The sequence below is a fragment of the Agrobacterium tumefaciens genome, assembly GCF_013318015.2.
In the GTDB taxonomy this organism is placed as follows: Bacteria; Pseudomonadota; Alphaproteobacteria; order Rhizobiales; family Rhizobiaceae; genus Agrobacterium; species Agrobacterium tumefaciens.
Map to the genome: position 1 here is coordinate 574480 of NZ_CP115842.1, position 57671 is coordinate 632150.

General features: G+C 59.1%; 54 protein-coding genes (2 of these 54 only partly in view). 21 read left to right on the plus strand and 33 right to left on the minus strand.

From position 1 onward, the window contains the following. The 4 genes from G6L97_RS16110 to G6L97_RS16125 form a co-directional block, all read right to left on the minus strand. Positions 1-278 carry the 5' portion of a L,D-transpeptidase gene (locus G6L97_RS16110; RefSeq protein ID WP_025595664.1) on the minus strand. The gene continues 508 nt to the left of window position 1, outside the view, so 278 of the gene's 786 nt are visible here — the first part of the coding sequence; its start codon is at positions 276-278; the stop codon falls past the left edge of the window. Between the two features lie 19 nt (positions 279-297). Beyond that, positions 298-1353: a L,D-transpeptidase family protein gene (locus G6L97_RS16115; protein ID WP_013761584.1), complete on the minus strand. Its 1056-nt coding sequence runs from the start codon at positions 1351-1353 to the stop codon at positions 298-300. Positions 1354-1509: 156 nt separating this feature from the next. Next, positions 1510-2295 carry an SDR family oxidoreductase gene (locus tag G6L97_RS16120; protein WP_174003423.1) on the minus strand — a complete coding sequence of 262 codons (786 nt, stop codon included), beginning with the start codon at positions 2293-2295 and terminating at the stop codon, positions 1510-1512. Then, the gene (locus G6L97_RS16125) at positions 2292-2675 is read right to left on the minus strand and encodes a hypothetical protein (RefSeq protein WP_019564682.1); all 384 of its coding nucleotides are present in this window, start codon (positions 2673-2675) and stop codon (positions 2292-2294) included. The genes G6L97_RS16120 and G6L97_RS16125 overlap by 4 nt, the downstream gene beginning before the upstream one ends. Before the next feature lie 97 nt (positions 2676-2772). Between G6L97_RS16125 and G6L97_RS16130 the strand changes: the two genes are divergently transcribed. Next, complete coding sequence (locus tag G6L97_RS16130) at positions 2773-3348, plus strand: DNA-3-methyladenine glycosylase (RefSeq protein ID WP_111789852.1); 576 nt, start codon at positions 2773-2775, stop codon at positions 3346-3348. 3 nt (positions 3349-3351) lie between these two features. On the opposite strand, the gene G6L97_RS16135 is transcribed toward G6L97_RS16130, so the two are convergent. The 3 genes from G6L97_RS16135 to G6L97_RS16145 form a co-directional block, all read right to left on the minus strand. Then, positions 3352-3510, minus strand: a complete 159-nt coding sequence (locus G6L97_RS16135) for a hypothetical protein (protein ID WP_035251458.1) — start codon at positions 3508-3510, stop codon at positions 3352-3354. 233 nt (positions 3511-3743) lie between these two features. Beyond that, positions 3744-3941 carry a hypothetical protein gene (locus G6L97_RS16140; protein ID WP_003510923.1) on the minus strand — a complete coding sequence of 66 codons (198 nt, stop codon included), beginning with the start codon at positions 3939-3941 and terminating at the stop codon, positions 3744-3746. Positions 3942-4114: 173 nt separating this feature from the next. After that, positions 4115-5128, minus strand: coding sequence for a substrate-binding domain-containing protein (locus G6L97_RS16145; RefSeq protein ID WP_174003426.1), 1014 nt, complete (start codon positions 5126-5128; stop codon positions 4115-4117). A gap of 268 nt (positions 5129-5396) precedes the next feature. Between G6L97_RS16145 and G6L97_RS16150 the strand changes: the two genes are divergently transcribed. The 6 genes from G6L97_RS16150 to G6L97_RS16175 all read left to right on the plus strand — a co-directional run bounded on the left by G6L97_RS16150 (position 5397) and on the right by G6L97_RS16175 (position 11468). After that, positions 5397-6662: an ABC transporter substrate-binding protein gene (locus G6L97_RS16150; protein ID WP_111789780.1), complete on the plus strand. Its 1266-nt coding sequence runs from the start codon at positions 5397-5399 to the stop codon at positions 6660-6662. A 64-nt stretch (positions 6663-6726) separates the two neighbouring features. After that, entirely contained in the window at positions 6727-7701 is a 975-nt protein-coding gene (locus tag G6L97_RS16155) for a carbohydrate ABC transporter permease (RefSeq protein ID WP_003510926.1), read from the plus strand. Further along, positions 7698-8531, plus strand: a complete 834-nt coding sequence (locus tag G6L97_RS16160; RefSeq protein ID WP_003510927.1) for a carbohydrate ABC transporter permease — start codon at positions 7698-7700, stop codon at positions 8529-8531. Before G6L97_RS16155 ends, G6L97_RS16160 begins: the two co-directional genes overlap by 4 nt. A gap of 10 nt (positions 8532-8541) precedes the next feature. Continuing rightward, positions 8542-9570, plus strand: coding sequence for an ABC transporter ATP-binding protein (locus tag G6L97_RS16165; protein ID WP_013761592.1), 1029 nt, complete (start codon positions 8542-8544; stop codon positions 9568-9570). A gap of 56 nt (positions 9571-9626) precedes the next feature. Beyond that, on the plus strand, positions 9627-10412 hold the full coding sequence (locus G6L97_RS16170) for a ThuA domain-containing protein (protein WP_003510932.1): 786 nt from the start codon (positions 9627-9629) through the stop codon (positions 10410-10412). A gap of 6 nt (positions 10413-10418) precedes the next feature. Then, entirely contained in the window at positions 10419-11468 is a 1050-nt protein-coding gene (locus G6L97_RS16175; RefSeq protein ID WP_003510934.1) for a Gfo/Idh/MocA family protein, read from the plus strand. A gap of 102 nt (positions 11469-11570) precedes the next feature. On the opposite strand, the gene queE is transcribed toward G6L97_RS16175, so the two are convergent. Genes queE through queC form a run of 3 tightly spaced genes read right to left on the minus strand, consistent with a single transcriptional unit; the run spans position 11571 to position 13389 of the window. Continuing rightward, entirely contained in the window at positions 11571-12326 is a 756-nt protein-coding gene (queE, locus tag G6L97_RS16180) for a 7-carboxy-7-deazaguanine synthase QueE (RefSeq protein ID WP_112175810.1), read from the minus strand. After that, entirely contained in the window at positions 12323-12679 is a 357-nt protein-coding gene (gene queD, locus G6L97_RS16185) for a 6-carboxytetrahydropterin synthase QueD (protein ID WP_003510937.1), read from the minus strand. Before queD ends, queE begins: the two co-directional genes overlap by 4 nt. Then, complete coding sequence (gene queC, locus G6L97_RS16190) at positions 12679-13389, minus strand: 7-cyano-7-deazaguanine synthase QueC (protein WP_035199463.1); 711 nt, start codon at positions 13387-13389, stop codon at positions 12679-12681. Before queC ends, queD begins: the two co-directional genes overlap by 1 nt. A gap of 225 nt (positions 13390-13614) precedes the next feature. Here queC and G6L97_RS16195 point away from each other — a divergent pair, with 225 nt between their 5' ends. Continuing rightward, the gene (locus tag G6L97_RS16195; RefSeq protein WP_174003429.1) at positions 13615-13752 is read left to right on the plus strand and encodes a hypothetical protein; all 138 of its coding nucleotides are present in this window, start codon (positions 13615-13617) and stop codon (positions 13750-13752) included. A gap of 250 nt (positions 13753-14002) precedes the next feature. Here the strand turns inward: G6L97_RS16195 and G6L97_RS16200 are convergent, their stop codons facing one another. From G6L97_RS16200 to G6L97_RS16225, 6 genes are all read right to left on the minus strand, one after another. Beyond that, positions 14003-15136 carry a Gfo/Idh/MocA family protein gene (locus tag G6L97_RS16200; protein WP_174003432.1) on the minus strand — a complete coding sequence of 378 codons (1134 nt, stop codon included), beginning with the start codon at positions 15134-15136 and terminating at the stop codon, positions 14003-14005. Between the two features lie 21 nt (positions 15137-15157). Further along, positions 15158-15922 carry a sugar phosphate isomerase/epimerase family protein gene (locus G6L97_RS16205; protein ID WP_174003435.1) on the minus strand — a complete coding sequence of 255 codons (765 nt, stop codon included), beginning with the start codon at positions 15920-15922 and terminating at the stop codon, positions 15158-15160. Between the two features lie 60 nt (positions 15923-15982). Further along, positions 15983-17071 (minus strand): ABC transporter ATP-binding protein, encoded by a 1089-nt coding sequence (locus tag G6L97_RS16210; RefSeq protein ID WP_003510949.1) that lies wholly within the window; start codon positions 17069-17071, stop codon positions 15983-15985. A 5-nt stretch (positions 17072-17076) separates the two neighbouring features. Continuing rightward, a complete protein-coding gene (locus G6L97_RS16215) occupies positions 17077-18018 on the minus strand; it encodes a carbohydrate ABC transporter permease (RefSeq protein WP_003510950.1) in 942 nt (313 codons plus the stop codon). Continuing rightward, entirely contained in the window at positions 18011-18913 is a 903-nt protein-coding gene (locus tag G6L97_RS16220; protein ID WP_003510951.1) for a carbohydrate ABC transporter permease, read from the minus strand. Before G6L97_RS16220 ends, G6L97_RS16215 begins: the two co-directional genes overlap by 8 nt. A gap of 141 nt (positions 18914-19054) precedes the next feature. Further along, entirely contained in the window at positions 19055-20287 is a 1233-nt protein-coding gene (locus G6L97_RS16225) for an ABC transporter substrate-binding protein (protein ID WP_026330684.1), read from the minus strand. Between the two features lie 322 nt (positions 20288-20609). On the opposite strand from G6L97_RS16225, the gene G6L97_RS16230 reads away from it, so the two are divergent. Then, positions 20610-21308 carry a CPBP family intramembrane glutamic endopeptidase gene (locus G6L97_RS16230; RefSeq protein WP_236759643.1) on the plus strand — a complete coding sequence of 233 codons (699 nt, stop codon included), beginning with the start codon at positions 20610-20612 and terminating at the stop codon, positions 21306-21308. Positions 21309-21394: 86 nt separating this feature from the next. Here the strand turns inward: G6L97_RS16230 and G6L97_RS16235 are convergent, their stop codons facing one another. Continuing rightward, a complete protein-coding gene (locus G6L97_RS16235; protein ID WP_025595636.1) occupies positions 21395-22825 on the minus strand; it encodes a mannose-1-phosphate guanylyltransferase/mannose-6-phosphate isomerase in 1431 nt (476 codons plus the stop codon). A 267-nt stretch (positions 22826-23092) separates the two neighbouring features. Further along, complete coding sequence (locus G6L97_RS16240; RefSeq protein ID WP_112178381.1) at positions 23093-25522, minus strand: glucose/quinate/shikimate family membrane-bound PQQ-dependent dehydrogenase; 2430 nt, start codon at positions 25520-25522, stop codon at positions 23093-23095. A 327-nt stretch (positions 25523-25849) separates the two neighbouring features. On the opposite strand from G6L97_RS16240, the gene G6L97_RS16245 reads away from it, so the two are divergent. The 8 genes from G6L97_RS16245 to G6L97_RS16280 all read left to right on the plus strand — a co-directional run bounded on the left by G6L97_RS16245 (position 25850) and on the right by G6L97_RS16280 (position 35608). Further along, positions 25850-26824, plus strand: coding sequence for a LysR family transcriptional regulator (locus G6L97_RS16245; RefSeq protein ID WP_025595631.1), 975 nt, complete (start codon positions 25850-25852; stop codon positions 26822-26824). A gap of 160 nt (positions 26825-26984) precedes the next feature. Beyond that, positions 26985-29273, plus strand: coding sequence for an NADP-dependent malic enzyme (locus G6L97_RS16250; RefSeq protein WP_003510961.1), 2289 nt, complete (start codon positions 26985-26987; stop codon positions 29271-29273). A 268-nt stretch (positions 29274-29541) separates the two neighbouring features. Next, positions 29542-30381 carry a transporter substrate-binding domain-containing protein gene (locus G6L97_RS16255; RefSeq protein WP_003510963.1) on the plus strand — a complete coding sequence of 280 codons (840 nt, stop codon included), beginning with the start codon at positions 29542-29544 and terminating at the stop codon, positions 30379-30381. Between the two features lie 202 nt (positions 30382-30583). Further along, positions 30584-31327 carry an amino acid ABC transporter permease gene (locus G6L97_RS16260; RefSeq protein ID WP_174003438.1) on the plus strand — a complete coding sequence of 248 codons (744 nt, stop codon included), beginning with the start codon at positions 30584-30586 and terminating at the stop codon, positions 31325-31327. Continuing rightward, positions 31324-32106, plus strand: a complete 783-nt coding sequence (locus G6L97_RS16265) for an amino acid ABC transporter permease (protein ID WP_013761604.1) — start codon at positions 31324-31326, stop codon at positions 32104-32106. Before G6L97_RS16260 ends, G6L97_RS16265 begins: the two co-directional genes overlap by 4 nt. 12 nt (positions 32107-32118) lie before the next feature. Continuing rightward, a complete protein-coding gene (locus tag G6L97_RS16270) occupies positions 32119-32919 on the plus strand; it encodes an amino acid ABC transporter ATP-binding protein (RefSeq protein ID WP_013761605.1) in 801 nt (266 codons plus the stop codon). Positions 32920-32923: 4 nt separating this feature from the next. Beyond that, the gene (locus G6L97_RS16275; RefSeq protein ID WP_174003442.1) at positions 32924-34270 is read left to right on the plus strand and encodes an MmgE/PrpD family protein; all 1347 of its coding nucleotides are present in this window, start codon (positions 32924-32926) and stop codon (positions 34268-34270) included. Between the two features lie 18 nt (positions 34271-34288). Next, entirely contained in the window at positions 34289-35608 is a 1320-nt protein-coding gene (locus G6L97_RS16280) for an LLM class flavin-dependent oxidoreductase (protein WP_035199474.1), read from the plus strand. Positions 35609-35678: 70 nt separating this feature from the next. Here G6L97_RS16280 and G6L97_RS16285 read toward each other — a convergent pair whose 3' ends face one another. Further along, complete coding sequence (locus tag G6L97_RS16285) at positions 35679-37415, minus strand: methyl-accepting chemotaxis protein (RefSeq protein WP_019564699.1); 1737 nt, start codon at positions 37413-37415, stop codon at positions 35679-35681. Positions 37416-37747: 332 nt separating this feature from the next. Between G6L97_RS16285 and G6L97_RS16290 the strand changes: the two genes are divergently transcribed. Further along, positions 37748-39001: an NAD(P)/FAD-dependent oxidoreductase gene (locus tag G6L97_RS16290; protein WP_035199476.1), complete on the plus strand. Its 1254-nt coding sequence runs from the start codon at positions 37748-37750 to the stop codon at positions 38999-39001. A 61-nt stretch (positions 39002-39062) separates the two neighbouring features. On the opposite strand, the gene G6L97_RS16295 is transcribed toward G6L97_RS16290, so the two are convergent. Both G6L97_RS16295 and G6L97_RS16300 read right to left on the minus strand, forming a co-directional pair. Continuing rightward, complete coding sequence (locus G6L97_RS16295; protein WP_035199477.1) at positions 39063-39596, minus strand: hypothetical protein; 534 nt, start codon at positions 39594-39596, stop codon at positions 39063-39065. Between the two features lie 82 nt (positions 39597-39678). Next, positions 39679-39903, minus strand: a complete 225-nt coding sequence (locus tag G6L97_RS16300; protein WP_003510978.1) for an aa3-type cytochrome c oxidase subunit IV — start codon at positions 39901-39903, stop codon at positions 39679-39681. A gap of 415 nt (positions 39904-40318) precedes the next feature. Between G6L97_RS16300 and G6L97_RS16305 the strand changes: the two genes are divergently transcribed. Further along, on the plus strand, positions 40319-40858 hold the full coding sequence (locus G6L97_RS16305) for a TRAP transporter small permease subunit (RefSeq protein WP_003510982.1): 540 nt from the start codon (positions 40319-40321) through the stop codon (positions 40856-40858). 32 nt (positions 40859-40890) lie between these two features. Continuing rightward, entirely contained in the window at positions 40891-42372 is a 1482-nt protein-coding gene (locus G6L97_RS16310) for a TRAP transporter large permease (RefSeq protein ID WP_003510985.1), read from the plus strand. 313 nt (positions 42373-42685) lie between these two features. Here the strand turns inward: G6L97_RS16310 and G6L97_RS16315 are convergent, their stop codons facing one another. After that, a complete protein-coding gene (locus G6L97_RS16315; protein ID WP_003510986.1) occupies positions 42686-43783 on the minus strand; it encodes a TRAP transporter substrate-binding protein in 1098 nt (365 codons plus the stop codon). Between the two features lie 305 nt (positions 43784-44088). On the opposite strand from G6L97_RS16315, the gene G6L97_RS16320 reads away from it, so the two are divergent. Continuing rightward, the gene (locus tag G6L97_RS16320) at positions 44089-44844 is read left to right on the plus strand and encodes a gamma-glutamyl-gamma-aminobutyrate hydrolase family protein (RefSeq protein WP_035199479.1); all 756 of its coding nucleotides are present in this window, start codon (positions 44089-44091) and stop codon (positions 44842-44844) included. An 89-nt stretch (positions 44845-44933) separates the two neighbouring features. Here the strand turns inward: G6L97_RS16320 and G6L97_RS16325 are convergent, their stop codons facing one another. The 11 genes from G6L97_RS16325 to G6L97_RS16375 all read right to left on the minus strand — a co-directional run. Beyond that, the gene (locus G6L97_RS16325; protein ID WP_003510990.1) at positions 44934-45965 is read right to left on the minus strand and encodes an ABC transporter permease; all 1032 of its coding nucleotides are present in this window, start codon (positions 45963-45965) and stop codon (positions 44934-44936) included. 32 nt (positions 45966-45997) lie between these two features. Continuing rightward, positions 45998-47539 carry a sugar ABC transporter ATP-binding protein gene (locus G6L97_RS16330; RefSeq protein WP_003510992.1) on the minus strand — a complete coding sequence of 514 codons (1542 nt, stop codon included), beginning with the start codon at positions 47537-47539 and terminating at the stop codon, positions 45998-46000. A 241-nt stretch (positions 47540-47780) separates the two neighbouring features. Beyond that, positions 47781-48710 carry a sugar ABC transporter substrate-binding protein gene (locus G6L97_RS16335; RefSeq protein WP_003510994.1) on the minus strand — a complete coding sequence of 310 codons (930 nt, stop codon included), beginning with the start codon at positions 48708-48710 and terminating at the stop codon, positions 47781-47783. 362 nt (positions 48711-49072) lie between these two features. Then, the gene (locus G6L97_RS16340) at positions 49073-50515 is read right to left on the minus strand and encodes a M20 family metallopeptidase (RefSeq protein ID WP_003510996.1); all 1443 of its coding nucleotides are present in this window, start codon (positions 50513-50515) and stop codon (positions 49073-49075) included. A 127-nt stretch (positions 50516-50642) separates the two neighbouring features. Next, complete coding sequence (locus G6L97_RS16345; RefSeq protein ID WP_174003445.1) at positions 50643-52187, minus strand: ABC transporter substrate-binding protein; 1545 nt, start codon at positions 52185-52187, stop codon at positions 50643-50645. A gap of 29 nt (positions 52188-52216) precedes the next feature. Then, positions 52217-53059, minus strand: coding sequence for a serine hydrolase (locus tag G6L97_RS16350; protein WP_174003447.1), 843 nt, complete (start codon positions 53057-53059; stop codon positions 52217-52219). 13 nt (positions 53060-53072) lie between these two features. Next, positions 53073-54707, minus strand: a complete 1635-nt coding sequence (locus tag G6L97_RS16355; protein ID WP_174003450.1) for an ABC transporter ATP-binding protein — start codon at positions 54705-54707, stop codon at positions 53073-53075. Beyond that, complete coding sequence (locus G6L97_RS16360; RefSeq protein ID WP_060642302.1) at positions 54704-55522, minus strand: ABC transporter permease; 819 nt, start codon at positions 55520-55522, stop codon at positions 54704-54706. Before G6L97_RS16360 ends, G6L97_RS16355 begins: the two co-directional genes overlap by 4 nt. Beyond that, positions 55519-56463, minus strand: coding sequence for an ABC transporter permease (locus tag G6L97_RS16365; RefSeq protein WP_003511005.1), 945 nt, complete (start codon positions 56461-56463; stop codon positions 55519-55521). Before G6L97_RS16365 ends, G6L97_RS16360 begins: the two co-directional genes overlap by 4 nt. Positions 56464-56643: 180 nt before the next feature. Then, positions 56644-57549 (minus strand): LysR family transcriptional regulator, encoded by a 906-nt coding sequence (locus tag G6L97_RS16370; protein ID WP_003511007.1) that lies wholly within the window; start codon positions 57547-57549, stop codon positions 56644-56646. Positions 57550-57667: 118 nt separating this feature from the next. Further along, positions 57668-57671: the 3' portion of an isoaspartyl peptidase/L-asparaginase family protein gene (locus tag G6L97_RS16375; protein WP_013761619.1), read on the minus strand. 941 nt of this gene lie beyond the right edge of the window; the window shows 4 of its 945 coding nt (coding positions 942-945); its start codon lies off the right edge, out of view; its stop codon occupies positions 57668-57670.

The following is a 57671-nucleotide window of genomic DNA, read 5'->3' on the forward strand; positions in this document are numbered from 1 at the left end:
TTGGCGGTATCGACCACAATGATACCGGGACGCTCACCGGTGGGGTTTTCCACCATTTGCCGCAGGAACTGGCGCGGGATCCGCTTGTAGGGAATTTCCGGCAACGGAAACTGCTCGTCGGGCTTCGGACCGTACATCAAGGCATACATCGGGTCGTCGGCGGGGGCTGGTGGCCGTGTGGCCTCACGCGCGGTGGTGTTACAGCCTGCAAGGCCGGCCAGCGCCAATCCGCCCGCTCCAAGCAGGAAACCTCGCCGGGTCGTTGTCGTGTCGTTCAATTGAAAAACCTCATCTGCGTCATCTTGCGCTGGCAAAGGGATCTGCCAGCGCCGCCTCGGGGCGGCTTATAGGGTACTTCGTGCCGGAGACCTGCGATGCCATGGCCTTTGCGCCACTGGATTTCAGGATGGCACGGAAGCTTGGGTGCATGCCGCCGTCTACATACGCGCTGACCGGGGCAGAAGTTCCCTCGTTCATCGCGGCGGCAAATTTCTGTTGCTCTTCGGCCATTTTCGACGCCACCAAGGGGTCCGGCTGGTTTATCGCAGGTGGGCAGGCCGCCAGCGGATCGGCAGGCTCACCGCCGGCAAATTCGCTGTTAAAAACGTATCGCCGGCCGCAAACGGAAACCTTTGGCTGGCGGCGCGTTACCTCGAAATAGTCATAGCCTTCCTTGAGCGTCTTCCAGAAGGGCATATTGGGATCGTCCCGATTCGCCACCATGTTTCGGGCGCTCATGCGGAAGGGATAGGCCTGAACCTGAAAGCGGTCCTGCCCGCCCTGCAGCGCGCGCGCCACGACCGCATAAATCTCGCCGACCTGTTGATCGGTCATCGCGTAACAGCCCGACGAAGAACAGGCGCCATGCACCATCAACGCTTCGCCGGTGTAACCAAGCGCCGATTCCAGCCGGTTGGGATAGCCGAGATTGAAGGAGACGTAATATTGCGAATTGGGGTTCAGCATGCCTGCGGAGACATGATAAAATCCTTCCGGCGCCTGCCGGTCGCCCGTCTTCGTCTTCGGGCCAAGTTTTCCGGACCAGCGGCACATGGGATAGGTCTTGAGCAGCGCATAATTACCGGTCTTGTCGATCTTCCAGACCTCAAGCTCGCTTTCCTGCTTGAAAATGCGAACGAGAACCGGGCTTTCCGGGCGCATGCTCTTGGCAGACATCTGCGCCATCATCTTGGATGACAGCTTCGGCGGGTCCTTTTTGACGCTGTCGAGACCCATGGAGGTGCACGCGGCGAGACCGCTGCCGATCGCGACGACCGCAGCTATTCTCATTCCCGCTTTTACCCTGCGCCGCAGCCCCGCACTTGCGAAGTTCAGCAATGCATTCATACCCATGGATCGTTCTGCCCGCCCGATTTGCCCGCCTTTGTGGCAGAGGCTTAACTAGCGAAGGTGGCCATATGGCGGCAACCTCCCGCAAGGACAAAGTCTCGTGAACAGACGTTACCCATTCGTTAATCATACGCACACAAGCCTGTGATGGAACTGCCGCTACCGAAGAAGCCCCTGCCCGCCATCGATCCATACCGGCGTTCCGGTGATATGGCGCGACTGGTCCGATGCCAGAAAACCGATCAATGCAGCAACATCCTCGCTCGTCCCTGCAACCCCGCCGGTGACCGGAATGTCACCCGCCGGGAAGCGGACTGGCACTTCGGTCCTGTCGCGCCCGCGTATGTCGGTATTTTCGTCAATCGCCGTTTCAATTTCGCCCGGACACACCGCGTTGACACGGATGCGATGACGCCCGAGCTCCAGCGCCAGTTGCTGGGCCATGGCAAGCTGCCCGGCCTTCGTCACCGAATAGGCGGTAGCGCCCGGCGAGTTGAAAGTGCGTGTGCCGTTGATGGAAGAGACGATGATGATGGAGCCGCCACCTGCCGCCTTCAGATGCGGCACACTGGCATGGATAGTGAGATAGGTGCCTCGCAGGTTGATGCGGATCGTATCGTCCCACTCCGAAGGCGTCAGCTCGTCAATCGGCGCCCAGACGCCGTTGACGCCCGCATTGGCCACCACGACATCCAGACGGCCGAAAGCATCCGCAAGCTCTGCAACGGAGTGTCGCATCACTGCCTCCTCCGCGACATCGGCGACGAGGACCTTAGAAGCGCCGGATAAGGCGGAAATCTCATTTTTCACCGCCTGCAATTCAGCTTCGGTACGGCCGAGAAGGCCTACGGAAAAGCCTTCCGCAGCCAGATGAAGGGCAGCAGCCCGGCCAATGCCGGAGCCAGCGCCGGTTACGAGGGCGACTTTACCAGTGGCCAAGGTCACAGCCCTCCTTTTCTAGACGCGATCGAGGTGACCGTTGCCGAGACGGGGTCGCTCGCCGGAAAACTGTCTTCCAGCCCCTCTTCCAGTTCCTCTTCAAGAATGTCACGATCCTTCGATGTGCGGGCGCTCGCCTGACCGTGCGGGACTTCATCCTGCGCCGTGCCGAGAGCTGAAAACTGCGACGGCGCATCGGCGCCTTGACGCGTTCCGAATGCCGTCAGCTGAACCATCACCGCGCTCGCGCGTTTGATGGCCTCCGCATCGTCAATGCCATCAAGACCGTCGGCAAGGCGGACCGAGACCTGATCGCCGTCGCTGCCGACAAATTCCACGGAAATCACTCCGTTATCCCGTTTTACATAGGTCGTAGAAAGTTGCATGACATGCCCTCCGATTTGAAAAAGCATCGGCGTAATCCGATGCGACAACACACTGAAACCTGAATTCACAACGATGGCAGAGCAGAAGGGGTTCCAGATGGATCAGGCCTTGGGCCCGGAAATGCAGGAGCGCTTCTTTCAGCGCGATCCCGTTGACGTTGCCCGCGCCCTCATCGGCGTGGAATTCCGCGTTGGCAATACCGGCGGCATCATCGTGGAAACCGAAGCCTATCATCCTGATGATCCGGCATCCCATAGTTTCAATGGGCAGACCCCACGTACCAAGGCGATGTTCGGCCCGGCTGGCCATCTCTATGTCTACCGGTCCTATGGCATTCACTGGTGCGCAAACTTCGTATGCGCTCCGGGCTCCGCCGTGCTTCTGCGTGCCATCGAACCCCTCACCGGCATAGACATGATGAAACTGCGACGAGGAACTGACAAACTGAAACTGTTATGTTCCGGCCCCGGCAGGCTTTGTCAGGCCTTGGCCATTACCGGAGAAATGGACGGAGCAGCGCTGGACCGCCCGCCGTTTTTCCTCCGTCTGCCAAAGGAGGCCGCCGCCGTTACCAGCGGCAGACGCATCGGCATAAGCCGCGCGCAGGATTATCCGTGGCGGTTTGGTCTTGAAGGCTCGGCCTTCCTCAGCAAGAAATTCGAACAGGCCTGAAACCTACAAGACCTTGGGCGGTCCGTCGTTTTCATCTGGATTGGGGTTTGGCGCCTCGTCCGGCAGCCTGTCGGGCTCCGGCTCTTTGACCGGCGGTATATCCGGCTGTGGCGGCACCGGCATTGGCGGGTCTGGATAGGGTTCAACGGGAACAGTTGGCATTGCAGCTCCTGGATATAAGCGCTTTCGTCCAATGCGGAATTGAAATGCGCTTTCATCTGCTGGGACAACGCGGGCGCGCCGCCCCTCCTCAGGCGGCGCAAGACCGAATTCGCCCATCGGTCAAATGCCGGTCAGGTCCCTTCGGTTTCATTGCGCCGCCCTGCGGATTGTACAGGGCAAACGCAGGGAAACGCCGGTCAGTTCCGTTTTTTTTGGGAAGCTGTTGCGAGGGCTCAGGCGAAACCGAGCGAGCTGCGGGAAATATCGCGGTTTTCGCAATAGTCGCGGGAGTGGGCCTCATGGCCGTGTTCGCGAGCGGTGGAACGGGTCAGTTCCGGGCTGGGTACGTTGAGCAGCGCATCGGCATAGGTACCGGTTGCCTCCACATCATCGATCACAGTCTGTTGTTGCGGCTTTAAAAATTCAAACATCGGTCACCTCCTTCAACACGTCCCCTCAACGCGCTGGCCCAGGTCCTGTTCCAAAAGGCCTGTGCAGCTTCGATTATACACGAGATGACGCTGCCGTATAGGCGATGAAAGACGAACGGCAATCAATTGACGTTCACAAAATGGAATGGAATCAGTGAGCTATGGCGACGAGGTCAGGCTGGACCGACCGATTCCCGCAAGATCAGTTCGACCGGCCACAATTCCTGAACCTCGCGGACGGGACGGCCGCCGACGATCTGCAGAAGCAGGTCCGTAACCCGCATGCCGGCCATGCGCATGGGCGAGCGGGTGGTGGAAAGCGGCGGCATCATGCTTTCCGGAGTGAGGTAAGGAAACACGTCGTCATGGGCGATGACGGACACGTCCTTGCCGATCACCAGTCCCAGTTGGGTTGCCGCGCGATAGACGCCCTGCGCCGTCATCATCGCGCCGGCGACGAAGGCGGTCGGGCGCGGCGTCTGCTCCAGCAGCGAGCGGGCGAAACGGAAGGCGGCATCTTCGCTGAAATGCTCGCTCATCATGAGGCGCGGATCAGCCGTGATGCCATGGGTCGCGAGCGCATCACGAAAACCCTGTTCGCGGTCCTGCACAAAGGTACGGCCTGTCGGGCCGTTGATCATTGCGATGCGACGGTGGCCACGTTCCAGAAAATGGATTGTCGGACGATACGTCACATCATGATTGTCGATATCGAGCCAGGCGTGCTCGAACGCCGTCTTCGAGCGGCCATGCACGATGAAAGGCACGCCCAGCCGATTGAGCAGCGCGATGCGCTCGTCCTCCGGACGCGGCGAATGCACGATTATGCCATCCACCCGTCCGCTCGAGGCCAGCCGGCTGAAAATCGCAAGCTCTTCCTCAATGTTATTGTCGACGGTGACGCTGACGAGAATGTCGGTCTCTTCGCCTTCCAGCCGCGTCGCCATGCCGCCCATGAATTCCGAAAAGAAATGCCCGCCGCCCGAACGGCCCATCACGACACCGATGGCGCCAGCCCTGCCTGTTGCCAGCCTGACCGCGTTGGCATTGGGACGGTAGCCGTATTTCAGCGCAGCATCCATCACCCGCTGGCGTGTTTCTTCACGCACCTCGGGATAGCCGCCAAGCGCGCGGCTGACGGTGGTGGGCGACAGCCCGACCTTTTCTGCGAATTCCTTGAGCTTCATGTTTTCTGCCAATTTGCTCCTGCATGCGTCGCCGCCGCAGATTTTTCAAGCGGACAAAAATTGAAATCGCTTTCAATTTATTCCCATCTGAAACCTTACAGTTCGCCGTTTCGAAAGGCAAACCCTCCGTGGCAACACCCGAAGATGCCCAATTTCCACGCCATAAGAAAGAGTATTGACAGATTTGTCGGCTTTTGCGAACTTCACACCAGTCAAAAGCGCTTTCAATTTTGAGGATGATTGGAAGCGTCAACGGAGGAGTTTGACAATGAATATTTCCATGAAGACTTTGTTGCTGTGTGGCAGCGTGCTGTCTGCGGCAGTTTCCGCGCAGGCGGCCGAACTTTCCATCGCCGCCAACTCGACCGGCAAGAACATTGCATTTTTCAAGGAGCGGATCGCCGCCTTCGAAAAAGAGACCGGCCACAAGGTCAATCTCGTCACCATGCCGTCATCGTCCAGTGAGCAGTTCAGCCAGTACAGGCTATGGCTTGCCGCGGGCAACAAGGATGTCGACGTCTACCAGACGGACGTGATCTGGGCGCCGCAGCTCTCCGACCAATTCGTGGATCTGACCGAAGCAACCAAGGACGTCATTGGCGATCATTTCCCCTCCATCGTGGCGTCACAGACCGTGGACGGCAAGCTCGTCGCCATGCCGATGTTCACCGATGCACCCGCTCTGTTCTACCGCAAGGACCTTCTGGAAAAATACGGCAAGCAGCCGCCGAAAACCTGGAAGGAACTGGGCGAGACCGCCAAGGAAATTCAGGACAAGGAACGCGAAGACGGGCAGAAGGACCTCTGGGGCTTCGTCTTCCAGGGCAGCGCCTATGAAGGTCTGACCTGCAACGCGCTGGAATGGATTGCATCCGCCGGTGGCGGTCATATCGTTGAGACCAACGGCGACATCTCCATCAACAACGAGAAAGCCGCAGCCGCGATCGAAGCCGCCAAGGGCTGGGTCGGCACCATCGCGCCGCAGGGCGTGCTTGCCTACAAGGAAGAGGAAGCACGCGGCGTCTGGCAGACCGGCAATTCTGTCTTCATGCGCAACTGGCCCTATGCATATGCGCTTGGAAACGGTGCCGACAGCGCCATCAAGGGCAAATTCGGCGTCACGCCGTTGCCGGCCGGTGAAGAGGGTGCGGCACCCGCCTCAACGCTCGGCGGCTGGAACCTCGCCGTTTCGAAATATTCCGACGATCAGGAAGCTGCCATCCAGCTCGTGAAGTTCCTCGCATCGAAGGATACCCAGAAGATGCGTGCGATCCAGCTTTCCAACATGCCCACGATCGCCTCGCTTTACGACGACAAGGATGTCGCGGACGCACAGCCTTTCATGCCGACATGGAAGCCGATTTTCCAGACCGCCGTTCCACGCCCCTCTGCCTCGGCGAAGGTGAAATACAACGAGGTTTCGGCCAAATTCTGGGGTGCCGTGCACAACACGCTCTCCGGCAACGGCACGGCGGCGGAAAACCTTGAGCTCCTTGAAGTCGAATTGACCGATCTCAAAGGCAACGGCTGGTAATCCGGCCCGTGTGGGAAGCGGTCTCGCCTGAGCGTTTCCCACACCCCAACTGCGAGATATCCCCATGAACGATACCGCCCTTCAAAGACCGGCCGCGGCATCCGGCACAGGCTCCGACCTTCAGTCGGAACGCCTGAAATCCGCATGGCTGTTCCTTGCCCCCACGTTTCTGGTACTTGCGATGGTGGCCGGCTGGCCGCTGGTACGCACCGTCTGGTTCAGCCTCACCGACGCGTCGCTGACCAATCTTGACGGCGCACAATTCGTTGGCTTCAAGAACTACCTCACCTGGATCACGCTCAGCAGCGGCCGCACCATCTATCGCGGCCTGTTGGCTGATCCCGCCTGGTGGGGCGCGGTTCTGAACACGCTGAAATTCACCATCCTTTCGGTCAGCTTCGAAACCGTTCTCGGCCTTATCGTTGCGCTGGTGCTGAACGCGGAATTCAAGGGACGCGGTCTCGTGCGCGCCGCCATCCTCGTTCCATGGGCCATTCCCACCATCGTTTCGGCGCAGATGTGGGCGTGGATGCTGAACGACCAGTTCGGTATCTTGAACGACCTGTTCCTCAATCTCGGGCTGATCTCCCACAAGATCGCATGGACCGCCAATCCGGACACCGCAATGGTCGCCGTTCTTATTGTCGATATCTGGAAGACGACGCCCTTCATGGCGTTGCTCATTCTCGCCGGCCTGCAAATGGTGCCGAAAGACATGTATGAGGCGGCGAAGGTGGACGGTATCCACCCCGTCAAGGTGTTCTTCCGCGTCACCCTGCCAATGATCCGGCCAGCGCTCATGGTTGCCGTCATCTTCCGTATGCTGGATGCGATGCGCGTCTTCGACCTCATCTACATTCTGACGCCGAATAACGCCCAGACCCGCACGATGTCGGTGCTGGCGCGTGAGAACCTGTTCGATTTCGACAAGTTCGCCTATGGCGCAGCCGCTTCCACCATGCTGTTCCTCATCATCGCCTCGATAACAGTCGTTTATATGTGGCTCGGGCGCGTCAACACAGATGGAGCTTCGCGATGACCCTGCCAAGCATCCTGAAAACCACCGCCTTTTATGCGCTGGTCGCCGTCATCATGGTGATTTCGGTATTCCCGTTCTATTACGCGATACTGACCAGCCTGAAATCCGGCTCAGCGCTGTTCCAGGTGAACTACTGGCCGCGTGAATTCTCGCTGACCAATTACAACTTCGTCATCGGCAACGGCACGTTCCTGCGCAATCTCGGCAATTCGCTGTTCGTTGCATCTTCAGTCGTCGTACTGTCGCTGTTCCTTGCGGTAACGGCGTCCTATGCCCTGGCCCGTGTCCGTTTCCGGGGCCGCTCGCTGCTTCTGCTCACCATCCTCTCGGTCTCGATGTTTCCACAGATCGCCGTTCTCGCCGGCCTGTTCGAACTCATCCGCTGGGCTGGCATCTTCAACACGCCGCTCGCGCTGATCTTTTCCTACATGATCTTCACTCTGCCCTTCACTGTCTGGGTGCTGACGACATTCATGCGCGACCTGCCGATCGAAATCGAGGAAGCGGCAATCGTCGATGGCGCAACGCCATGGGTCATCATCACCCAGGTCTTCATGCCGCTGATGTGGCCGGCGCTCGTCACCACAGGGCTCCTCGCCTTCATTGCGGCGTGGAACGAGTTCCTCTTCGCGCTCACCTTCACCTCATCGAACGAACAGCGCACGGTGCCCGTCGCCATCGCACTTCTTTCGGGCGGTTCGCAGTTTGAAATCCCCTGGGGAACGATCATGGCGGCCTCCGTCATCGTCACCGCCCCGCTCGTCGTCCTCGTTCTTATCTTCCAGCGACGCATCATTTCCGGCCTCACCGCCGGCGGCGTCAAAGGCTAGGAGAAAACTTATGACCACCATTCAACTGCGCAATCTTCGCAAATCCTTCGGCGCCTTCGATGTCATCAAGGGCATCGACATGGACATCCGCTCCGGCGAGTTCATGGTTTTCGTCGGCCCTTCCGGTTGCGGCAAGTCCACGCTGCTACGCCTCATCTGCGGGCTCGAGGAAATCACTGGCGGCACGCTCTCCTTTGACGGAGAAGCCGTCAACCGCCTGCCACCCGCCAAGCGTGGCGTCGCCATGGTCTTCCAGTCCTATGCGCTTTATCCGCATATGACCGTATTCGAAAACATGGCCTTCGGCATGAAACTCTCAGGCGCCGACAAGGAGCAGCGCCGCAAGCGTGTAGAGGCGGCAGCGGAAATGCTGCAGCTCACGCCCTATCTGGAACGTCTGCCGAAGCAGCTTTCCGGCGGCCAGCGCCAGCGTGTCGCCATCGGCCGTGCCATCGTGCGTGATCCGAAGGTGTTCCTGTTCGACGAACCGCTCTCCAACCTCGATGCGGCGCTGCGCGTCGCAACCCGTCTCGAAATCGCCAAGCTGCACCGGGAGATGCATGACACGACGATGATCTACGTCACCCATGATCAGGTGGAAGCCATGACGCTCGCCGACCGCATCTGCGTTCTGCGCGATGGCCGCGTCGAACAGATCGGCACGCCGCTCGAGCTTTACGAAAGCCCAGTCAACACCTTCGTTGCCGGCTTCATCGGCTCGCCGAAGATGAACTTCCTTGCCGGCAAATATGCGGAAGTCGAAGGTGCCGCGACCATCGGCATCCGCCCCGAACACCTTGCGATCGGTGCCGGTGAGACCGGCTGGAACGGCGAAATCATCCATTCGGAAATGCTGGGATCGGACAGCTACATCTATGTCGAGATTGGTGCTGGCGAACCCATCGTCGTTCGTGAGGAAGGCGTGACCGACCGCAAGCCGGGAGAAAAAATCGTTCTCGTGCCGGATGCGGCGCAGATCCACCGCTTCGACGCGCAGGGCCAGGCCCTTGCCCGCAATCCCGTGCGCGGCGCCGCCTGAACAGTTAACTTTCGCCGGATCACCCAAGCTTCCGGCCTTCACCAAGGAGCAAGAAAATGACCATCAACACCGTTGTATGGGGCGAAAATATCCACGAACACATCAACGAGACGGTGCGTTCGATCTACCCTGATGGTATGCACAACACCATTGCCGATGCGCTGAATACCAACCCTGAGATCAGCGCCACCACCGCCACGCTTCAGGAACCGGAACACGGCCTTTCGCAGGAGCGTCTGGACAAGACCGACGTTCTGGTCTGGTGGGGCCACAAGGACCACGGTGCGGTTCAGGATGAAATCGTCGAGCGCGTTGCCAAGCGTGTCTGGGAAGGCATGGGCCTCATCGTCCTGCATTCCGGCCACTTCTCCAAGCCTTTCAAGCGACTGATGGGCACGCCCTGCGCGCTTAAATGGCGTGAGGCGGGCGAACGCGAACGCCTGTGGACGATCAATCCGCGTCACCCGATTGCAGCCGGCCTGCCCGAGCATTTCGAGCTGGAAAACGAAGAGATGTATGGCGAGCAGTTCTCCGTGCCGGAGCCGCTGGAAACCGTGTTCATCTCCTGGTTCCAGGGCGGCGAAGTCTTCCGTTCTGGCCTCACCTGGCGCCGTGGCGCAGGCAACATCTTCTATTTCCGCCCCGGTCACGAGACTTATCCGACCTATCACGACGCCAATGTACAGAAGGTCATCAGCAATTCGGTGAAATGGGCCTATAATCCGGTCGGCGCACTGAAAAGCATTCATGACGCCCCCAACGTTCCCGTCGACAAGGCGCTGGAGCCTATCGAAGAACGAGGCCCCAAGCTGCACAAGGCAGGCGAAGCAGGTTACAGGTAAACAGCCATGAGACTTCTCATTCTCGGAACCGGCGGCATGGCCAACAACCATGCCACATATTTCTCGCAAATCCCCGGCGTCGAACTGGTGGCTGCGGTGGATGTGGATGATGTGGTTGTGCGGGGCTTTGCGCTTCGCCACAACATTCCACTCTCCTTTACCTCGCTGGATGACGCGATTGCCTGGGGCGAGTTCGACGCGGCGGCAAACGTCACGCCGGATGCCATCCACCACCCGACCAGCCTCAAGCTTCTGGCGGCGGGCAAACATGTTTTCTGCGAAAAACCGCTGGCGGAAAACTACGCCAAGGCCGCCGAAATGGCCGATGCCGCAGAAAAAGCGGGCCTTGTTGCCATGGTCAACCTCACTTATCGCAATGTCGCCCCCTTGCAGGCGGCACGCGAAATGGTGCTGGCCGGCAAGATCGGCAAGGTGCGCCATCTGGAAGCCTCCTATCTCCAGAGCTGGCTCGTTTCCAAGGCCTGGGGCGACTGGATGACGGAGAGCAAGTGGCTGTGGCGGCTTTCCACCAAGCACGGCTCAAACGGTGTTCTGGGTGATGTCGGCATCCACATTCTCGACTTCGCCTCCTATGGCGCGGGCAGCGATGTGGAGCGCATCTTCACGCGCCTGAAGACCTTCGACAAATATGAAGGCAACAAGATCGGCGCCTACGATCTCGACGCCAATGACAGCTTCACCATGACCGCCGAGTTAGAAAACGGCGCCATGGGCGTCATTCACGCCAGCCGCTGGGCAACGGGCCATCTCAACGAACTGCGCCTGCGCATCCACGGCGACAAGGGTGCGCTGGAGGTGATCCACACGCCTGACTATTCCAGCCTGCGAGCCTGCATCGGCGACGATGTGGAAAAGGCGATCTGGAAGACAATCGATGTCGACCCGGTGCCGACGAATTACGAAAAATTCGCCAAGGCCGTCATGGAAGGTGGCATTGCTGATCCGGACTTCCGCCACGCCGCGAATTTGCAGAAGGTGCTTGATCTCTCGATCATCGCCGACCGCGAACGGCGGGAGCTGGCCGTCTCGGCTTGAATTGCAAGGGCGCGGCGGCGTAAGCCGCCGCTTCCAATACTGCAGCGTGTACTATTATCTCCCGTCACCCCGAATCTAGCCCGGCATGACGGAGGTACTACCTCAAACGCCTCGCCTATTCCCCCACAAGAGCACATGCAACTGCGGTAGCACCCGGGCGGAAAACCAACGGTCTTCGCTGACCTTGTCCACCAACCACAACATGCGATCCATGATTCCATCGATATCCACACGCGCGTCGTCGTCATCCGGCGGCGGCGGGGTGTGGTTGCCGGGCTGGAGGTAAATCGGCAAATGCGGGAAACGGGCTGATGCAGCCTTGGCATAAGCATAGTCCGCATCGTCAAACACCACGATCTTCAGCGCCACCTGCGGTCCATCGCCGGCGGCGGCAAGACAGTCTTCAAAGGCCCGCCAGTCGGTTTCCATGCCGCTCGATGGTGGCTTCGGGCTCAGCACCAGATGATCGAGATCGCCAAACCAGTCTTTTGCGATGCTGCCCTGCGTTTCCAGCGCGAACCTATAGCCCTCGCCCTGCCCCTTCGCGATTAGTTGCCCAAGGGGCTGGATGGCGGGATTGCCGCCCGAAAGCGACACCGTCAGCGGCACACCGCCGGAAAGCCGTCGCACCTCCTGCCAGATCACCTCGACGGACATCGGTTTCCATGTGTCGCGATACTCGCTGTCGACGGCATGCAGCGTATCGCACCAGGAGCAGCGGTAATCGCAGCCGCCAGTGCGAACGAAAACGGTAGGCAGACCAATCAGCAAACCCTCGCCCTGAATGGTCGGGCCGAAGATTTCGCTGATGCGGATCGCTGTTTCCTTCGCTGCAACTTTCTGTGCAGCCGCCGTCATGGCCGGTATTCCGCCCAGGTCTTGGCGGTTTCGCTCACTCGCACGGCGCTGGTTTCCGGCAGGCTCGTCTTGCACCAATCGTAAAAGTGCTTCGCCAGACATTCCGCGGTGACCCGGTCATGGCCGAGAACGTCGTTCAGGTGGCGATGATCGAAATGATCGTCGATGTAGCGCTTAAGCGGCGCGAGTTCGTGGTAATCACGCACGAAACCGTGCTCGTTCAGCTCTTCGCCTGATAGTTCGACCTCAACGATGTAATTATGCCCGTGCAGGCGGGCGCACTGATGGTCGGCGGGCAGGCTTTTCAGCTGGTGAGAGGCGGAGAAATGGAACTCCTTGGTGATGCGAAACATCAACGCACCTCCTGTGCCGCATAAGCATGGGTGGCCGCCACCCAGAAATCCGGGTCCTCATAGTCCGTCGGGTCGGTAACACCTGCCAGATGGAAGGCCTCGCGCCGCTCCACGCAGGTGCCGCAACGGCCACAATGGCGAGAGCCGCCCTTGTAACAGGACCAGGTTTCGCCAAATGGGGTCCCGTATTTGACCGCGTCAGTCACAATCGCCGCTTTGGAGACGGTGACATAGGGCGCAAACAAGGTGACGTCTGCGTAGCCTTCCAGCGCATGCGCCTGCATGGCATTAAAGCTGTCGATGAAGCCCGGCCGGCAATCGGGATAGATGAAATGGTCGCCGCCATGCACGGCGATCGCCACCGCATCCGCCTGCTGGGCGGCGGCAAGGCCGAAGGCTATGGTCAGCATGATGGCGTTGCGGTTCGGGACAACCGTGGAGCGCATTGTCTCTTCCGCATAATGTCCGTCCGGCACTTCGATATCGTCCGTCAGCGCGGAACCGGTGAGGTGCGCGCCGATGGTTGTGATGTCGATGACATGATGCGGCACGCCGAGACGTTTTGCGCAGTCGGCTGCGAAATCCAGCTCCTTCTTGTGGCGCTGGCCGTAATCGAAGGAGACAAGAGCGAGAAGTTCATGTTCCGCCGCGATTTTGTGCGCAAGCGAAACGGAGTCCAATCCGCCGGAGCAGATGACGATGGTTTTCATACGTTGGGATCCCTTGTTTTGACCGGGTGGGCTGCGACCGGATTACGGGGGCGGCTTTAAACCAAAGCGAAGCGATTGTGAAGGGCTTTGCGGAAATAGCGGAAATTCCGCGCAATCCACGAAATTGCCCCGCCGCAGCAACAAGACGAAACAATCGCGACATAAGCGGGAAACCGGCTTGATCTAGAACGGACTGAACGTTGCAGTTCTTGAAGGGTGTTGCCGATGGCGGCCGGTTCTATGTTCCTCTTTTCGCTAAGCGATCTCAGCTCCATCGGCTCCGGCATTTTGATGGCGTTGGCAGGCACGCTTTATGTCACCCTTACCGTTCGTGGGCTGATGGCCACCGTGCGTCATGGATAAGGCACTCGGCAACAGACGCCCAGGGCTCAGGCGCAATCTTGCAGTCTTACTTTTCATAGCCTCCGCGACGCTCGTCGCCACGATAGGGATCGCCCCGTTCGTCTTCCTGATCTGGATGGTCACGACCGTCGCACGCTGGCTTGGTTTTTTCATCGGCTTTTGAGACACGAAGCTCGCCCATGATGCGGCGGAGCGGAAGGAGCCCGGCAAAACGGCAGTGCGCCGGGCTCTTTTTTTCGATAAACCGGGCTTAGCGCAGCAGCGCCTGCGCCTCCTCGATGCCGAGTGCTGCCGGCTGCGTGCAGGTTGTGGTCATCTCGATGAAGCGGCCTTCTTCCCCGGATTTGAGGATGGAGGTCATCACGTCGATACCGTGCAGGGAGCGATCCAGCGAGCAGCGGGCATCGCGGCCTTCAAGGATAGCAATCGCCATATCGGCCAGGCCTGCCGTGCGATAATTGGCGCGCGGGCCATTCGGGCTTTCCTGGTTGGCAATGCCGAAGGGATGCGCCCAGTCTTCCAGCGGCTGGATATTTTTGTCGCGTCCGCTCGCCTCCACCACACCGCCGAAGAAGTTGGGGTCCGGCACGTATATCGATCCTTCCGTACCGTAAAGTTCCATATTGGCGTGGCGATGCGACCACACATCCCAGCTGGCCGAAAGTGTGATCGTTGCTCCGTTCACGAATTCCAGAAGCGCATGGATGTTGGTTGGCGTTTCTACCGGGATGATCTCGCCGTTCAGCGGCTGGCTGGTCACCGTTCGGGTGGGGTTGGCCATTGATGTCAGTGCGCCAACGCGCTTGACCGGGCCGATGAGGTTGATGAGGTTCGCCACATAATAGGGGCCAAGATCGAGGATCGGCCCGCCCCCCTTCAGGAAGAAGAAGCCCGGATTGGGGTGCCACATCTCCATGCCGGGGCTCATCACATGGCAGGTGCCGGAGGTGATGCGCCCGACCTTGCCCTCGTCGATATATTGCCGGGCAAGCTGATGCGCGCCGCCAAGGAAAGTATCAGGCGCGCAGCCAACGAAAAGGTTCTTCTCGCGGGCGATGCGCCGCAACTCCTCGCCTTCCTCCAGCGAAAGCACCAGCGGCTTTTCCGAATAGACGTGTTTACCCGCCTCGAGTGCCGCTTTCGACACGAGAAAATGCGCGGCGGGAATAGTGAGGTTCACCACCACGTCGATGTCCTTGTTGGCGAGGAGTTCCTCGATCGACTGCGCCGTGACGCCAAATTCTTCTGCCCTCAGTTCCGCCGCATTGCGGTTAAGGTCGGCGCAGGCCAGCACCTTGATGCCCTTGAAGAGCGGTGCCAGCGAAAAGTAAGCAGACGAGATGTTGCCGCACCCGATGATGCCGACGCCCAGTTCCCTTTGCATGATGAAACTCCGGATTGATGCTCAATAGGTTTTGAAAGATGCGATGGAGCGAGTGATCAGCCGATCGATATCCTTGGGATTGTCGTGTTCGACCACGAAATGTTTCGTGGCGGATTTTGCCCTCAGTGCTGCCACGAGGGCCTTCCAGTCCACCGTGCCGTGGCCGACATCCGCCCAGCCGTCCTCATCCGTATTTTCGCCTGATGGTGCGATGTCCTTCACGTGCACGGCGGTGATGCGCTCGCCGTAGCTTTCGATCCAGGCGAGCGGATCGGCATTGCCTCTGATAATCCAGGCGATATCCGCCTCCCATTTCAGGTCCGGTCCGCCGGCAAAAATCTGCTCCTGCGGGGTGGAGCCGTCCGGGAGCACCTTGAACTCGAAATCGTGGTTGTGCCAGCCGAAGGTCAGCCCGGCATCCACGAATGGTTTACCCGCTTCCTGCAGGCGCTTGCCGAAGGTGAACCAACCAGCCGCGTCCGCCGGGCGCTGGTCGGGCATCAGGTAAGGGCAATAAATCGCTTCCGCGCCCAGAACCTTGGCGATGTTCAGAGCCTTTTTCGGATCACCCTCGAGAAGGTCAAGGCCGAAATGGCCGGTCGGCATGGCAAGACCATTGGCATCGAGTTCGGAGCGCAGGCTGTTCAACCCAGCGTCATCAAGCGAGGCGTACATGGCGCCGTAACCTTCGACCTGTTTGTAACCAGCCGCCGAAAGCTTCTTCAAAATATTGGAAAACGGTTGGAAATTGCGGGCGCTGTAAAGCTGGAAACCGAGTTCTGTCATTATCTCCTCCATAGAGATGTGGGTGCTTGGGATGGTGTTGGGGGTAAAACGGGGCCCTTCCTAAAGCCGCTCTTCGCTCTGTGCGTCGAACAGCGAGGCCATGGTGAGGTCTAGGCCGAGGCGAACCCGGGTGCCCGGCGCAAACCGCCTGTGGCCGCCAACGCGCACTGACAAGGTATGACCGGCATGTTTGAGCCAGATCAGATTGTCGGCGCCCATCGGCTCCTCGATGTCAACGATCGCCTCATGCACCTCGCCGCTGACGATGTCGGCATCGACGCGCACATGTTCGGGACGCACACCGAGAACCACGGCACGACCGGCTACAAGCGGCGCCTCCGGCTGATAACCATCCAGTGAGAAGGTGACGCCGTTGGTGGTGAAGACCACCTTGCCGTCCTTCTCGATCAATTCGCCACGCAGGAAATTCATCGAGGGCGAACCGATGAAGCCCGCGACGAAGAGGTTCCTTGGCTTGTTGTAGATGGTGACGGGATCGGCCAGCTGCTGGATGACGCCGCTTTTCATGATGGCGATACGATCAGCCAGCGTCAGCGCCTCGATCTGATCGTGTGTCACGTAGATCATGGTGTTTTTCAGCGCCTGGTGCAGCCGTTTGATCTCGACGCGCAGTTCCGAGCGCAGCTTGGCATCGAGGTTGGAAAGCGGTTCATCGAACAGGAACACATCCACATCGCGCACCAGCGCCCGGCCGATCGCCACGCGCTGGCGCTGGCCGCCGGAAAGCTCGGCGGGCTTGCGCTTCAGGAGTGGTTCGATCTGCAATATGCCCGCCGCCCTTTTGACGCGCCGGTCGATTTCCTCTTTCGGAACCTTGGCCACCTGAAGGCCGAAGGAGAGGTTCTTCTCCACCGTCATCTGCGGATAAAGCGCATAGGACTGGAACACCATGCCGATGCCACGATCCTTCGGCTCCTCCCAGGTAACGTTGCGGTCCTTGATGAAGATTTGCCCGTCGGTTGGCTCCAGAAGGCCCGCAATGCAATTGAGAAGTGTCGACTTGCCGCAGCCGGAAGAGCCGAGCAGCACGAGGAACTCGCCGTCGTAAATATCGAGATTGAGGTCTTTCAGGACAGTAACGGCACCGAAGGACAGGGAAAGATCGCGAATGGAAACGCTTTTGTTCATATAACTCAACCTTTTACTGCGCCTGCGGCGATGCCACGGACGAAAAGCCTGCCGGAAACGAAATAAACGATCAAAGGCACGGCCCCGGTGAGAAGGGTTGCGGCCATGTTGACGTTGTATTCCTTCACGCCCTGCACGGAGTTGACGATATTATTGAGCTGCACTGTCATCGGGTAATATTCCGGCCGCGTGAACACGACGCCGAACAGGAAGTCGTTCCAGATGCCGGTGACCTGCAGGATCATCGCCACGACGAAGATCGGCAGCGACATGGGCAGCATGATGCGAAAATAGATCTGCCAGAAATTGGCGCCATCAATACGTGCCGCCTTGAACAGTTCCTCCGGCAGCGACGCGAAATAGTTGCGGAAGAGCAGCGTCAGGATCGGCATGCCAAAAATCGTGTGCACGATCACGAGGCCGGTCAGCGTGCCATAAATGCCCAATTCGCGCAGCACGATGACGATCGGGTAGATCATTACCTGATAGGGGATGAAGGCGCCGATGATGAGGATCGAGAAGAACAGTTCCGAACCCTTGAACTTCCAGTTCGCGATGGCGTAACCGCTGACGGAAGCCACGATGATCGAGATGACGACCGACGGTATGAGGATGCGTACCGAGTTCCAGAAGCCGCGTGAAAGCCCGTCGCAGTTCAGCCCGGTGCAGGCATTCGCCCAGGCTTTCACCCAGGGTTCGAAGGTGATTTCCACCGGTGGCGCGAAAATGTTGCCGAGCCGTATTTCCGGCATGCCCTTCAGAGAGGTGACGACCATCACGTAAAGCGGCAGCAGGTAATAGGCGGCAGCGACAAACAGCGTGCCATAGAGAATGATGTTGCGGCGGGAAAACGTTTTTTTCGGCTTCTTGCCGCGGGGACCGGAAAGGTCCGTGGCAACCGCATCGGTTGCGGCGGCGACCGTGTTCAATGTGCTGATATTAGCCACGCTTCTTGCCTCCGAATTCGAGGTACGCCCATGGAATGACGATAATGGCGACGGTTAGAAGCATCATGGTGGAGGCGGCAAAGCCCTGCCCCAGATTCTGCGCCTGGAACATGTAGTCATAGACATATTTCGCCGGCACTTCGGATGCGATGCCCGGTCCGCCACTGGTCTGCGCCACCACCAGATCGTACACCTTGACGATGCCGCTCGCGATAATGACGAGCGTGGTGATGAAGACCGGCCGCATCATGGGAATGATGATGAGGATATAGGTCTTCCACATCGGAATGCCGTCGACGCGCGTCGCCTTCCAGATATCCTCGTCTATGCCGCGAAGACCGGCCAGCATCAGGCACATGACGAGCCCCGTGCCCTGCCAGAGCGCCGCGATCAGGATGCCGTAGATAACGATCTCGGAATTATAAAGCGGGTCGAAGGTGAAGCTTTCCCACCCCATCGAGCGGACCACGGACTGAATGCCGAATTCCGGGTTCAACAGCCATTGCCAGACAAGGCCGGTTACGATGAACGACAGAGCAAAGGGATAAAGGAAGATGGTGCGGAAGGTGTTCTCGAAACGGATCTTCTGATCCATCAGCGCCGCCAGCACGAAGCCGATCACCAGACTGAAGATCAGTGACAGAATGCCGTAGATCGCCAGATTCTGGATGGAAATGATCCAGCGCGGCGCGGCCCACAACCGCTCATACTGGTCGAAACCGATGAAGCTTGCACGTGGCAGAAGCTTGGAATTGGTGAATGAATAAATCACCGTCCAGACCGTTCCGCCGAGAAAAATCACGACGGCGGTCAATATCATGGGAATGGAAGCAATCTTAGAATTGAGATTGCGGAAAAGCTGGTTGGGGCGGCCGGAGCGCGCTAGACCCGCCATGGATGACCCTCCTGTAACGTTGCCGTTGATAGCCAGGCAAGGTCTCAAAGACCTTGCCCCAATCCTCCGGGCTTGCGCGTTTACGCATCCCGCAGGGAGCTTGCGGCGGATGGATGCCACCCGCCGCACAAGAGGTTGCGGTTAGTCAGCGGAACCGATGATGCCGGCGAAGCGCTTCTGTGCATCTTCTGCAGTCATCGCGCTGGCAAAAAACTCTGCCATCAGGTCTTCTTTCTGCTTCTGCGTATCAGCAGAAATCAGCTGGTCTGTGCTGGTCAGCGCATTGCCCTTGGCCAGAATTTCCAGACCCTTCTTCATGCAGTCATTGGCCGCATTGAGGTCGACGTCGCCACGAATCGGCAGCGAGCCTTTCTTAAGGTTGAAAGCCACCTGCGTTTTAGGATCGACGATGGTTGCGGCCAGAACGTCCTGCGCCTTGGATTTTGCTTCATCCTTCAGCAGCGGGAAATAAAAGGCGTCGCCGCCGGTGGTGAGATAGTCGTTAAGGCCGAGACCCGGCAGGCAAGTGTAGTCGGTACCCGCCTTCTGGTTGGCAAGCTGGAACTCGCCCTGCGCCCAGTCACCCATGATCTGGCCGCCGGCCTTGCCTGTTATGACCATGTTGGTGGCCTGGTTCCAGTCCTGAACATTGGTGCCCTTGGCCATGTCGCGCGCCTCGACGGCGGCCGCAAAAATCTTGGCCATGTCGGGACCGGCCGCTGCTTCGGCATCCTTGTCGCCATAGACCTTCTGATAAAGATCCTTGCCGCCGATCGAAAGCGTCAACGTGTCGAACAGGCCATTGGCCTGCCATGCCTGACCGCCGAGCGCGAGCGGCTGGATGCCGGCTTTTTTCAGTGCCGGTGCTGCGGCAGCAAATTCAGTCCAGTTCTTGGGAACTTCGACGCCCGCTTTCTTGAACGCTTCGTTGGAAAGCCACAGCCATTGCCAGGAATGGATGTTGACCGGCGCGCAATAGATCTTGCCGTCGATGGTGCAACTGTCGAGCAGGCTTGCCGGCTTTATGACGTCTTTCCACTTGCCCTTTTCGGCAACATCGGTCAGGTCGCGCATCAGGCCGGCCTGCACCAGCTCTTCCGCCTGTCTGCCATGGTTGAACTGGGTGGCACCCATCGGGTCGCCGCCGGTGATACGGCTGATCATGATCGGCCGGGCGGTGCCGCCCGAACCGGCAATAGCGCCGTCCACCCACTTGTTGCCGGTGGCATCAAAAGCCTTGGCAAGTTCGGCAACGGCAGCGGCTTCACCGCCCGATGTCCACCAATGGGTAACTTCAAGATCGGTAGCCCCAGCGACACCCGCCGGAATCATAACACTGGCCAAAAAGGCCGCAGAAATAAAGCGCATTCGCATGAGTCTCCTCCCTCACTGAAACGTTGCAGTTGGAACGTAAGCGAAGATTTTTGATTAGGCAACCGCCTAAAAAATGAATCTCGCCGCGCTGTTTCGAGCCGATACAAACGTGCCGAACGGCTAGATTTTGTTGAGAAAGAAGATTGGGAAATTGGAAGGATGCCGAATGGCACGACAAAGACTGCGCAGCGGTAATCTGCAGGCAACGTAGTATCTTCATAGTCTTCCGACTTTGGCGTCGGTTCCTGCGCACAGAGTGCCAAGCCCGCATGGACGGGCAAACATAAGGTGAGCGATCGTGAAACGTTGGCACATTCTTTTGATGATCGGTCTGGCGGGCGTGTTATCGCTTTTGCTCGCACCGTTCGAACGGCTGGCGTCGGGACAGGATCTTTCCTTCACGATACGGGTTGTGATGCTCGTCCAGCCGGCAGTCCTGATCATTGCTGCGGTGGCGACGGGTCAAGCGCTCGCCGGCAAACTCGGGCTCGGCACTCCGCTGATAGATGTCTGGCTGAAAGGGACCGGGTTCGGGCCAGTCTTGCGCAGGCAAGCCCCAGCAGCTTTGCTGACAGGTCTTCTCGTCGGCCTGTTGATGATCGCTTATTCGTCTGTGATCCTGCCTGCCTTCACCGATACGGCAACCATGGAAAAAATGGCGGCGTTTGAAGTCCCACTTGTCACCCGGCTTCTCTATGGTGGCATAACGGAGGAGCTGCTGACCCGATGGGGCTTGATGGCATTATTCGCATGGGTGCTCTGGCGAATAGTGGGCAAGGGGCAAGTCCAGCCGGTCATGCTGTGGACTGCCATTGTCATCGCAGCGGCCCTTTTTGCCGTGGGCCACCTGCCCTTTCTGTTTGCCATTACCGTTCATCCGCAACCATTGCTGATTGTCAGTGTCATGCTCGGCAATTTTATCCCCGGACTGATGTTCGGGTGGCTGTTCTGGCGTCGCGGGCTGGAAGCAGCGATGCTTTCCCACGCTTTCGCCCACTGCGTGAATGCAACTGTCTCCTGACCCGTCGAACCGACAGGTAAGTCAGAGATTTATCATCCCGGCCTCGCCGGCCGGGATAAAATGCCGCTTCGGTGCGGGCAGCAGTCCTAATGCCTCTTATAATCATCCTCGATGCGGATGACGTCGTCTTCGCCAAGATAGGCGCCGGTCTGGATTTCGACCAACTCAAGCGGAATCTGCCCCTCATTGGCAAGCCGGTGCGGTTGGCCAATCGGGATATAGACGGACTGGTTTTCCGTCAGCAGCCGGGTTTCGTCGCCAATCGTTACCGTTGCGGTGCCCTTGACGATGATCCAGTGCTCCGAGCGGTGATAGTGTTTCTGGAACGAGATGCGGTGGCCAGGATCAACCGTGATGTGGCCCACGCGGTAGCGCTCGTCCACATACATATGTTCGATGTAACCCCATGGACGATACACTCGCCTGTGCGCTTGCGTCCGCGGCGCGTGTTCGCCATCCTTCAGTGTCTCCACCAGGCCCTTCACGTCCTGCACCCGGTTTTTCGGCACCACCAGAACCGCATCCTTGGTAGCCACCACCACCAGATCCTTTGCCCCCACCACGGTCGTCAGCAATTGCGTGGAATGGATCAGGCAGCCCTCGGAATCGATGAAGACGCCGTCGCCCTCGAGCGCATTGTCGTTGCCGTGCTTGTCGGCGATTTCCCAGATCGCGTCCCAGCTGCCAATATCCGACCAGCGGAAATGGCCGTGCACCACCGCCATGCGCTTGGTCTTCTCGATCACCGCATAGTCGATGGAGTTTTTCGGCGAGGCTTCGAAGCTCGCCTGATGCAGGCGCACGAAGCCAAGGTCGCTTTCATATTGTTCGACCGACTGCGTTACTGCCGCAAGAATCTCCGGCGCGAATGCCTTGAGTTCGGCAATCATCACGTCGGAACGAAACAGGAAGTTGCCGGAGTTCCAGAGATAACCCTTCTCCAGATAGGAGATTGCCGTCTTCACATCCGGTTTTTCCACGAATGCCTCGACGATGCTCAGGTCAGCCTCACCATCAATTGCTTCACCAGGCTTGATGTAGCCGTAAGAGGTGCGCGGCTCGGTTGGCACCAGACCGAAAACGACGATATTGCCCTGATCGGCGGCCTTGGCGCCAAGCCTCACGGACTCTGAAAATTTGTCGGCATCCAGCACCACATGGTCGGCGGCGAGCGCCAGCACGAGGCATCCCGGCTCCCGGCGCTCGGCCAGCACGGCGGCAGCGGCCATGGCGGCGGCACTGTCGCGGCGCGCGGGTTCGAGAACCACCGTCGCCGGAAGATCGATCTCCTCAGCCTGACGGCGGGCGAAGAAGCGGAAATCCTCGTTGGTGATCACCAGCGGCTCGGCATAAAGCGCCTTGTCGGCCACGCGCGTCAGTGTCTGCTGATAGGTCGAAAGATTGCCGACCAGCGGCTGGAACTGCTTGGGCAACTGATCGCGCGATACCGGCCAAAGCCGTGATCCCGCCCCACCAGCAAGAAGAACCGGCGTGATCTTTCGAGATTGTTCCGTCACAATAAAAACCTTTCCAACTTTAAAAAATTCCCGGCGGGCCGGACAATATACATATTTACCAATGCTGCCATCATCGATTCACGGGCGGATAAGCGCAAGCTCATAAGTTCGCCTTGTGAAAGCTTGGTGAATGTCGGACCCGTTTTGCTAACGCAACCCACAGGGTGAGGTTCCGCGCAAAGGTAGTTCAGTGGCTTTGACAGGCCGCAAAGAAAAACCCGGGCGAATGGCCCGGGTTTCCGTTTTCAGAGCGATGACCTGTCAGGATCAGTTCGGCAGCGCGTAAGCGATCACGTAGTCGCCACGGTCAGGAGACTGACGTGCACCGCCGGCCGAGATGACGACATATTGCTTGCCCGTCTTCGGAGACTTGTAGCTCATCGGGCCGCCCTGGCTGCCGACAGGAAGGCGGGCCTTCCAGACTTCCTCGCCGGTCGCCGTATCGAAGGCGCGCAGATAATAATCCTGGGTGCCGGCGATGAAGACGAGACCGCCCTGGGTGGCAAGCGTTCCGCCGAGCGTAGGCATGCCGATCGGGATCGGCAGACCCATCTTGATGCCAAGCGGACCGGTATCCTCAACGGTGCCGACAGGAACCTGCCACTTGATCTGCTGCGTCTTCATGTCGATCGCAGTCATCGAGCCATAGGGCGGAGCCTGGCAGGGAATGCCGAGAGCAGACAGGAAACGGTTCTTGTTCACCGCATAGGGCGTGCCCTTCATGGGAACGACGCCCATGCCGGTATTGACGCTTTCGCCGCCGCTTGCCGTTGCCTTGGTGGGAGCAGCTTCCTTCATCTCAATCCACAGGCCGAGGCGCATGTCGTTGATGAAGATTGTGTTGGTCGTCGGGTCAGTCGAGATGCCGCCCCAGTTCATGCCACCGAGCGAACCCGGGAAGGCGAGGGAGAGGTCCGTGCCTGGCGCCGTATAGAGGCCTTCATAACGCATGCCCTTGAAAGCGATACGGCACAGAAGCTGATCGAAAGGGGTGGCACCCCACATATCGGCTTCCGTCAGCGTCTGCGCGCCGATTTGCGGCATGCCCACCGAACGCGGCTGCGTTGGTGCATATGGCTCGTTCGGAATGTTGCCGGCCTTGACCGGAACGTCTTCCACCTTGGTCAGCGGCTGGCCAGTCGCACGGTCCAGCACATAGATCTGACCGGCCTTGGTACCGAAGACCAGAGCCGGAACGGTCGTTCCGTCAGCCTTCGGGAAATCGATGAAACTCGGCTGCATCGGCACGTCGAAGTCCCATAGGTCGTTATGAACCGTCTGGTAGACCCACTTTTCGCGGCCGGTCGTGGCATCGAGCGCCAGCATGGAAGCGCCGTATTTATGATCGAGCGGTGTGCGCGTCGCGCCATAAAGATCGACCGAGGGGCTGCCCACCGGCATGAAGACCGTGTTCAGCTCCGGATCGTAGGACATGGATGCCCAGACGTTCGGCGTGGAACGGGTGTAGGTCTGGCCCTCGGGCGGCAGTTTGGTGATTTCAGGGTTGCCGGGATCGAAAGCCCAGCGAAGCTCACCCGTCACAACGTCGAAACCGCGCATCACGCCGCCAGGCATATCCACCTGTACGTTGTCAGCGATACGCCCGCCGACCACGACGGTGGTGCCAGCCAGTGTGGGGGCCGATGTCAGCACATATTGCGGGTCCGGCGCATCACCAAGACCGATCTTCAGATCGACGCGGCCATTGGTGCCGAAATCCGGGCAAAACGCGCCGGTGTCGGCGTCGAGCGCGATGAGTTCCGCGTTGATGGTGTTCATGAGAATGCGGCGCTGGCAAAGCGCGCCGTCGGCTACGATCGCCGGGGTGACAGGCGTTGCGCCCGGAGCGGTCGGCTGCTTCAGCGGCGCCTTGGCATCGAAATAGGCAAGACCACGGCAACGCATCCAGACGGTGGATTTGGCGTTGATTTCGGTCTTCCACTTCTGCGCGCCGGTATCGGCGTCGAGCGCGATGACATTGTTGTGCGGTGTGCACACAAACACGGTGTCGCCGACCTGAAGCGGCGTTTCCTGATCTTCCGCACCGTTCGCGCCGGGGCTGATCGGGATGTCGCCGGTCCGATAGGTCCATGCCACCTCAAGGTTCTTGACGTTATCGCGGTTGATTTCGTCAAGCGCAACAAAGCGGCTGCCGCCCGCCGTATTGCCGTAATGTTCCCAGTTCTTCTGCTCTTTTTCCGGCGTTACCGGCGTCAGTGCAGCAACCTCACCCTTGAAGGCGACGGTCGGATGCGGCACGAACATGCCGGCAAAACCGGCAGCGGACGCGATGGCCAGAACGCCAGCAAGGGCAAAGGACGCGCCGTAAGCTGGCGTCTTGCCAGCCGCGCGCCGCAGCAGCGGATAGGAGAGCGCAACCACCGTGGCGCCCACGCCCAACGCCAGCAGGCGGGAGATGAGCGGCCAGAAGTGCAGTCCGGCTTCCCACACTGCCCAAACACCGCTAACGATGAAGACAAGGCCGAACAGGAGCGCGCCGGCAGGCTTGCGCAGGAGAATAAGCAAGCCGGAGACGATCAGCGCGATACCCGCCAAGACAAAATAGAGGCTGCCGCCGAGTGTTGCGAGTTGCCCACCGCCAATGGCGAAGAACAGTCCCGCAGCGACAATGACGGCGCCGAGCACGAAGAGCCATAATCTGGCTGCAAGCGACGTTGAGGTTGCTGGTTTACTCATGAAATTAAATATCCGGTTAGGAGAGCCGCCGCGAAGGCTGACGCCCGATGATCTTTCAATGCCCGGCCAAGGCCAGACAGTCCGCCGCACTTACGGCTGAGCGAAGATGCGCTGAAGGCGACGAGGCGAAATGGGGAACAATGGTGCGGGAGACTTCCGTGGTGACTGTCATTTTGACCCATTCACTGCAGTTTATCGCCGGCCCCAATGGACGGCGGACAATGTGCTCGAACAAATCCTCCCAAGTTCGTATCGCAGAGGCCCGCATGCGGGCACTGGGCGACCGAAACCTCGGTGCGGTATAACGTCGCCTGCGACAAGATGACAATGCGCAAGACGGGCATTTTTGATAAGCTGCGCTTATACCATATCAACACCTACAACACAAAGACCTCTCCGCCGATGGATATTCGCCAGCTCGCCATTTTTGTGGAAGCCGCAAGGGCCAAAAATTTCCGCGCGGCCGCTTTGCAGCTGGGCATCGCCCAACCGGCCGTAACGCAGCGTATCCGGCAACTGGAAGAGAATCTGGGCTTCAAGCTTTTCCTCCGTGTCAACCGCGGTGTGGAACTTACGCCGGCTGGGCAGTCGATGCTGCTCGATGCGGAGGAAATTCTTGCCCGCACCAAGGGGGCGCTGGAAAAGGCACACCAGATCAGGCGCGGCCAGCTCGGCACGCTGCGCATCGGCTTCGGCACCAGCGTAATGGCGGAACGAAAATTGCCGGCGCTGATCACCCGCTATGGCAACGACCACAGGGAGGTGACGCTTGAACTCCTGCCCGGCATGACGATGGAACAATTGATCGAGCAGGTGGCGACGCGCAAGACAGACGTCGCTTTCATTCGCGCACCCCTGCCCCAATTGCCGCAGAGCTTGCGGGCCATGCCCTTCGACCGCTCCAAACTGTGCGTCGCCCTGCCGGAGCGCCATCCGCTCGCCTCCCGCCCCAGAGTTTCGGTTGGCGATATCGTGCAGGAGAAACTGCTGCTGCCGGTGGACGAGATCGGCCTGGGGCTCAGCAGCAGCGCGCTTTCCCTTTTCGAGGATGCAGGCTGTGAGCCGGAAATCGGCATGCGCATCGCTAACGTCAACACCATCCTTGCCCTCGTGGAAGCTGGCGCGGGAATTTCCATTCTGCCGGAAAGCACCGTGCGCTCCACAAGGGGCATCACAGGTGTGCCGCTCGAAAGCGCCGATGCCTGGTCAGATAGCGTGCTGGTCGTCAGACGCGGTCCGCTTGCCCTCCACGTGGAGGCCTTCGTGAATATGGTACGGCAGGCCTACCAGTCCCACCTATAATGCCGACAATACGCACTTAATCGATTGAATCGGCCACAAATTTCGCCACGGCTAAATTTGCTGCACTGAACAACATTCAACGCTTGGCACGCGCGCGAAAAATACAATAACAACGACGGATATTTTTGCACTGTTATCGACACGAAAGCACACTCAGCCCATGTCCGACACGACGAAGCCCGCCAGCCCCAGAACATCGGTTACAGATCAGGAAGCACTGGATTTCCACGCGCAAGGCAGACCGGGGAAACTGGAAATCACCCCGACCAAGCCGATGGCGACTCAGCGGGATCTGTCGCTTGCCTATTCGCCGGGAGTGGCCGTGCCGGTGAAAGCCATCGCCGAAAATCCGGCGACCGCTTACGATTATACGACACGCGGCAACATGGTAGCAGTGATCTCCAACGGTACGGCGATCCTCGGTCTCGGCAATCTCGGCGCGCTCGCCTCCAAGCCTGTCATGGAAGGCAAGTCCGTTCTGTTCAAGCGCTTTGCGGATGTGGATTCCATCGATCTCGAGGTCGATACCGAAGACGCCGACGAATTCATCAATTGCGTGCGTTACCTTGGCCCCTCTTTCGGCGGCATCAATCTGGAAGACATCAAGGCGCCGGAGTGTTTCATCATCGAAAGCCGCCTGCGCGAGCTGATGGACATTCCTGTTTTCCATGACGACCAGCACGGAACCGCCATCATCGCCGCCGCCGGTCTCATCAACGCCATCGAACTGACAGGCCGAGACTTCAAGACGACGAAGCTCGTCTGTAACGGCGCAGGTGCTGCTGCCATCGCCTGCATGGACCTTATCAAGGCCATGGGTTTCAACCCCGAAAACATCACGCTTTGCGACACCAAGGGCGTGATCTACCAGGGCCGCACCGAAGGCATGAACCAGTGGAAATCCGCCCATGCGGTAAAGACTGACAACCGCACGCTGACTGAGGCCATGAAGGGCGCGGATGTCGTCTTCGGCCTGTCGCAGAAGGGTGCCTTCACCGAAGAGATGATCCGCTCCATGGCGCCAAAGCCGATCATTTTCGCAATGGCCAACCCTGACCCGGAAATCACCCCGGAAGAAGTCGCCCGCATCCGCGACGACGCCATCATGGCGACGGGGCGTTCGGATTATCCGAACCAGGTCAACAACGTCCTCGGCTTTCCCTATATCTTCCGCGGCGCGCTCGATGTCCGTGCAAGCCAGATCAACGACGCAATGAAGATTGCCGCTGCACAGGCGCTGGCCGATCTTGCCCGCGAGGATGTGCCGGATGATGTGGCCGCCGCCTATCAGGGCAACCGCCCGCGCTTCGGATCGCAATATATCATTCCCGTTCCCTTCGATCCCCGACTGATCTCGGCCATTCCGGTGGCCGTGGCGAAGGCCGCCATCGAAACCGGCGTCGCTCGCCGCGAATTGCCCGATCTCGATGCCTATGCCCGCGAGCTTTCCGCCCGCCGCGACCCCATGGCGTCGACCACGCAGCGCCTTTACGAGCGTGTGCGCCGCTCTCCGAAGCGGGTCGTTTTCGCCGAAGCGGAAGAAGAACAGGTGATGCGCGCAGCGATCTCGTTTACCGCGCAGGGGCTTGGCACCGCCATCCTGCTCGGCCGTGACGACATCATCAAGGCCAATGCGGAGCGTGCAGGCATCGATCTCGACCGCGCCAATATAGAGATCACCAATGCCCGCCTTTCCAGCCGCGTCGATGCCTATGTCGATTATCTCTATGCGCGTTTGCAGCGCGGCGGCTTCCTGCTGCGCGACGTGCAGCGCCTGATCCACAACGACCGTAACCATTTCGCCGCCTGCATGGTGGCGATGGGCGATGCGGACGCCGTGGTCACCGGCGTTACCCGCAACTATTCCACGGCGCTCGAGGATATCCGCCGCTGCATCAACACCAAACCCGGCCACCGTGTCATCGGCGTTTCTCTGGTCGTGTCGCGCAACCGAACGGTCTTCGTGGCAGATACCGCCGTGCACGACATGCCGTCTGCCGAAGACCTTGCCGATATCGCCGAGGAAGCAGCCGGTCTCGCCCGCCGTTTCGGCTACGAACCGCGTGTGGCGATGCTCGCCTATTCCACCTTCGGCCAGCCGGTTGGCGAACGCTCCGACAAGGTGCGCGAAGCGGTGAAAATCCTCGACAAGCGCAACGTCAATTTTGAGGTCGACGGGGAAATGTCGGCCGATGTGGCGCTGAACCATCATCGCATGCAGAGCCAGTATCCCTTTGCCCGCCTTTCCGGTGCGGCCAACGTGCTGGTCATGCCAGCCATCCATTCCGCCTCGATCTCCACCAAGATGCTACAGGAACTGGGCGGCGCGACCGTCATCGGCCCGCTTCTCGTCGGCCTCGACAAATCGGTGCAGATCACCTCGATGGGTGCCAAGGACAGCGACATCGTCAATATGGCGGCGATCGCGGCCTATAACGCCGGTCGGTAACGATGTGGGAGCGCTCTTCGGGAGAAGGGTGCTCAAGATGCCCAGGCATAGCCAACATATCCTCTCCCCCGTGGCGAGGATATGCCAAAGCGCCGAACCCCGCCACCGCAAGAACAAGATTCTACGATTTCAAATTATTAGGTTATTTTTTCTCACCAGAGAACTTATTGGAACACGATTTTATTTATACGATTTTTTGCGCAACGCCAATTCTCGCTCTCGACGGACGCCTCATGTAGTTTCCACCCACAATCAAAAGGAAATACCCATGGCCCTCTCCTTCTCCAGATTTGCCGCAAAACTCATCGCCGGAACCGTCGTCATCGCTTCGATGGCCACCGCCGCTCACGCGGATGCGACGCTCGACCGTATCAAGGGTCGCGGCAAGCTCACCGTCGGCGTCATCCTGTCCGGCGCGCCTTTCGGCTTCATCGATCCGAAGACGCAGGAGCAGAAGGGCCTCAACATCGACGTCGCCAAGGCGCTGGCCGCCGGTCTCGGTGTGGAGTTGGTGACCGAAACCGTGACCCCGCCCAACCGCGTGCAGTTCCTGCAGCAGGGCAAGGTCGATATTCTGATCGCCAACATGCAGTACACGGAAGAGCGCGCCAAAACGCTCGATTACGTGCCCACCCCCTATGACCGCCAGGGCGGCGCAGCCATCGGTCGAAAGGACTCGGGCATCAAGGACTGGCCGGACCTGAAGGGCAAGATTGCCTGCGTATCGCAGGGCTCCAACTACACCCAGCCGCTGATCGAGCAATATGGCGCGCAGGTAAAGGCGTTGCCGAGCCAGCCGGAATCGCTGCTCGCGCTGAAGGGCGGCAATTGCGATGTCTCAGTGCACGTCAACGGCACGCTGAGCCTGATGCTTCAGGACCGCGCCGATGAGTGGAAGGATTACGGCATCCTGATCCCCACCGACCTTATCCCTTCTGACTCCGTCATCTGGCTGCGCAAGGGCGAGGCCGACACGCAGGCTGCGCTCGACAAGATCGTCAAGGAGCTGCACGCTTCCGGCAAAATGATCGAATTCGCCAAGGCCAACCGCCTGCCGAGCATCGGCTTCATGGAAGAGCAGAAGACGAAGCTCTCCGCGGCGCAGTAAAGGCTGGGCAATCCCGCTTGCTCCGCCACCCCGGACCTGGTCCGGGGGACCGGCATGTCGTAGGGGCATCTGCCATCACGGAGATTTCTCTCACCACTGAGAACGGCCGGTTTCGCCCGCCGTTCTTTTCTGCTTTATAGCAAGACAGGTCATTCTGGCACCGCCTGCCGGGCGGCAGCCGCGACAACAGCATGGATATCCGATGCAGGATGGATTTACAGCGCGTTTCATAGAGTTGGCCGCGCACATAGGCCTCAACTATGACTTTCTGAACAGCGGCTACGAGGTTCAGATATGGCTCGACGGCATGAAGATGACGCTCATCCTCGTCGCCGTCACCCTGCCGCTCAGCCTCGTTTTCGGCTTCATTTTCGCCGCCATGCTCACGTCAGGCAAAGGCTGGCTCGCCGGTCCGGTGCGCGCCTATGTGGAATTGACGCGCAACACGCCGACGCTGGTGCAGCTGATGTGTGGTTTCCTTGTGCTCAACATGTTGATTTCAAACGCGCTCGGCGGCGCGCAGAACAATCCGCTCACCCCGTTCTTCTGGGTCGTCGCCATCACCGGCCTGCACGTTGCCGCCTTCCATGCGGAAGCCTTGCGCGGCGGTATCGAGGCGGTGCCGGCTACCACCATCGAAGCGGCACGCGCCATCGGTTTCAGCTCTTTCGAGATTTTACGTTACGTGGAATTTCCGCTGGCAATCCGCACGGCACTTCCTTCCATCATCAACAATCTCATCAATCTGGTGAAGCTCACCACCGTCGGCTCGGCGATTGCGGTCGGTGAAATCACCTATGCCTCGATCCTGATCTGGACGCAGCGCGACAATGTGGTCGAACTGATGCTGGTGATCCTCATCTTTTTCATTGTCATCAATTTCATCGTCGCAAGGGCGGGCCTGTGGCTTGAGCGGCGTCTTGCGGTTCCGGGGTTCGGTCAATGAGCGCGGTGGTCTCTCCAACACAGGCGGCGAAGAAGCTGCCTTTCGGCACCATTCTTCTGTGCGGCGTGCTGGTTGCCGTCGTGCTGTGGCTGGTTCTCGATCCCTCGCTCGGACAGGTGCTGCTGGAATGGCTGCCCTATCTCGGCAAGGGTTTTGCCATGAATGTGCTGATCAGCATCCTGGCGATTGCCATCGGCACCATCATCGGCGTCGTGCTTGGCATCATGGAGCTTGCGCCCTATCGCCTCGTGCGCGCGCCGGCGCTCACCTACGTGCAAATCTTCCGCAACGCCCCGCATCTGGTGCTGATTTTCGCCGCGACCTACATCTTCCCCTTCGAGATCGTCGCCTTCGGCAACTACATTCCGTTTCCAGACTGGATCAAGGCCGTGGTCGGGCTTGCGATTCCGGCCAGCGCCCACATCGCCGAAATCACCCGAGGCGCCATCCAGTCCATTCCCACTGCACAATGGGAAGCGGCGCAGGGCCTCGGGTTTTCACGCAACCAGACGCTGCGCTGGATCATCCTGCCGCAATGCGTGAAGCGCTCGCTGCCGCCGTGGATGAACCTTTACGCCTCCATCACCATGGGCACGGCGCTTGCCTCGCTGGTCGGCGTGCATGAGCTTCTCCACGCCGCAACCGATGCCAGCACCGCCGTGCAGCGCAACGATTTCACCGTCGTGGTCTATCTCACCGTCCTGATGGCGTTCTTCCTGTTCTGCTATCCCGTGTCCCGTTTCACGCAGCGCCTTGAACGGCGCTTCGCTTCCCGCTGATTGGAATACACCATGTCCGCATCCGCCCCCCAAACCGCCGCCAAAGCTCTGGTTGAACTGGAAGGCGTGCACCTGTCCTTCGGCGACAATCAAGTGCTCAAAGGCATTGATCTCACCGTCAACAAGGGCGACGCCGTCTCCATCATCGGCCCTTCCGGCTCGGGCAAATCCACGATCCTGCGCTGCATCAACGGCCTGCTCATTCCGCAATCTGGCAAGATCACCGTGGGGGGCACCCGCGTCGATCAGCTGAAAACGGAAGCTGAGCGCATAACGCTGCGCAAGCGCATCGGCATTGTCTTCCAGCAGTTCAACCTCTTCCCGCATCTGACTGTCATGGAAAATATCACAATCGCGCCGATTAAAATCCTCGGCACGCCGAAGGCGGAAGCCGAGCGTCATGCCCGCGAATTGCTGGAAAAAGTCCGCCTGTCGCAGAAGGTGGATGCCTATCCCGGTCAGCTGTCTGGCGGCCAGCAGCAGCGTGTGGCCATTGCCCGCGCGCTTGCCATGCGGCCTGAATTGGTGCTGTTCGACGAGGTTACCTCCGCACTTGATCCGGAAACCGTGGGCGAAGTGCTCGCCGTCATCCGCGATCTCGTCAATGACGGCATGACCAGCATTCTCGTGACCCACGAAATGCGCTTCGCCGAGGAAATCAGCGACAATATCGTCTTCACGGAAAACGGCCTGATCGTTGATCAGGGCACGCCGGAGCACATCTTCTACAAGTCGACCAATCCGCGTATCAACGCCTTCGTAAAGGGCCTCGGCGGACAGGTGGCACGGGTCGCCGACGGTGAAGGGATCTGACGCCATGACCGCCGACGAAAAACTCACCCTTCATCTGGCAGAAGCCATCGCCGCCTCTGATCCGCTCCGCGACGAAGAGGCTGTGACGATCGCCCGCACGGCGCTGATCGACTTTTTTGCCTGTATGCTGGGTGGCGCTTCCGACCGAAGCACGAAAATCCTCATCGACAGCTTTACGTCAGGCACATACGGCACGGCTGGCATTGTCGGCCATGATCTGCGCACGGATGCTTTCACGGCCGCACTCATCAATGGTCATGCGGGGCACGTGCTGGATTATGACGACGTCCATGGCAGCGTGCGCGGCCACCCCACCGTCGCCATCGTTCCAGCTCTATTGGCTGTTGCGGTCGAGGAAGGCTCTACGGCGGATGCATTTATCGCCGCCTATATTGTCGGGCTGGAAACCATGGCGAGGCTTGGCCTGTCGCTCGGCACCAAGCATTACGAAAATGGCTTCCACGCCACCGCGACCCTCGGCCCCATCGGTGCGGCGGCGGCCATTGCCCATCTTCTGAAATTCACCCCGCAGACGACCGCTATCGCACTCGGCCTTGCCGCCACGCAGTCGGCCGGACTTCGCCTGCAATTTGGTTATGATGCGAAGCCCCTGCATGCCGGGCTTGCGACACGCGCTGGCCTCACCGCCGCGCAGCTGGCAAGATCAGGTTTTCAGGGTGCGCAGGATTTTCTGGAAAACCCTATCGGCTTTTATTCCGCCTTCGCCTTTGGCGCGGAACAGCCGAAACGGCTCCTGTCCGGCTGGGGTACACCCTGGCAGATCGTCTCTCCCGGATTGACGCTCAAGGCATTTCCCTGCTGCACCGCCAGCCACCCTGTTGCCGTTGGTGCGCTTGCACTGCGCAGCGCCAATGATCTGGCACCAGATGAAATCGAAACTGTCGTCATCACCTTTCCCCCGGGAGGCGATGCCGCTCTTGTGGGTTCGGCCACACCCGCCACGGGCATCGATGCGCGTTTCAGCGCCGAATATGTCTTTGCCGCCGCACTGACGGATGGCGCACTCGGCATCAGCCATTTCGACGAACGCCCTGCACGCGCCGACCTGCTTGGACTTTCCGCAAAAGTCTCGCGCCGGCACGACGAGACCGCCCGCCGCCTCTCGCCGGATCCTACCACCCGTTTCGTGGTCATCGACGTGACGAAGAAGGATGGCACGGTGCTGTCGCGCCGTATTGACGGTCTTCCCGGCATTGATGACCCCACGGAAAAATTTGCCGACGCCACCGGCGGCAATGAAAAATTCGCCGGAATTCCGGCACTGGTGCGGACCATGAAAACCTCAGCCGACCTCAAGAAGCTAGAAGTGCTTCTGGCAACGCAAATATAACACGACTGAAATAAAGGCATGATCACCATGACCACGAATACCCGCAAAAGACAGATGCATCTTGGCCTGTTCCTGCAAGGAGCCGGCCACCACGTTTCCGGCTGGCGTCACCCGGATGCGGAAGCCGGCAGCGAGAATTTCGACCTGTTGACCCGTGTCACAAAAATGGCCGAAGATGCCAAGTTCGACATGGTCTTTCTGGCCGATGGTCTCACAAGCGGCGTCGACGCCCATCCCTCGATGATCGCCCGTTTCGAGCCGCTTACCCTGCTTGCGGCGCTTGCCATGGTGACAAACAAGATCGGACTGGCCGCCACCGCCTCCACCACCTATGGTGAGCCCTACCACACCGCACGCGCCTTCGCCTCCATCGACCATCTCAGCCACGGGCGTGCGGCGTGGAACATCGTTACCACCTCCTACGCCCGCACGGCGGCGAACTTCTCCAAGAGTCATCCCGAGCATGACGAGCGTTATGCCGTTGCGGAAGAATATGTGAACGTCGTGCGTGGCCTGTGGGACAGCTGGGACGACGACGCCTTCGTCAAGGACAAGGAAGGCGGCCGCTACGTCGATCCGCAGAAGGTCCATATTCTCGATCACGAAGGCAAATATTTCACGGTGAAGGGTCCGCTGAACATTCCGCGTTCACCGCAGGGTCACCCGGTTCTCATTCAGGCCGGCTCCTCCGGCCCGGGGCAGGATCTCGCCGCCCGCACTGCCGATATCGTCTTCACCGCCCAGCAGGCCATTTCCGAGGCGCAGGCCTTCTACACCAGCCTAAAGGCGCGAGTGGAGAAATTCGGCCGCGATCCCGCAACCGTTGCCGTGATGCCCGGTTTCATGCCCATCATCGGCAAGAGCTTCGAAGAGGCCGGCGAGAAGCTGAAGGAGCTGAACCGCTGGACCGACATCAAGAGCGCCATGCCGTTGCTTGAGGAACGCATCGGCCATAGCCTTACCGAGTATGATCTCGACGGCCCGCTGCCGGACCTGCCTATTTCCGACCAGTTGCGCAGCCGCGCCGAACTTTTGACCGAACTGGCGCGCCGCGAAAAGTTGACGATCCGGGAACTGGCGCTGCGCGTTGCAGCTGGTCGTGGCCACCATATCGTCATGGGCACGGCCAAGGACGTGGCGGATCGCATGCAGGAGTGGTTCGAGAACGGCGCGGCCGACGGCTTCAACGTCATGCCGCCCTTCTTCCCCGGCGGGTTGGAAGAATTCAACCGCGAAGTCGTGCCGCTCTTGCAGGAACGTGGCCTGTTCCGCAAGGAATACGAAGGCTCGACGTTGCGCGACCATCTCGGCATCAACAGGCCTGCCCTGCGGGCATAAAAAACGGATGCCCGGCGACGGGCATCCGTATGACAAGAGGCTCACGTGGAAGCAGGCTGTCGCCGATCCGTCAGGCTGCTTTCCTTCCCGACAGTTTCACACTGTGGCTCGTCCGCGACGAGTTGGATGAAATGGATGCCCCGTCGTCGCGCTGGGTCGCGCGGCGGTTCAGTTTGAACAGGCTGACCAGTTGCGCCAGCACATCCGCACCCTGGGCAAGGGTAGCGCTAATGGCGGTCGTGCGCGCGCTCATCGCCGCGTTTTCCTGCGTCATCCGGTCGAGCTGGTTGACTGCACGGTTGATTTCGCTGATGCCTAAGGCCTGTTCATCGGCGGCCTTGGCGATCATATCGACATTGCCGTCAATGTGCTTCACCAGCGCATCGATCTGCTTCAGCGCCTCACCCGTCTCGCCGACAAGCCGCACGCCTTCCATAACCTCGGTGCCGGAATTGTTGATGAGCGCCTTGATTTCCTTGGCGGCACTGGCGGAGCGTTGCGCAAGTTCGCGCACCTCCTGTGCCACGACCGCAAAACCCTTGCCGGCATCGCCCGCGCGCGCGGCTTCGACGCCCGCATTCAGGGCAAGAAGGTTGGTCTGGAAGGCGATTTCGTCGATAACGCCGATAATCTGGCTGATTTCCCGCGATGCCGTCTCGATGCGCTGCATGGCGTTGACGGTACGCCCAACCACTTCCGTGGAAGCCGCCGTTGACGTCCGCGCACTCTGAACGAGTTTTCGGGTTTCCTTGGTGTTTTCCGTCGATGCCCGTACGGTCGCGGTGATTTCTTCCAGCGCCGCCGAGGTTTCCTCCAGCGCCACGGCCTGCTCACGCGATCTTTCGGCGAGATGAACAGAGGCTTCGCTGACTTCCTGGCTGCTTCTGGTCAGGTCATCGGTCTGCCCAAGAACATTTTCCAGGGTTTTCTGGAATTCGGCGATGGACTTGTTGAAATCCCGTCTCAGCCCCTCGAACTCACCCACGAAAGGCTTATCGAGCGTGACGCGGATGTTGCACTGGGAAAGACGCTCAAGCGCAGCGCCCAGTTCTTCCACCGCATGGACGCGGTCCGTTACATCGAAGGCGAATTTCACCACCTTGACGACTTTTCCCCGCTCGTCGATGATAGGGTTGTAGGACGCCTGGATGAAGACGCGTTTTTCGTTCTTGCCGAGCCGCATGAACTGACCGGTCGAGAACTCTCCCTTACCAAGATCCTTCCAGAAATTGCGGTACTCTTCGGACTGCACGTAGCCACGCTCGCAAAACATCGAATGATGATTGCCGATGATCTCTTCCGCCGTGTAGCCGAGTGCTGTCAGGAAGTTCTCATTCGCGGAGAGAATTTTCCCCTCGGGAGTGAACTCGATCATCGCCTGCGCACGCGAAAGCGCTGCCAGCTTGCCGTTATCCTCGGTGCTTCGGCGCTTCGTCGCCGTGATATCGGAAGCGATCTTGACCACCTTGTAAGGTTTGCCGAAACGAAAAACCGGATTGTAGGAGGCTTCAATCCAGATGTCGTCGCCGGTTTTCGACCGCCGCCGATATTGGCCCTGATCGTATTCGCCGCGTGAGAGTTTCGCCCAGAAGGCCTTGTATTCGGGTGACGCTGCATCTTCGGGGGACAGGAACATGCTATGGGGGCGTCCGATGATTTCTGATTGCTGATAGCCGACCGCCTTGCAGAAATTGTCGTTCGCTTTCAGAATTTTGCCAGTCAGATCGAACTCGATGATGGCTTGCGAGCGGCTTAGGGCATCAAGTACCGCAGATGCGTCCGTACCGAGTTTGAAAAATTGAGACATGTCTTTGAACTCCCAACAATAACTTGTATGCGGACCTTTCCTCCTCGATGCCAAAGAGATGAAAATAAAGGATCGGTCTGCGTGTAAGCGAAACCTAGCCGGACACCGTTAAATAGCAATTAATGATGACCCATAACTATTGGTCCAATGACCGAAACTGTTGGCAAGAATACTTCAGACCGAGCTGCCTTTACCAACCCGTCCGCACCGGATGAGAACCGCTTATTTGCCACAGTGCTGATATTTCTGCCTCCGCAGAGCGATACGGGCTTTCATCGATACGGCATTCATTGTTATGGCGGGCTTGAAAGATTTGTGTTGCAGGAGCGCCGATGACCAAAACCCTGAAATGCGACGTGCTGGTGATCGGCACCGGCATTATCGGTTCCATGGCGGCGCTTTACCTGCAAAATGCCGGGCGTGAGGTCTTTCTTCTGGAGCGCGGTGAAGTTGCCCGGGGCGCAAGCTCCGGTAATGCCGGCATCCTCGCCTTTCCCGAAATCATCCCCATTCCCGCCCCCGGCATCATGAGAAAAGCACCGCGCTGGCTTTTCGATCCGCTCGGCCCGCTCAGCGTGCCGCCTGCCTATGCGCCGAAGATCGCGCCGTGGCTGTGGCGTTTCTGGCGCGCCAGCGCTGAGCGCAACTTTCGCCACGGCCTGAGAACGCTCAGCGAGATCAACCGGCTGTCTGCCACCGAAATGGCCCATGTCGCTGCCATGCCGGAGCTCTCGCACTTTGTCGCGAAAACCGGCACGCTCGATCTTTACGACAGCGAAGCCAGCCTCAACGCTGCCCGCAAGGACTGGGATGAAAAGGAACAGGAAGGCTTCTCTTCCAAGCGTGTCGCCCGCAACGAGATAGACGAGTTGCAGCCGGGTCTTGCCCCGCAATTCCGCCACGCCATGTTCTCGCCTGATGGCTTGCAGGTCTCCGATCCCTACGACTTCACCCGTGCCATTTTCGACCTGGTGATCGCCCGTGGCGGAAAGCTGCGCAAGGGCGAGGCAGAACGCATCGACGCCGTCGGCGAAAGTACGATCGTGACCCTGGAAAACGGCGACAAGATTGACGCCGACAAGGTGGTGATCGCCTGCGGCGCGTGGTCCAAGCCGCTTGCCGCAACACTTGGCAACATCGTGCCGCTGGAAACCGAACGCGGCTATAACACCACCCTGCCCGCCGGCGCCTTCAACCTCACGCGCCAGCTTTATTTCAACGACCACGGTTTTGTCGTTACACCGCTATCTTCCGGCATCCGCGTTGGCGGCGCAGTCGAGTTGGGCGGTCTGGAGTTGAAGCCGAATTTCAAGCGATCCGAGGCCATGCTCAAGAAAGCCGGGCGTTTCCTGCCCGGTCTCAAGGTTGAAGGCGGCCAGCAATGGATGGGGTTCCGCCCTTCGATGCCGGACTGTCTTCCCGTCATCGGCACGGCGCGCACCACACCTTCCGTCATCTATGCCTTTGGCCACGGCCATCTGGGGCTGACGCAATCGGCAGCTACCGCCCGCCTCGTGACGCAACTGGCAAACGGCGAGGAGACCGCAATATCGGTCGATCCGTTCCGTCCGGGGCGTTTTTCCTGACAATGCGGAAATCCGGTTTCAAGCCGGTTAGAGTTTCTACGGTTTAGCGGACGCCCGCGCGCTATTTCACCTGCTGTACGGAATCTTCCGGAAACTCCACCGTGGCGAAGGATGGATAGACCTTTCGCAGGATGGTCACCTGCTGCTGATCGCTCACACGCAGCAAGTACCATTGCGTACCGTCGATAAGCGCCAGGGTATGGGATTTCGCTTCGATCGTCTGGCCGCCGGTTTCCATCACCGTTTTCGTCGGAACGAGCGCATAGGGCGTTCCATCAGGCGTCTGCTGCACACTGATCGCCGCCGTGTCCATGGTGAATTCGGTGATCTTGACCGCTGCAAGCGCCATTTGCATCTGCGTGGTCAGAGCGCTACGCAACTGCCCGACGGAAACACCCGCGTCGTTTGCAATGAATTCAAAGATTTTCGGCGGCACCGTCCGGCCGACAAAATCAAAATCCTGCGCATTCAAGGCGGCGCTGAACCGCTCTATCTGTGTTTGCAGCTTGTCTTGCTCAGACGGCAAAAGATCGCGCGACAAAGCGGGATGAGACATAACCGCCAGCAATAACAGCCAGGCAAACAGGCGTTTCATTGCTTCGCCTTTCCAGGTTTGGGCTTGCCGGTTGCAAGGCATCGCAACGTCCGCGCCGCGACACGCTTGTGAACAGCGTTGCTCAGCGCAGCAGAATGAAACCCGCAGCCGAAAGCACGAGGAAAACGATAAGGCCGCCAAGGAAACCCACGGACGTAAAGAAACCCGCGACCATGGCCAGCATCAGCACGCAGACCAGCATCGTACCGTACTTCGTCATGGCAAGAAAAGCGTTGTAGGTCTTTTCATGCTCGGCGTAGTTCATCTCGGCGCCAACTTCAACCGGACCTGTGTGGTGTTCGCTCATTCCGCTTCCCCTTCTGCTCCATCCGCCATACCCGCCGCACAAGACAATTTGCCCTGCGGACGATAACGGGCCCATGCCGGATTCTCCGGAGCCAGAGGTAACATGAAGTCGGCGAAAAGTGCAATGCGTTCCACACGAAAGAACATCGATGACAAGCGGGGCAAACGGTATGCCGTGCAAAGCGTGCCGTCGTGCAACATTCTTTTGTAAACGGTTGAAAACGGCGGCCATACGGCCGGTTTAATAGTGGTTTTGGTTGCTTTTCGGACAGCCTGCCCATACACGGGATTCTGTGGGGAGGAACGCCGGAATTTGGCTGTGCGGATACGCGTGGAGGCGTGCCCGTCACGATGGCCGACCGGCTTGCTTGCCACCATAACCCGCAAAGGGCCCGGCAAGGGAAGAGGGGAAAGTCATGAAACCGCTTTTGAAATTAAGTGCGCTGATCGACCTTGTCAGCGAAGCTCTGGGCAAGGTCGCCGGTTATCTGGTGCTTGTCTGCTGCCTCGTCAGCGCCGGAAACGCCATGGTGCGTTATACCTTCAACTATAGTTCAAACGGCTGGCTCGAAATCCAGTGGTACATGTTTGCCTTCATCGTGCTGGTGGGTGCCTCCTATACGCTGCGCATGAATGAACATGTGCGGGTGGACATCATCTACGGGGCTATCTCGTCTCGCACGCGCCTGTGGGTGGACATCATCGGCATCGTACTTTTTCTCATGCCCGCCTGCTTTTATCTGGCCTGGCTTTCCTGGCCGATGTTCATGCTTTCCTGGCATCAGAACGAAATGTCCTCCAATGCCGGCGGGCTCATCCGCTGGCCGGTGAAACTCATCATCTTCGCCGGTTTCGCCCTTCTGGTTCTTCAGGGATTTTCCGAACTCATCAAGCGCATCGGCGCCCTCAACGGGCTTTATGCGCTCGATACGAAGTACGAAAAACCCCTGCAATGATCGCCGCGATCTGAACCTTCAGGATATTTCCCATGTTCGAATATGGAATTCTTCCGCCACTGATGTTCCTCGGCATGATCATCTTCATGCTCTACGGATTTCCGGTTGCTTTCTCTCTTGCCACCGTCGGTCTGGTTTTCGGCGTCATCGGCATCTTCACCGAGCATTTTTCGCCGGCCTTCCTTCAGGCCTTGCCGCTGCGCATCTTCGGCATCGTCTCGAACGACCTGCTGCTCGCCATTCCGTTCTTCACCTTCATGGGCGCGATCCTGGAGCGATGCGGGCTTGCCGAAGATTTGCTTGAAGGCACGGGCAAGCTGTTCGGCGCCATTCCGGGCGGCCTCGCCTATGCCGTCATCATCGTCGGCGCAATCCTTGGCGCGATCACCGGCACGGTTGCCGCCTCCGTCATCACCATGGGCGTCATCTCGCTGCCGATCATGCTGAAATACGGTTACAATCCGCGCCTCGCCACCGGCGTCATCGCCGCGTCGGGAACCATCACGCAGGTCATTCCGCCTTCGCTCGTGCTGATCGTTCTTGCCGACCAGCTCGGTAAATCCGTCGGCGACATGTATCTCGGCGCAATCGGCCCGTCGATCCTGCAAGTCGCCATCTTCATGCTCTTCATCCTGTTCATGTCGATCGTGCGGCCGAAGGATTTGCCTGCTTTGCCGCCAGAAGCGCGGGGCGAACTCAACCGTGCACTGGTATTTCGCGTGCTGGCGGGCATGGTGCCCTCCATCGTGCTGATCTTCCTCGTGCTCGGCACCATCTTCCTCGGCCTTGCAACACCAACGGAAGCCGGCGCGCTCGGCGTCGTCGGCGCCATGGCGCTGGCCGCAGCCCACCGCCGCCTCACCTGGGATCTCGTCAAGCAGGGCATGCATTCCACCATGCACATCACGTCCATGGTGGTGTTCATTCTGGTAGGCGCCACCTGCTTTTCCCTCGTCTTTCAGGGCATGGACGGTTCGCTGTGGATCGAACACATGTTGTCGGGCATTCCGGGCGGCCCGATCGGCTTCCTGATCTTCGTCAACATCTTCATCTTCTTCCTCGCCTTCTTCCTCGATTTCTTCGAGATCGCCTTCATCGTTATCCCGATGCTCGCACCCATCGCGCAGGCGCTCGGCATCGACCTGATCTGGTTCGGCGTGCTGATCTGCATCAACATGCAGACCAGCTTCATGCACCCGCCCTTCGGTTTCGCGCTGTTCTACCTGCGCTCAATCGCGCCGCGCACGGTCAAGACCTCGGATATCTACATGGGTGCCATTCCCTGGCTCGGCATGCAGCTCATCCTCGTCGCCATCGTGATCTTCTGGCCGGAATCCGTCACCTACTGGTTGGACAAAGCACCCCAGGTGGACCTCAACTCCATCAAGATCGAAGTGCCTGCCTTCGGCAATCAGGGCGGCAACACCATGCCCAATTTCGGCCTGCCAGGAGGCCAGCCGGGTGGGTTGCCAGGTATGCCCAACCTCGGTGAACCACCGAAGATCGGGCCTTAACCGGCGTCTTTTACGGATTTTTCGGAGAACTGATCATTGCTGAGTGGAAGACAGGGTTGCACCCCTGCCTTCCATTTACTCTGTGTGAAAATTGAACCTGACAGTCATCGACCAGCCTGTCCGGTTTTTCCGAGGTCGGCGTAGCCAATCCTTGCCGGGACTACGCCTGGTTATTGAGGCTGCTGCTCTTGCTTCCGACAGCCCTGATCGTCAATCGCCCTTTCCTATCGGGCGGATGCAGGCGCGACGGCACAACAAAAACCCCGGGGACCGAAGTCCCCGAGGCTTTTGTCCGGTCCGCCGCACCGAATAATCAGAGCTTGCCGTTACGCTGCTGGATCATCATGAAAGTATCGAAAGTATATTCCGCAAGCTGCATCCACAGGTAACCCTCGCGCTTGAAGGCGACCTGATCCTCGTAGATCTTCTTGAAGTCCGGGTTGGTTGCTGAAATATTGGCATAGACTTCCAACGCTGCCTTATAGCAGGCCTCGAGGATTTCCTGGCTGAAGGGCCGCAGCACGGCACCTTCCGAAACCAGCTGCTTGATGGCGATCGGGTTTTTCGCGTCGTATTTCGCCATCATGCTGGTATTGGCGAAAGCGCAGGCATCCTGCAGCACCGTCTGGTAGTTCTTCGGCAGGCTGTTCCACTTGTCCAGATTGACGAAGGAATGGATGACCGGGCCGCCTTCCCAGAAGGCCGGGTAATAATAATATTTCGCCACCTTCTGGAAACCGAGCTTGTGGTCGTCATACGGACCAACCCATTCGGCGGCATCAATGGTGCCTTTTTCCAGCGCCGGATAGATATCGCCGCCGGCGATCTGCTGCGGGACCACGCCGAGCTTTTCCACCACCTTGCCGGCAAGACCGGCAATGCGCATCTTCACGCCCTTGAAATCGTCGACGGTGTTGATTTCCTTGCGGAACCAACCGCCCATCTGGGCGCCGGTATTGCCTGATATCATGCCGTAGAGATTATGCTTGGCGTAAAACTCGTTGAGCAGCTTGTTGCCGTTGCCTTCGTAGAACCAGGAATTGGTCAGGCGGGCATTAAGACCGAACGGTATCGCCGTGCCGATAGCGAAGGTCGGATCCTTGCCGACGTAATAATAGGAGCAGGTATGGCACATTTCCACCGTACCCGATGATACGGCATCGGCTGCTTGCAGGCCGGGCACGATTTCGCCAGCCGCAAAGGGCTGGATGGTGAAATTGCCGTCGGTAGCGGCCGCCACATGTTTGGCAATATCCTCGGCGCCGCCATAGATTGTATCGAGAGACTTCGGAAACGACGACGTCAGTCGCCAAGTGATCTTGGTATTCTGTTGTGCAATTGCGGGCGCAGCCAAGGCTGTCGCAGCAGCCCCCGCCAGCGCACCTTTTTTCATAAAGGAACGGCGATCCATCTATATCCTCCCAGATATCAACGCTGCCCGCAGCTTGAATTCCCCTCGTGCTGTTCAGGCATCGCAGCAAAGTAAGCACGGTTACCGCCCAGCTGACAAGCACCCGCGTCAAGAATTAATTGCCGGAAAACCAGCCATATCAGGATTTTTTCGGCGGCCTCTTCGCTATTTTATTTGCAACTGAAATATCGCGACGCCGCCTTATACTTTAGCCGCATATATTGCGTTCCGATGACGAAACACATGCTTGACTTGGCCCGCTGGCAGTCGCACAAATTTTCGAAGATTCGCCCCCCGGAGCCACCATGCCAAAACCGATAATCGCCGTCCCCGCCGACATCCGGCATTTCACCGGAGCCGACTGGCACGCCGCGCAGAACCAGTATCTTTCCGCGGCGCTGAGGGTGGCTGACGTCATGTCCTTCATCGTTCCGGCCTTCGAGGACGGCAATGAGGTCGATGCCATCCTCGACCGGGTCGATGGCCTGCTCGTCTCCGGCTCGGCCACAAATGTCCACCCTTCTCTTTACGGAAAAGAGGCACAGGAGAGTGACGGCCCGTTCGATCCAGCCCGCGACGCCACCAGCCTGCCGCTGATCCGCCGGGCGTTGGAACGCGGCATTCCGATGCTTGCCATCTGTCGCGGCATTCAGGAGCTGAACGTCGCGCTGGGCGGCACGCTTGCTTCCGAAATTCAGGAACAGCCCGGAATTTGGGACCACCGCAAGCCGGAACATGAGGACCGCGACGTGGCCTTCGCCATCCGCCAGCCGGTGCATGTGCGCGAAGGCTCCTGCATTGCACAGCATCTTGGCATGTCGGGAGAAATCCAGATCAATTCGCTGCATCGGCAGGCAATTGCCGAGACCGCGCCACGCCTGCAGGTGGAGGCGACAGCGGCAGACGGCACGATCGAGGCCGTTTCCGTCATCGATGCCAAGGGCTTTGCCGTTGGTGTGCAATGGCACCCGGAATATTGGGCCGAGACAGACGCACCCTCGCGCGCTTTGTTTGAAGCTTTCGGCAGGGCAGTTCACGAGTACCGGAACAGCAAGACCTGAAACCGACCCCTCCCCTCCAAGGTCCTTGTCGATAGGACAAAAAAAGGGGCAAGCCTGAAGGCCTGCCCCAGGTCCGGGAGGAGGAGTGCTTAGCGTTTTGCGCGTTTCTTCTGGCGGTAGACGTCAGCGACGACCGCAGCCACGATGATCAGTCCCTTGACGATCTCCTGGTAATAGGCATCGACCCTGAGGAACGTGAAACCGGATGTCATGACACCGAGAATGATGGTGCCGATCACTGTGCCGGTAATACGGCCAGCACCGCCGGCGAGCGAAGTGCCGCCGATAACGGCCGCGGCGATGGCGTCGAGTTCATACATCACACCCATGCCGGCCTGCGCCGTCTGTGCACGGGCAGCGGTGACGACACCAGCAAGACCGGCCAGCATGCCGGCAATGGCGTAGACCTTGATCAGATGCGCCTCGATATTGATACCGGAAACGCGGGCGGCCTGCTGGTTGGCGCCGATGGCATAGGTGAACTTGCCGTAACGGGTGTAACGTAGCGCAACGTGGAAAATAACCGCGACGACGAGGAAAACCACGACCGGCCAGACACCTGTACCGATGAAGGTGAAACCGTCGGTCAGACCGGAAATCGGCTGGCCCTTGGTGTACCATTTGGAAAGGCCGCGCGCCGTCACCATCATGCCCAGGGTTGCGATGAAGGGCGGGATTTTCGTGCGTGCTATAAGCTGCCCGTTGATGAAACCGGCCAAGGCGCCAGCCAGAATGCCGACAGCCAGCGGCATGAAGAAAGGCAGATCGGTCAGACCCGGATAAAGCGCCCGCGGCCATGTGGAGGACTGCCCCACGCTGGCGGACAACATCGCCGTCAGGCCGACGACCGAACCGGAGGACAGATCGATGCCGCCGGTGATGATGACCTGCGTGACGCCGACGGCGATGATGCCGATGACGGACACCTGCAGGATCATGATCGTCAGGCGCTGCTGGTTCATCAGAAAGCTCTGGCCGATGAAAATCCAGCCAAGAATTTCGTAAACCAGCGCGATGCCAATCAGCACGAAAAATATATTTGCTTCGGGCGGTATGCGCCTATGCGGCTTGCGCCCAGATTTTGCATCCAACTCTGCGTTGGCGGCGGCGTTCGTATTCATAGTCATTCCTCCTCGAGAAATCCCGGCGCGCCTCACCGCGATGCGAGATCCATCACCTTCACCTGTGTGGCTTCACTTCTGTCAAGAAAGCCCGTCACGCGACCTTCATGCATGACCATGATACGGTCGCTCATGCCCAGAACCTCCGGCATTTCGGAGGAAATCATGATGACGGCGACGCCATTGCGCGCCATCTCGCCGACCAGCTTGTGGATTTCGGCTTTTGCCCCGACATCGATCCCGCGCGTCGGCTCATCCAGAATGAGGATACGTGGCTGTGTCAGCATCCAGCGCCCGATCAGCACCTTCTGCTGATTGCCGCCCGACAGGTTTTCGATGCGCTCGTAAAGATTGGGCGTCTTGACCCGGAGCTTGCGGCACATGTCGTCGCAGGCTTCCGAAAGCGTCTTTTCCTGCACGAAGCCGTTGGCGACATATTTGTCCTGTAGAACCGCGATCTGCATATTCTCAAGAATATTGAGAATCAGCAGGCAGCCGGTATCCTTGCGGTCTTCCGTCAGGAACGCCATGCGGTGACGGATCGCCTCTGTCGGACTTGCGATCGACACAGGCTTGCCGTTGATTTCCACAGTGCCCGAAGACGCCGGCGTAACGCCGAACACCGTTTCCGCCACGTTCGAGCGGCCAGAACCGACAAGGCCGGCGACACCTAGAATTTCCCCGGCGCGAACATCAAATGACACGTCATGGAAGACGCCGTTCAGCGTCAGGTTCTTGACCGACAGCACCACATCGCCGATCGGAACCTCTTCCTTCGGGAACATCTGGGTAATTTCGCGCCCCACCATCATGCGGATGATGTCGTCTCGCGTCACATCGGTGGACGCGTGGGTGCCGATATATTTGCCGTCGCGAAAGACGGAAAACTCATCGGCGATCTCGAAAAGCTCATTCATCTTGTGAGTGATGTAGACGATGCCGATACCGCGGTCCCTGAGGTCGCGGATGATGCGGAACAGATGTTCCACCTCGCGCTCAGTCAACGCTGACGTCGGTTCGTCCATGATGAGAACGTCGGAGTCGTAGGAAACCGCCTTGGCGATTTCGACCATCTGCCGGCTTGCGACCGATAGTTCGCCGACACGCATTTCCGGATCGAGATCGATACCGAGCCTTTCGAGCAATGTCTGGGTGCGGCGATACATTTCGCCATGGTCGATAAAGCCCAGTCGGTTTTTCGGCTCGCGGCGAATCCATATATTTTCCGCTACCGTCATATAGGCCATCAGGTTGAGTTCCTGATGGATCATCGCAATGCCGTTTTCGAGCGCATCAAGCGGTGAATCAAGGCGTATCGCAGCGCCCTTCAGGCGAATTTCTCCGACGTCCGGCTGGTAGATACCTGCCAGAATCTTCATCAGCGTCGATTTACCGGCGCCATTCTCACCCATCAGCGCATGCACGGTGCCGCGCTTGAGGTGGAACGAAACGTCATCCAGCGCGACAACGCCGGGAAATTCCTTGCGTATGCCGTCCGCTGCGAGAAGATATTCTGCATTGGGCACGGCGCCGCTGGCGCGCACGGCGGCCATTGTCGATGGGCTGACGACCATCTTATCCTCCACGATAGACAAAAATGACCGGGGAAGAGGTTTCGCCAAAAGGCGCCCATCCTCCGGGGAGGCCTACAGCACCGTGCCGATCAAGACACACATAAGCGCTGTAACACTTTGAATTCACTGAAATACTATTCTAGCCTGGTTCAACTCGGCGTCTGAGACGCCGACTGCCGTCCAGAACCGGCATTTGCTTCCGATATTGCTTGAAACGGTCGCAAATGCCGGTAAAGGGTCGTCAGTTCTTGGCTACGTAGTCCTTGACGTTTTCCGGGGTAACGAGCTGGAAGGGAATGTAGACCTTCTTATCCACCTTGTCGCCCTTGACGAGCTTCAGTGCGGCATCGAGAGCACCCTTGCCCTGGCCAGCCGCATCCTGGAAGACCGTCACGTCGAGATCGCCTGCCTGCATGGCGGCAAGAGCGTCTTGCGTGGCATCCACACCGGCAACGACATATTCCTTCATGTCCTTGCCCGCGGCCTTCAGAGCCTGGATAGCGCCGATCGCCATTTCATCGTTATTGGCAATGACGGCATTGAACTCGATACCGCCGGACAGCCAGTTGGTGACGAGGTCGGAACCCTGCGTGCGCTGCCAATTGGCCGTCTGCTCTTCAACCACGGAAATGCCCTTGCATTCATCGGTTTTCAGAACATCGTGAACGGCCTGCGTGCGCATGCGCGCGCCCTGATTGGACAACTCGCCCATCATGATCACGGCCTTGCCCTTGCCACCGAGAAGGCGGCAGACTTCCTTGGTTTCAAGCGTGCCGGCCACAGTTTCTTCCGATGCCACGAAGGCCTGGCCGTCTGGCAGGGAATCCACGTTTACCGGCTGGCGGTTGACGTAAACCAGCGGAATCTTGGCTTCAGCAGCAAGTTTCGACATGGCCGCCGTCGCATCCGTATCAACCGGATTGACGATGATCGCATCGACCTTGGAGGCGATGAAATTCTGGATCTGGCTCTGCTGCTTGGCAACGTCGTTCTGCGCGTCCTCAACTTGCAGGGTGACGCCCTTCAGCTCCTTGGAATAATCCTGCATGCCGTTGCGCAGCACGGTCAGGAAGTTGTCGTCGAACAGGGCCATCGAAACACCGACGGTCTCGGCATGTGCCGCCGTGCCCAAAAGCACAGACATAGCCGCACTGATAATAAGCTTTTTCATTGTTTTCTCCTCCTCGGTGTCCAGCGCCACCTCTCCCAGCCGGAAACGGACCCGAGAGCCCGCCGCTAACTCCTCACATCCAGAAAACGGAATAATGAAACCGAATTTCTGTTGTTCGATATATTTATTCCATTTTTGGTTCGAACGTCAATGCTTTCTTCGTGGCCGTGAAGCGAGACGGCACACAAGGCGGTGATGACCAGGAGTTTTCAGAGAAAACGGGGATAGCCCCCTTCACCCTGGCGTGGGCGGAGGGGGCTCATGCGCCTGCTGAGCACTTTCGCGGAAGTCGCTGGGCTGCCTGCGATAAAACATCACGGACAAATGGAAGAGTGGGACGGGCGCGAAAGACGCGCCACGTCTTAATCGTGAAAACCGGGCATCACATCCGCCGGAATGGGGCAGACATAATCACTGCCCTCGGTTTTCTCCAGCCATTCTTTTTTGACACTTTCAAGCAGCTCGGGCGAGGTCATCAGCGAAAGACCCGTCGATGCGAGCGTCTTGGCGGCGTGTGCCATGGCTTTGTGGGCGGCCGGGCTTTTGCCCTGCGCCACCACCTGCCATGTATGCGGATTGGTCCCGATTGCCCATGCGGGCGTCCAGCATTGCGCTGTCGGCGTTACCCAGCTGACATCACCGACATCGGTCGATCCGGCACGAAAATGCGACTGCCCCTCGAAATCGCGCAGGCCGAGATGCAGCGGCGTCGACCCGTCGATCTTCCCGTTGGAAAAGACGTCGCCCTTGATCTGGTAGAGCCGGATGCTGCTTTTGATCGCCTCTTCCGTGAACGTGTCCTGAATGACCTTGGCGAAGGCCTGATCGGCCTCGTCGAAGGCTATGGGTCCAAGCGCCACCATGTTTTCATGCATCGCCGTTTCGAGCGTGATGTTGGGCAGGAGATTGGTGGAGGCGGTATCGAAGACGATCTCCACCTCTGTTTCGGTCATCATGGCCGCACCACGCGCGACCTTGTCCACACGGGCTGCCAGATCGAGCGCCTGGCGCATTTCAGGTGCGCGGATCAGATAGAGCACTTCGGCCTTTGCCTGCACCACATTTGCCGCTTTGCCGCCGGCATCGGTGATCGCATAATGCACCCGGCAATCCTGCGGCATGTGTTCGCGCAGGAAATTGACGCCGACATTCATCAGTTCAACGGCATCGAGCGCCGAGCGACCAAGATGGGCGGCGTTGGAGGCATGGGAAGCAACGCCCTTGAAACGATAAAAATATTCCAGCACCGCGAGATTGTTGGTGGAGCGCACGCCGTTGAAGGGCGCGGGATGCCATGTCAAAGCCGCATCGACATCGTCAAAAAGACCGGCACGCACCATGAAAGTCTTGCCGGAACCGCCCTCTTCGCCGGGGCAGCCATAATAACGCACCGTGCCGGGCAGGTTGTTGGCTTTCAGATGCCGGGCAAGTGCGATAGCGGCCATCAGCGAGCCGACGCCGAGCAGATTGTGGCCGCAGCCATGGCCGGAGGCGTCGGGTTGAAGCGGTTTTGCCTCGGCCACGCCGGCCATCTGGCTCATGCCAGCAAGCGCGTCAAATTCACCGAGGAAGGCAATAACCGGCTTGCCGTGGCCGAATTCACCGATGAAGGCCGTGTCCATGCCAGCTACACCGCGGCGGACCACAAAGCCGTTCTCCTCAAGCGCGTTTGCTAGAACCCCGGCAGATTGCCTCTCCTCGAATTTGAGTTCGGCAAAATCCCAGATGCTGTCGCTCAAAGTGGTGAAATGTGGCTTCATTGACTCGATTTCGGCGGCAATCGACATCACGGCTTCACGGTTCATGGCTTGTCCTCGCATTCCTGCCCTTTAAGGGCGCACGCAAACGCTTCGGCGGGGGGCCGCCAAATCATTACGGTCATGATGGAAAATGCCCGCGCCGGGCTTTGCTTCCGGCGCGGGCAATATTGGATCAGTTGTCGACCGAGACTTCCCAGAGGCGGGCGTTCGACTGCCAGACCGGCTGACCCTTGAGCTTCTTGGTCGCGCCCCAGACATCGACCATGTCGTAAAGGAAGATGCCGGGCATTTCCTTCAGCATCAGTTCGTGGAACTCGTCGAAAATTTTCTGGCGCTTCGCCTGGTCGGCCTCGACATAGGCAGCCTTCATCAGCTCGATCGCCTTCGGATCATCCCACATCAGGGAGGCGTTCTTGTCCTTGTTACCGACGTAGAATGCATACATCAGGGCCGGATCGAGACGCGGCGCGACAGACTGGGAGATCACCTGATAATTGCCGGAACGGCGACGATCCACCTGCGTGGCATAGTCCAGCACCTCGATCTGTACGTTCAGACCCGCCTGCTGCATCATGGCCTGCGCCATGACGGCTGCCGGAAAACTCGGCACATTGCCGCGCTTGTTGGCGATGATAGAGATCGGCTCGCCCTTGTAACCGGCTGCCTCCAGTTCCTTCTTGGCTGCCTCGATGTCATAGGCCGGACGCTTCTTCTGGGTCTCATCGAAATAGACCGAGTCCTGCGAAACCATCGAGCCGTTTGCTTCGCCCGTACCGTTCGATGCGGCGGCGACCAGTTCATCGAGATCAAGCGCCATCGCCATGGCGCGGCGCACGCCTGGATTGCTCAGCACCTTGTCGCGGGTCTGAATATAGAAAAGGTTCTTGCCGTTGTTGCGGGCAACAATGAGCTGCATCTTCTCATTCGTCTTGAACTCCGGAATGAGATCGGGAGAAATCTCGGCGGTGTCGAGCACGCCGGATTCGAGGCCCGCCTTCACGGTCGAGGCGTCCGGAATAACCATGAACTTGATGCCGTCGGCCAGCGGCCGCTTGGAGCCGACCATGCCATCCGGCTTGCCGTCGTTCACAGGCGAAACATAATCCGCGAATTTGGCGAGGCGGATATATTCACCCTTCTTCCATTCGTTCCACTGGAACGGACCGGTGCCGATGGGCTTGACGAAGCTGCCGTCAGCGGCAACAGATTCCGGCGAGATCATGCCGGTATAACCGCATTCGGGCCGCGACATCAGGCCGAGGAAAACGGCTGACGGCTTTTCAAGCTTAATCTGAACCGTGGAGGCGTCCGTGGCCTTGACGCCGGTGACATGCGCGGCACCGCCTTCCACGAAATCATTCAGGCAAGCCCATTTGGTTTCGGGCTTCAGATAGCGCGTCCAGTTCCAGACGACATCTTCTGCGGTGAGCGGCTTGCCGTTATGGAATTTTACATCCGCGCGCAGCTTGAACGTATAGGTGAGGCCATCTGGCGAAACCTCGAAGCTCTCGGCAAGCAGCGGCTTTACTTCGCCGCCATTGTTGTAACCGACGAGGCCTTCGACGATGTGCAGGATCACCCCGTCCGTATTGCCGTCACGATTGACGCCGGGATTGCTGCTGCGCAGATCGGAGCTCTGCGCGATGGTAATGTCGCGAGCCGCCGCGATATTGGCTGTTACGAGCAGGGCCACGCCTGCGAGAAGAAGTTTGTTCACTGTTCTACCCTCTTTGTTGTCGTTGATTATCATTGTTGAAAGCCGTCCCAGCAGGCCTGCGCCAGCCGGCCGATCGTTTCTAGCGCGATGGTGTATCCCGGCGTGCCGTCAGGCATCACCTGCGGCACTTCATCGGTATAGGCGGTGATGATGAAAGACGGCGCGCCGTTTCTGTAGACGATGCCGGCGTCCATACGCCCGCGCTTGCCGCGTCCGCTCTTGCTCGCCACCACAGCCTCGAACGGCAGGCGGGAGCGGATTCCGTAGCGCAATATCTGGTTTTTCAGCGTCTGCATTGCCCAGCCGCACAATTGCGGGCTGCAGCCGAGCTTTGCCTGCGCCTCTGGCGAGGACTGGGCATGGAGAATGGTCTGAAGCAGCAGCACCTGGTCCGCCGCCGAGGTGGTCGTGACGGTCTTCAGCGGATGATCGGCCGCCAGCGCCAACGGCGGAATGAGGAAACGGTGGTGGGTATTGGCCATGCCGAGCGTCTTGCAATAGCTGTCCACCTCCTCAAGCGTCAGCCGCTCCAGCACCATCTTGGTGCAGACATTGTCGCTCAGCACCATCATGCCGGCGAGCGCATCGCGCAGGGAAATGACGATGCCCGGTGTCAGATAGCGGAACATGCCGCTGGCCACCTCTTCCGCCAGCCTCTTCTCATAGGTGACGGGCTGGTCGAGATCGAGCCGCCCTTCGCTGGCCGCCTTGAGCACTGCCATCATGATCGACGTCTTGCGGGTGCTGCCCGATGGGGTCTCCTCGTTTTCTCCCCGTCCGATCTCTTCGCCGGACAGGAGATTGCGCACCATGAAGCGCGTCACAAAAGGCTGTGCATCACAGATAGCATTCAGTTGGGCAGCCACAGTCATTGTCATGTTCCTGTTAAACTTCTTCTTCCAGACGCCATTTGAGTGTCACACCGCCCTTTTCATTCTGGTCGAGGGCGGGAATGGCCGAGAGGAGCCGGCGTGTGTAGGCCTCTCTCGGGCTGTCGAAAATCGTGTCGCGGTCGCCCTCTTCGATGATACGGCCGTCCTGCATGACGACGACACGGTCGGCCACCTGTTCGACCACGCCGAGATCGTGGCTGATGAACAGGCAGGAAAATCCGTAACGTTTCTGCAGATCGGAAAAGAGATCGAGCACCTGCGCCCGCACCGTCACGTCAAGGGCGGAAACCGGTTCGTCGGCGATCAGGAACCGCGGACGGCGGGCAATGGCACGGGCAATCGCCACGCGCTGGCGTTGGCCGCCGGAAAGCTCGTGCGGATAACGGCTGGCATAGTCTGCGCCAAGCCCCACCTCTTCCAGCGTTTCCAGCGCCCGCTTGCGCTTGGCGGCATGATCCAGGCCGGGGACGAGACGCAACGCCTCCTCCACCAGCGCCTGAATGGTCATTCGCGGATCGAGCGAGGAATAGGGATCCTGAAACACCATCTGGCAATTCAGGCGATAGTCGTTCCAGTCCTCGTTGCGTTCCCGCCCCTGAAACTGGATCTGCCCTTCGCTTTCCTTCACGAGACCGGCAATGGTGCGGCCAAGCGTGGTCTTGCCGGAGCCGGAGCCACCGACCAGTGCCACGACTTCACCCTCGTGAATATCGATGCTGACCCCATGCAGCGCCCGCTTCGGCTTGGCTTTCTTCAGCAGTGACTTGCGTCCGGCATAATCGACAACAATGTTTCGGGCTGAAATCATCGGCGCCTTGCTGGTGTCGACGACACGCGGCTCGCCCCGGAAGGGCAAAGAGGAAAGCAGCTTTTTCGTATAGGGATGCTGCGGCGCATCGAGCAGGTCTTCGGTGCGACCCTGTTCGACAATCGCGCCCTTCTCCATAACCACGATACGGCTCGTATAGCGGGCCACCATCGGCAGGTCATGGCTGATGAGAAGGACGGCTGTTCCCTCCGCCCGTGTCAGTTCGACCATCAGCTCCATGACGTCGCGCTGGATGACGGCATCGAGCGCCGTCGTCGGCTCGTCGGCGATCAGCAGCGCCGGTTTCAGGAGCATGACCGAGGCCAGCATGATGCGCTGGCGCATGCCACCGGAAAACTCATGCGGATAGGCAGCAAGCGCCCCTTCGGGATCGCGGATACCGACCCGTCTCAGCATCTCGAGAATTTTCTCGCGGCGCTCTTCCGGCGATAACTTGGTGTGAAGGATCAGGCCTTCTTCCAACTGCCGGCCAATCGTCATCGACGGATTGAGAGAGGTCATCGGCTCCTGGAAAACGACGCCGATTTCCGCGCCGCGCAGGCGGCGAAGTTCCCTTGCCGGCAGGGACATCACGTCCCTTCCCTTGTAGATGACCGATCCACCGGTGACGGCGATTGCCGGGGGCAGAAGCGAGATGAGTGCGCGGGTGGCCAGCGTCTTTCCCGATCCGCTTTCGCCGACGATGCCGAAGATTTCGCCAGGCGCAATATCGAAGGAAACATCCTTGACTACCCGGTGGCCGCTTCCCGCGACCTCCAGCGAAAGGCCGCGCACGGTAAGAAGAGTATTGTCCGTCATTTGAGACCTCTCATGCGCGGGTCAAGCCTGTCGCGAAGGGCATCGCCCAGAAGATTGATGCCGAGCAGTGTCAGCGCGATGCAGAGACCGGGGAAAAGCCCGAGCCAGACGGCCTGCTGGATGAAGGGCCGGCCAGCGGCCAGCATGTTGCCCCAGGTGGGGGCCGGCGGTGGCACGCCAAGGCCCAGGAAGGACAGTGCGCTTTCCGAGAGGATTGCCCAGCCGAACATGGATGTGGCAAGCACCGTGATCGGCGCGATGCAATTGGGCAGGATGTGGCGGAACATGGTGTAGATCTCGCCATTGCCCATCACCAGCGATGCCTCGATGAACTCGCGCTCACGCAGCGACAATACCGCGCCACGCACCACGCGGGCCATGGATGGCGTGTAGGCGATGCCGAGCGCAAAGATGATGCCGTACTGGTTGGCACCAAAGACCGCGAGAAGGCCAAGCGCCAGGAGAATGCCGGGAAAAGCGAGAAGCGCATTGTTGATGGCCATGATGACGCCATCAATCCAGCCGCGCGCATAACCGCTGACAAGACCGATCAGAGTGCCGCAGATCGTCGCGAAGCTGACCGTCAGGAAGCCGATCCAGACGCTGGCACGCGCGCCGACCATCAGGCGGCTGAGAACATCGCGCCCGAATTCGTCGGTGCCGAGAAGATGGCTGGGACCGGGCGCGGCCAGCCGCGAGGCGAAACCGAGCTTCATCGGATCATAGGGCGTCCATAACAGGCCGGTAATGGCGGTGATGAGCAGGAGGCCGATGAGAACGCCGCCGATAAGCCCGTTGAGTGTGAACTTTTTCATTCGGCAACCACACGCGGATCGAAGAGGGGATAAAGAAGGTCGACGAAGAGATTGACCAGCACGTAGGACAGGGAAACGAACAGCAGGCAGCCCTGTATGACGGGGTAGTCACGCGCAAAGATACTGTCGACCATCAGCCGCCCGAGCCCCGGAATGGTAAAGACCGTCTCGATGACGGCGATGCCGCCGAGAAGATTGCCGAGGATGAGGCCGATCATCGTCCATGTCGGACCAAAGGCATTCTTGAAGGCGTGCCGCCAGAGGACGGCGCTCTCCGAAAGTCCCTTGGCGCGGGCATGGGTAATGTAATCCAGCCGCAGCACTTCAAGCGTGGAGGCGCGAGCCATGCGGATCAGAACACCCATTTCGTGGATCACCAGCGTCATGACAGGCAGGACGAGATAGAGCATGCCGCCAACGAGATTGTCGCTGATCGACACGTATCCCAGCACCGGCAGCCAGCCGAGCTTTAGACCGAAGAACAGCAGAAGCAGAAGCCCGAGCCAAAATGTCGGTATGGACAAAAGCAGGGTTGCCGTTCCAACCAATGCAAGATCGGTCAGGCTGTTCTGTTTCCAGGCGGCGATCACACCTGCCGGAACCGCAATCAGGCTGGCGAGAAGAACGGCGACGACGACGATCTCAGCACTGACGAGGAACCGCGACACGACCAGCGGCAATACTGCCTCGTCGTTGACGATGGACCGGCCGAAATCGCCCTGCACCACATTGCCCGCCCAGATGACGAACTGTTGCGGCATGGACTTGTCGAGACCAAGCTCTGTTCTCATCGCCTCGATCTGTTCCGGTTGCGCCATGTCGCCCAGCATCAGGGCGGCCGGATCACCCGGAATGAAGCGGATGAGCGCAAAGACCGTGATCGACACAAAGGCGATCGTCGGCAGCGCCATCAAAAGACGGCTCAGTATGAATCTTATCATCGGTTCCCCACGATTGATGGCCGGGAACGTGCTCCCGCCTCTATCGGTTTCGTTGCGGATGACTATGACGGATTGATAAATAACGCGCAATATTATGCATAAACGTCATATGCCTATGCAGAATGGTGGCACGTTTCATCCTGATAGGGACAATGAGATTTCTCGCGAAAAACCCTGTTTTCAGTCGATTTTTTGCGAAAGCTGGATTTGCTGCTTCAACGCGTCGCTGAGTGCCTGCGCCGCGATGGACAGCGGTGCGCCCGAGGCCCGGGCAAGACCGAACTCCTGCGTTGATTGCGGAATGAAGGGCAGCGCCACGACGGGAAGGTGCCTGTAGAGGTTAGCATAAAAACTGCTGATGATCGTAACGCCCAGACCATGCGCGACATAGGCACATGCGGAACTGTTGGTGTGGGTCTCGATCTTCACCATCGGCTTGACGCCCGCTTTCTTGAAGACCTGCTCGAGCGCCATTCGGTTCGGCCGCTGCCGGCCGATCAGAATGAGCGGAATGTTGCGCAGGTCCTTCACCGTTATCTCGGTAAGCTCGGCTAAAGGGTGATCCTGACGGACCACGCAGACGCTTTTGCCGGTGGCGACACGCTCGACATCAATGCCCGGTCCAATCTCACCTTCCATGCGCAGGAAACCGAGGTCGATCACCCGCTCGCCAACCAGCCTGTTGATGGCGGTGGTCGTTTCAAAGAAAGTCTCGATGCGCACGCCGGGGAAATCCCTGACATAGTCGATCAGCATGGCGGGCGCGAAGTTCTCCCACATGCTGCTCGGCAGGCCGATGCGGACGATTTCCGGACCGGCGGCACCATTGCGCAGATCTTCGGCGTGGCCAGACATGCGGTCGACAGCAAGCAGCACATTTTCCGCGTCACGCGCGAGAAGCGCTGCCTCCGGCGTCGGGATCAGCCGCCCCTTGTCACGGGCAAACAGCGTCAGCGACAGGTCCGCCTCGAGCTGAGCCAGAAGCCGGCTGATACCGGACTGGCTTAGCCCCATGGCCTTGGCGGTGGCGATGGTCGAGCCGGTGGAAAGAAGCGTGCGAAGGACTTCGAGCTGCTTGATATTCATGAGGCCAGCACCATGGGATGAAATGACGAGCCAGTTTCGGTTCAGACCTTTTGCCGCCGATAGGCCTTCATGTCACCGGTTTTTTTTAGCATTGTCATTCGGCCCGGTCGGTCGCCGGTTAC

Coding starts and splice junctions, on each gene's coding strand:
- G6L97_RS16315 (WP_003510986.1), bottom strand. CDS start 43,783: ATGGATCGCCGTTCCTTTATGAAAAAAGGTGCGCTGGCGGGGGCTGCT.
- queD (WP_003510937.1), bottom strand. CDS start 12,679: ATGTTTCGCATCACCAAGGAGTTCCATTTCTCCGCCTCTCACCAGCTG.
- G6L97_RS16360 (WP_060642302.1), bottom strand. CDS start 55,522: ATGAAAAAGTTCACACTCAACGGGCTTATCGGCGGCGTTCTCATCGGC.
- G6L97_RS16195 (WP_174003429.1), top strand. CDS start 13,615: ATGGCGGCCGGTTCTATGTTCCTCTTTTCGCTAAGCGATCTCAGCTCC.
- G6L97_RS16250 (WP_003510961.1), top strand. CDS start 26,985: ATGTCCGACACGACGAAGCCCGCCAGCCCCAGAACATCGGTTACAGAT.
- G6L97_RS16160 (WP_003510927.1), top strand. CDS start 7,698: ATGACCCTGCCAAGCATCCTGAAAACCACCGCCTTTTATGCGCTGGTC.
- G6L97_RS16245 (WP_025595631.1), top strand. CDS start 25,850: ATGCGCAAGACGGGCATTTTTGATAAGCTGCGCTTATACCATATCAAC.
- G6L97_RS16240 (WP_112178381.1), bottom strand. CDS start 25,522: ATGAGTAAACCAGCAACCTCAACGTCGCTTGCAGCCAGATTATGGCTC.
- G6L97_RS16230 (WP_236759643.1), top strand. CDS start 20,610: ATGATCGGTCTGGCGGGCGTGTTATCGCTTTTGCTCGCACCGTTCGAA.
- queE (WP_112175810.1), bottom strand. CDS start 12,326: ATGACGGCGGCTGCACAGAAAGTTGCAGCGAAGGAAACAGCGATCCGC.
- G6L97_RS16130 (WP_111789852.1), top strand. CDS start 2,773: ATGGATCAGGCCTTGGGCCCGGAAATGCAGGAGCGCTTCTTTCAGCGC.
- G6L97_RS16125 (WP_019564682.1), bottom strand. CDS start 2,675: ATGCAACTTTCTACGACCTATGTAAAACGGGATAACGGAGTGATTTCC.
- G6L97_RS16275 (WP_174003442.1), top strand. CDS start 32,924: ATGACCGCCGACGAAAAACTCACCCTTCATCTGGCAGAAGCCATCGCC.
- G6L97_RS16270 (WP_013761605.1), top strand. CDS start 32,119: ATGTCCGCATCCGCCCCCCAAACCGCCGCCAAAGCTCTGGTTGAACTG.
- G6L97_RS16295 (WP_035199477.1), bottom strand. CDS start 39,596: ATGAAACGCCTGTTTGCCTGGCTGTTATTGCTGGCGGTTATGTCTCAT.
- G6L97_RS16165 (WP_013761592.1), top strand. CDS start 8,542: ATGACCACCATTCAACTGCGCAATCTTCGCAAATCCTTCGGCGCCTTC.
- G6L97_RS16305 (WP_003510982.1), top strand. CDS start 40,319: ATGAAACCGCTTTTGAAATTAAGTGCGCTGATCGACCTTGTCAGCGAA.
- G6L97_RS16350 (WP_174003447.1), bottom strand. CDS start 53,059: ATGACTGTGGCTGCCCAACTGAATGCTATCTGTGATGCACAGCCTTTT.
- G6L97_RS16225 (WP_026330684.1), bottom strand. CDS start 20,287: ATGCGAATGCGCTTTATTTCTGCGGCCTTTTTGGCCAGTGTTATGATT.
- G6L97_RS16330 (WP_003510992.1), bottom strand. CDS start 47,539: ATGGTCGTCAGCCCATCGACAATGGCCGCCGTGCGCGCCAGCGGCGCC.
- G6L97_RS16310 (WP_003510985.1), top strand. CDS start 40,891: ATGTTCGAATATGGAATTCTTCCGCCACTGATGTTCCTCGGCATGATC.
- G6L97_RS16355 (WP_174003450.1), bottom strand. CDS start 54,707: ATGACGGACAATACTCTTCTTACCGTGCGCGGCCTTTCGCTGGAGGTC.
- G6L97_RS16140 (WP_003510923.1), bottom strand. CDS start 3,941: ATGTTTGAATTTTTAAAGCCGCAACAACAGACTGTGATCGATGATGTG.
- G6L97_RS16290 (WP_035199476.1), top strand. CDS start 37,748: ATGACCAAAACCCTGAAATGCGACGTGCTGGTGATCGGCACCGGCATT.
- G6L97_RS16220 (WP_003510951.1), bottom strand. CDS start 18,913: ATGGCGGGTCTAGCGCGCTCCGGCCGCCCCAACCAGCTTTTCCGCAAT.
- G6L97_RS16200 (WP_174003432.1), bottom strand. CDS start 15,136: ATGCAAAGGGAACTGGGCGTCGGCATCATCGGGTGCGGCAACATCTCG.
- G6L97_RS16210 (WP_003510949.1), bottom strand. CDS start 17,071: ATGAACAAAAGCGTTTCCATTCGCGATCTTTCCCTGTCCTTCGGTGCC.
- G6L97_RS16280 (WP_035199474.1), top strand. CDS start 34,289: ATGATCACCATGACCACGAATACCCGCAAAAGACAGATGCATCTTGGC.
- G6L97_RS16150 (WP_111789780.1), top strand. CDS start 5,397: ATGAATATTTCCATGAAGACTTTGTTGCTGTGTGGCAGCGTGCTGTCT.
- G6L97_RS16335 (WP_003510994.1), bottom strand. CDS start 48,710: ATGAAAAAGCTTATTATCAGTGCGGCTATGTCTGTGCTTTTGGGCACG.
- G6L97_RS16175 (WP_003510934.1), top strand. CDS start 10,419: ATGAGACTTCTCATTCTCGGAACCGGCGGCATGGCCAACAACCATGCC.
- G6L97_RS16265 (WP_013761604.1), top strand. CDS start 31,324: ATGAGCGCGGTGGTCTCTCCAACACAGGCGGCGAAGAAGCTGCCTTTC.
- G6L97_RS16285 (WP_019564699.1), bottom strand. CDS start 37,415: ATGTCTCAATTTTTCAAACTCGGTACGGACGCATCTGCGGTACTTGAT.
- G6L97_RS16170 (WP_003510932.1), top strand. CDS start 9,627: ATGACCATCAACACCGTTGTATGGGGCGAAAATATCCACGAACACATC.
- G6L97_RS16370 (WP_003511007.1), bottom strand. CDS start 57,549: ATGAATATCAAGCAGCTCGAAGTCCTTCGCACGCTTCTTTCCACCGGC.
- G6L97_RS16325 (WP_003510990.1), bottom strand. CDS start 45,965: ATGAATACGAACGCCGCCGCCAACGCAGAGTTGGATGCAAAATCTGGG.
- G6L97_RS16155 (WP_003510926.1), top strand. CDS start 6,727: ATGAACGATACCGCCCTTCAAAGACCGGCCGCGGCATCCGGCACAGGC.
- G6L97_RS16320 (WP_035199479.1), top strand. CDS start 44,089: ATGCCAAAACCGATAATCGCCGTCCCCGCCGACATCCGGCATTTCACC.
- G6L97_RS16340 (WP_003510996.1), bottom strand. CDS start 50,515: ATGAACCGTGAAGCCGTGATGTCGATTGCCGCCGAAATCGAGTCAATG.
- G6L97_RS16260 (WP_174003438.1), top strand. CDS start 30,584: ATGCAGGATGGATTTACAGCGCGTTTCATAGAGTTGGCCGCGCACATA.
- queC (WP_035199463.1), bottom strand. CDS start 13,389: ATGAAAACCATCGTCATCTGCTCCGGCGGATTGGACTCCGTTTCGCTT.
- G6L97_RS16205 (WP_174003435.1), bottom strand. CDS start 15,922: ATGACAGAACTCGGTTTCCAGCTTTACAGCGCCCGCAATTTCCAACCG.
- G6L97_RS16115 (WP_013761584.1), bottom strand. CDS start 1,353: ATGGGTATGAATGCATTGCTGAACTTCGCAAGTGCGGGGCTGCGGCGC.
- G6L97_RS16135 (WP_035251458.1), bottom strand. CDS start 3,510: ATGCCAACTGTTCCCGTTGAACCCTATCCAGACCCGCCAATGCCGGTG.
- G6L97_RS16145 (WP_174003426.1), bottom strand. CDS start 5,128: ATGAAGCTCAAGGAATTCGCAGAAAAGGTCGGGCTGTCGCCCACCACC.
- G6L97_RS16255 (WP_003510963.1), top strand. CDS start 29,542: ATGGCCCTCTCCTTCTCCAGATTTGCCGCAAAACTCATCGCCGGAACC.
- G6L97_RS16365 (WP_003511005.1), bottom strand. CDS start 56,463: ATGATAAGATTCATACTGAGCCGTCTTTTGATGGCGCTGCCGACGATC.
- G6L97_RS16300 (WP_003510978.1), bottom strand. CDS start 39,903: ATGAGCGAACACCACACAGGTCCGGTTGAAGTTGGCGCCGAGATGAAC.